The sequence below is a fragment of the Mesorhizobium sp. CAU 1741 genome (assembly GCF_039839275.1).
Lineage (GTDB): Bacteria > Pseudomonadota > Alphaproteobacteria > Rhizobiales > Rhizobiaceae > Aerobium.
In genome coordinates, this window is record NZ_JBDOQP010000002.1 from 1,245,255 (window position 1) to 1,299,707 (window position 54,453).

Sequence of the window (54,453 nt, forward strand, 5' to 3'; positions counted from 1 at the left end):
CCAGAGCCAGAGCCAGAGCCAGAGCCAGAGCCAGAGCCAGAGCCAGAGCCAGAGCCAGAGCCAGAGCCAGAGCCAGAGCCAGAGCCAGAGCCAGAGCCAGAGCCAGAGCCAGAGCCAGAGCCAACCCCTCTCGCGCCTCCCGCAACCGTCGCTCTGCCGCTCGCAAAGACGGACGAGGCAACGGCCCCTGCGGCCTCCGGTCCTTCGGACGATGTCTCCCTGGAGGGGGAAGAAGAAGCTGTGCCCGTCTTGCCTGCCGCTCCTGCCGAGGCTGTGCCGCAGACCAGGGTGACGGTGGCGAAAGCGGTCGAAGCAAAGGCGCAGCCCGTGCCGGTCGAAGCGGCCCCCGCGCCGCGCCTTTCCTGGTATCAGCGATTGAGCCAGGGCCTGTCGCGATCGTCGCGCGAACTGCGAGACCAGATCTCCGGCGTCTTCACCAAGCGCAAGCTCGACGAGGATACGCTGCAGGACCTCGAAGACGTTCTCCTGCGTGCCGATCTCGGCATGGAGACCGCCATCCGTGTGACCGATGCGCTCGCATCCGGCCGCTACGGCAAGGACGTGTCCGATGAAGAGGTCCGCGCCATCATGGCGCAGGAGATCACCAAGGTGCTGACGCCCGTGGCACAGCCGCTCGAGCTGGACCTGTCGCACAAGCCACACGTCATTCTCGTCGTGGGCGTCAACGGGACCGGCAAGACGACGACGATCGGCAAGCTGGCTGCCAAGCTGACGGCAGGTGGCTTGAGCGTGATGCTGGCTGCCGGCGACACGTTCCGCGCCGCGGCGATCGAACAGCTCAAGATCTGGGGTGAGCGGACCGGTTCGCCGGTCGTCGCCTCAAAGCTCGGCGCCGACGCCGCCGGCCTTGCCTATGACGCCTTCGAGAAGGCGAGGGAAGCGCACTCCGACGTCCTGATCATCGACACGGCCGGCCGCCTGCAGAACAAGGCCGAGCTGATGGCCGAACTGGAAAAGATCGTGCGCGTGCTTGGCAAGCTCGATCCGGATGCGCCGCACACGGTGTTGCAGACGGTTGACGCTACGACGGGCCAGAATGCCCTCAATCAGGTCGAAATCTTCCGCAATATTGCAGGCGTCAACGGGCTGGTTATGACCAAGCTCGACGGGACCGCGCGGGGCGGCATCCTCGTGGCGATCGCCGCCAAGCACAAGTTGCCGGTCTATTTCATCGGTGTCGGCGAGCAGGTCGACGACCTGGAACCCTTTGCCGCCGGCGACTTCGCCAAGGCGATCGCAGGAGTGAATTGATGAGCAGACGCATTCTGGAACGCGAGCCGGGCGATCCAAGGAAGAAGGAACTCAGCCCGCTGCCCAAGCTGGCGCTCGAACTTGGCCCGCTGCTGGTGTTCTTCTTCGCCAATGTGCGTGGCGAATGGTTGATCGACACCTGGCCCTCGCTTGGCGCGTTCGGCGGTCCGATCTTCCTGGCCACCGGTCTCTTCATGATTGCAACGGCGATATCGCTCACCGTGTCTTGGGTGCTGATACGCTCCTTGCCGATCATGCCGCTGGTGTCCGGCGTGGTGGTGTTCATCTTCGGCGCGCTGACGCTGTGGCTGCAGGACGATCTGTTCATCAAGATGAAGCCGACGATCGTCAACGCGCTGTTTGGCGCGGTGCTGCTGGGCGGCCTTTTGTTCGGCAAAGCGCTCCTGGGCTACGTCTTCGATTCCGCCTTCAAGCTCGATGCGGAAGGCTGGCGCAAGCTGACGCTGCGCTGGGGCGTGTTCTTCTTCTTCCTCGCGCTTCTCAACGAAATCGTCTGGCGCAATTTTTCGACGGATTTCTGGGTCGCATTCAAAGTATGGGGCACGATGCCGGTCACTCTTGCCTTCACCTTCAGCCAGATGCCATTGATCATGCGCCATTCCCTGGAAGAAAAGCCGGCCGAATAAGGAAGATCCCATGGAGTTCATCACCACGCGCGAGGCTCTTCGGGAGCATTATCGCCAGCCGAGCGGTCCCGCGGCGCGCAAGGAGTTGCCGGCGCTCGACCATCATTCGCGGTCCTTCATCGGCAGGAGCCCGTTCGTCCTCATCGGCTCGTCCGACGGCGACGGCAATGGCGACGTTACACCGAAAGGCGACAGGCCGGGCTTTGTCGCCGTGCTCGACGACAACACGCTTGCGATCCCGGATCGTCCCGGTAACAATCGCCTCGACACCTGGGAGAACATCGTCGCCAACCCGGCGATCGGTCTGCTGTTTCTCATCCCCGGCATGAACGAGACGCTCCGGGTGAACGGGGCGGGGCAAATTACCGTCGACCAGGCTCTGCGGGAGCGGCTGGCGGTCGACGGCAAGCTGCCGATCAGTGTGCTCGTGGTGTCGGTCAAGGCCTGCTACATGCATTGCGCAAAGGCGTTCATGCGTTCCGAATTGTGGAAACCGGAAAGCTGGCCGGATCGCTCGACCCTGCCGACGCTGGGAGAAATCCTGCGCGACCAGCTCGCCATGCCGGAGACGGCCGCGGCGCTCGACAGCGGGCTGGCGGAATCCTATCAGAAGACGCTGTGGTGAGCGCCTGAGTGCCGATTCGCCGGCCTTAACCGTCCGTCCACTCGATCCAGCGGCCGTGGAAGTCGCATTTGGCGAGATGCCGTGTGTGGCCGCCGGGCCATGATGTCAGGCTGAGGGTCGCCCATCCCTCCTTCAGTTCAAGCGGTTCCATGCGCAGGTGCGCGATGGACGCTTCCGGCGTGGCGTTTGCTCCGGCTTCCGCCAGCGAAGCGAGGATCGACCTTCGGGTCTCATGGGGCAAGTACTGCCACATGATCGAATGAAACAGCACGAAGGCTGCATTACCGGGTCGCGCGGCAAGCTGGCGCTTCGCGAAGTCCGCCGCGTCAGCCCGCTCAAGCTTGAACGGGTGCTTTTGCGCCAATGCGATTGCGCCGTCGAGCCTTTCAAGGCGGGCCGGTTGATCGGGCCAGACATAGGAACGCAGCCGGGCGCGGCCGGCTTGCGTCAAGACGTCGACGGGGGCGATGTCGCATCCGTGCCGGGAGACGATCCGCAGCTCTCCGTCGAGCGGCAGCACATTCGAGCGATTTTCAGGCGCGATGTGAACCGGTGACGCGGCTTCGCCGAACTCGGCCTCGCCGTAGCGATAGTGGAAGCGGTCGAAGAGCAGGTTGAGACCGCCGCTCGAACCGATCTCGCACAGCGCAAGCGGTAGCGCGGCCTCCCGCGCGACCGTCAGAAAGCCCGGCAACAGCATGGCCGAGCGGGCGATCTCGTTCGTCTGTGGTGGCGAATCGAGGGCAGCGTGAAGGTCCGCCTCATGGCGCGAGAAGGCACCGGCGACCGCTTCAGCAAGGCCTGCCTCGTCAGTGGTTGCCGGTGGATAGACCGCAAGGAGTTCAGGGTCAGCGCGTTCGATCACCAGCCGATGAAGGCCGCCGCAGATGCGAAGCGCCAGTGCATCGTCGCGCGGATCGCCGGTCCAGTGGATGATCCGGCGGCCGATCGTGGTCGTCTCATCGGTGATGTCGATCAGCAGCCGGCAGAGCGACGCTGTGAAGGGCGAGCCAAGGCGGGCACAGGCATCCGCCTGCTGTGCGAAATGCTCCGCGATCCTGCCGTGAAGCGCCATCGTCGCGGCGTGCCTAGACGCGCCGCTCGACCATCATCTTCTTGATTTCCGCGATCGCCTTCGCCGGATTGAGCCCCTTCGGGCAGGCCTGCGTGCAGTTCATGATGGTGTGGCAGCGATACAGCCGGAACGGATCCTCGAGATTGTCGAGACGGTCGCCGGTGGCCTCGTCGCGGCTGTCGATCAGCCAGCGATAGGCCTGCAGCAGCACGGCGGGGCCGAGATAGCGCTCGCCGTTCCACCAGTAGGACGGACACGACGTCTGGCAGCAGAAGCACAGGATGCACTCATACAGCCCGTCGAGCTTCGCCCGGTCCTCGTGGCTCTGCTTCCATTCCTTTGCCGGCTCAGGAGATACGGTCTGGAGCCATGGCTGGATCGACGAGAGCTGCGCGTAAGGCACCGTCAGGTCGGGAACCAGGTCCTTGACCACCGGCATGTGCGGCAAGGGATAGACCTTGACCGCGCCGCTGATGTCGTCGGCGCCCTTGGTGCAGGCGAGCGTGTTGGTGCCGTCGATGTTCATGGCGCATGAGCCGCAAATGCCTTCGCGGCAGGAACGGCGCAGCGTCAGCGTCGGGTCGATCTTGTTCTTGATCCACAAGAGCGCGTCGAGAACCATCGGCCCGCAATCGTCCATGTCGACATGGTAGGTGTCGACGCGCGGATTGTCGTCGTCGTCCGGCGACCAGCGGTAGATCTTGTATTCGCGCAGGTTGGTCGCGCCTTCGGGCTTCGGCCAGACCTTGCCCTGCTGGACCCGGGAGTTCTTTGGAAGTGTGATTTCAACCATTGTGTTTCCCCTCGATCAGTAGACGCGCGCCTTGGGCGCGATCCTGGCCAGATCGATGCCACCCTGTTCGACGGGCAGCATGGTTTCAGTGTGCACCGGACGATAGTCGAGCCTCACATTGCCGGCCTCGTCGACCCACGACAGTGTGTGCTTGCGCCAATTGACGTCGTCGCGCTTGTCAAAGTCCTCGCGGGCATGGGCGCCACGGCTCTCCTTGCGCGCTTCGGCGCCGTAGACCGTCGTGATGGCGCAAGCCATCAGATTGTCGAGCTCCAGCGTTTCGACGAGGTCGGAGTTCCAGATCATCGAGCGGTCGTGAACCTTGACGTCGGGCAGTTCGCTCCAGATCTCCGAAATCCTCTTGCAACCCTGCTCCAGCGTTTCCTGGGTGCGGAACACCGCGGCGTCTTCCTGCATTGCGCGCTGCATCTTCTCACGCAATACGGCCGTGGGGCTGGCGCCGTCGGCGTGGCGGATGCGGTCGAAGCGCTGCATGATCTTGTCCACCGCCTGCTCGTTGATGGCGGGGATCGCGCTCTCGCGGTCGATTACCTGGCTGGCGCGGATGGCGGCGGCGCGGCCGAAGACGACGAGGTCGATCAGCGAGTTCGAGCCGAGGCGGTTGGCACCGTGCACCGAGGCGCAGCCGGCTTCGCCGACGGCCATCAGGCCCGGCTGGATGCGTTCGGGATTGTCCGCATCGGCGTTGAGCACCTCGCCCCAGTAATTGGTCGGGATGCCGCCCATGTTGTAGTGCACCGTCGGCAGAACCGGGATCGGCTCGCGCGTCACGTCGACGCCGGCGAAGATCTTAGCGCTCTCGGAGATGCCCGGCAGGCGCTCATGCAGGACCGCCGGGTCGAGATGGTCGAGGTGAAGGAAGATGTGGTCCTTCTCCTTGCCGACGCCGCGACCCTCGCGGATTTCCATGGTCATGCAGCGCGAGACGACGTCGCGCGATGCCAGGTCTTTCGCAGACGGGGCGTAGCGCTCCATGAAGCGCTCCCCTTCGGAGTTGACGAGATAGCCGCCTTCGCCACGCGCTCCCTCGGTGATGAGGCAGCCGGCCCCATAGATGCCGGTCGGGTGGAATTGAACGAATTCCATGTCCTGCAGCGGCAGGCCGGCCCGGGCCACCATGCCGTTGCCGTCGCCGGTGCAGGTATGCGCCGACGTCGCGGAGAAATAGGAGCGGCCATAGCCGCCGGTGGCCAAAACGACCATCTTGGCGGCGAAGCGGTGGATCGTGCCGTCGTCGAGGTTCCAGGCCACGACGCCGGTGCAGACACCGTCGGTCATGATCAGGTCGAGCGCGAAATACTCGATGAAGAACTGGGCGTTGTTCTTGACCGACTGGCCGTAAAGCGTGTGCAGGATGGCGTGGCCGGTGCGATCGGCGGCGGCGCAGGTGCGCTGCACAGGCGGACCGTCACCGAAATTCTGCATGTGGCCGCCGAAGGGGCGCTGGTAGATGCGTCCGTCCTCGGTGCGCGAGAAGGGTACGCCGTAGTGCTCGAGCTCGTAGACAGCGGCAGGCGCCTCGCGGGCGAGGTATTCCATCGCGTCGACATCGCCGAGCCAGTCGGAGCCCTTCACGGTGTCGTAGAGGTGCCACTGCCAGTTGTCGGGCCCCATGTTCTGCAGTGACGCGGCGATGCCGCCCTGCGCTGCCACGGTATGCGAACGTGTCGGGAAGACCTTGGTGATGCAGGCCGTCTTCAGGCCCTGCTCGGCCATGCCGAGCGTCGCGCGCAGTCCTGCGCCGCCGGCGCCGACGACGACGACGTCGAACTTGTGGTCGACATAGGTGTAGGCACTTCCGTTGACGCCGGGCCTCGAAGCGTTCTGTCTGCTATCGGCCACGTCTCAGCCTCCGAATGCGATCTTGAGCAGCGCGAAGATGGCAATCGCGCCGACGATGAAGGTGTAGAAGATGTTGAGCATCAGCGAGATCAGCTTGGCGAGCTCGTCGTGGATGTAGTCCTCGATCACGATCTGCATGCCCAGTTTCATGTGGTAGCAGACCGAGATGAACGCCAGCGCCAGGGCAAGCGCCACCATCGGATTGGCCAGGGTGGCGCGCACTTCCGCGAAGGAGGCGTCGCTGAGGGCGACGATCAGACCGACGAAGAAGAGGATCAGGACGAGGTTGGAAACCGCCGTCAGGCGCTGGTACCAGAAATGGCCGGTTCCTTCCCTGGCGGCGCCTAGACCGCGAACGCGGGAAAGCGGTGTGCGGAAATCAGTCATGTTCAAGCTCCCCGCGCCATGTAGCCGACGACCCAGAGCACCAGCGTCAAGGCGATCGAGGCGAATGGCAGCATGATCGCCAGGCGGGTCGAGGTGTGCTTTTCCAGTGCGTTGCCGGTATCCATCACCAGGTGCCGGATGCCGCCCAGCATGTGATGGATCAGCACCCATGTGTAGCCGAACAGGACGAGCCTCCCGAACCAGGAGCCGTAGACGGCGCTCACGCTATCGAACCATTCCTGGGAGGTCGCTGCGGCGAGGAGCCAGGCGGCAACCAGCAGGACGCCGAAATAGAGCCCGACACCGGTGATGCGGTGCACGATCGACATCACCATTGTCGGAATCGGCTTATAGATGAAAAGGTGCGGTGACAGTGGTCGGGCGCGGGTGGCTGCGGATTTGCTCATGGCTCCCCCAATCTGGCGGATCGCGCCCGGAACCCGCAAAAGCGGTTGGCCGGTCCGGAATGCGACCCTATGGCTGGGGGTCTTCTAATGCGGTTTTTGCACCGCGTCAAAGCGGGAAAACCATGCCCCGACGCCAATTTAGCCGCAGTGTGTTAACGCGCCCGCTACGCTGCGCGACTTCAATCGATTGAAGCTGGGAGTGTCTCACCGGCTGCCCGGACCGGCGCGAATCAGCGGCGGCAGGTCATGGGTTGTTTGCCGGCCTTCATCCAGAGCGCCTCGCCATCCTCGACCACGAGTGCCATGCCATCGTCGCCGAATCGATGTGTCTGTGACGGAGGCGATGCCGGAAGGTTGTAGCTGCTTCCGTCCGTCTCGATGAGCGTCACGGCGTCGCGATTGCCGTCCAGCATGATCAGGCCGTCGTCGCCGCAGTCGAAGGTGGCTGAACCGATCGGGTAGGCTGCGACCTCGGCATCGCGGCCACCGGATTGCTGGTCTCCAACGCAAGCCGCCAGAACGGCAAGAACGGAAATCAGGCCGACGCGAAGGGCACCCTTGCCCAGACTTTGAATCGCTATCATGGGCGCAAGACTTACTGCCAGTTCCGCCCAAAGATCAACGGCTTCCACGACCGACGGCCGCAAAGCGCGGTCGTGTGGGCCTCAGACGCCGTCATAACGGATGACATAAGGGATCCAGTCGGCCGGCGCGGCGATCTGCTCGTACAGCTTGCGGCCGTCTTCCGGCTGCCTTGGGGCATTGAGCACCAGCCGCACCCAGCCGCGCTCCTCGGCCTGGTCCGAAAGCAGGTCGACCAACGCCTTGGCGATGCCCTTCTTGCGATGGTCGTGGTGCACGTAGAGATGATCGAGCTGGCCGCACCGAAGTCCAGAGACCGGGTCGGGAAGGTCCGTGAAGACCGCGAATCCCACCAGCGTCTCATCGATCCGGGCGCCCATGACTTCGGCAGTCCGGTCCTGCAGCAGCATTTCCGCGTAATATTCGTCAGGCCGCCGGGGCGCGCCACGCTTGAGGGCCTGGGTGTAGGCGGCAAGCAGCGGCGCGAGTTCGCGCGCGTCCTTCAGCCGCATCAGCGATATGTCGATCTGATGGTTCGATGCCATGGCGATCCTCCGCATCATGTCTTGTCGGAGATTTGGCAAGAGCCTGTCAATGCGTTCCAGCGGCGAGGCGAGCGCGCTTTGCGGGCGCTCACGTTAACCATATTACGTACTCTCGCACGGCGATGCGGGTACCGCCCCTTAACAAAGGTTAAGAAGAGGTTAAATTCCCCTGTCGAGGAGGCTTCGATTCCTCGACAGGACAGGAGCGAACGCCATGCGCATGATCTCGACCGCCGTCGCCGCAATCGGCATTGCCGTGCTTGCCAACGGGACGGCCATGGCCGGCGGCGGCAAGGACAGGGTCTATGCCGATAGCTTCGGCAATCTCGTGATCCACAGCCCGGCCGGCTACAAACGCGTTATCGTCGGCCAGGGTTACGCCGCCGAAGCCTACAATCTCACCGGGTCCTACTACGAGCCGGAGGAGCCCGACGTGGTGTATCTGGACGAGCAGCGCACGCGCGCCGACGTGAGATACTGCCATCGTCCGCCGTATCGCTGGCACGGTCGCAGCTACATGTGCGGCCTGCCCGACCACGTGGTCCCGCAGGCCCCGCTGGTCTGCGAATAGGCCGCGCAACCAATCGTGATGGGATTGTCCGCTCAGGGGCTGCCCAGGCCGCGATTTGGTCATCTTTCCGGTGCGCCTTGCCGGAAAAAGGGAGCGTGAATTGAGCCAGGCAAACACTGCCCGCCGCCTCAGGGACAACGTCGCGTCACTGGAGACGATGACCCGTTTCGTGCTCGCCACGCTGGCGCTTGCGAGCGGCATCTACACCTATCTCGGCGTGCGCAGCCTGCTCGACGGCGACGCGACGCTCGTCTTCTTCGCAGCCATCGTCTACGCGGTCGCAGTCTCCGTCGGCATCTATGGTTTCTGGGTCTATCTGACGCGCTTCCTGCCGGAAATGCGCGACAATGCCTCGCGGGCGATGCTTCTGGGCATCATGGCGGTGGGCTCGGTGATGATCATCGCCATGTCGTCATGGCTCAACGCTGCGGCACTGGCCGGCTCGGCGGCGGTGGAGCAGCATCTGGCGGTGACGCAGGAAGGCTTTACCGCCGATCTCGACCAGGCGAACACGAACGCGCTGGGCGCATTGTCGCTGCTGCCTGACATCCAGCGCGCTTCCGAGCGTTTTGCCAGGCTGGCCGACGACGAGCGTCAGTCCGGTGCGCTGACGGGAACGTCGGGCTCAGGGACCGTCGTCCAGTTGCTAACCCAGATGTCGGCGCAGATGCGCGAGCTGGAAGCGACCATCGAAGCATCGCGCGAGACGGTGCGGGTGCTGTTCGAAGAAGGCCAGTCCCATCTGGCGACGATGCGCGGGCTCGTCTCGGGAACGGGGTCGGTGCAGCCCCGCGCCGATGCCTTCGCGGAGGAATCGGTCGCGCTTGCCGGCGTCATCGCTTCGCTCGAACAGACGTCGATCGCGCCCTCGGTGGCACGGGCGGCGGCCGACCTCTCCGTCGGGTTCATCGCGCCGGTGGCTGGCGGCGACAGCGCCGACCTCGCCGGTCGCCAGAACCAGGTGATGGAGACGATCCGCGCCTCGGTGGCCGGTCAGTCCGAGGCTTTGTCGGCAGCGGCTGCCGAAATCCTCGCCCAACCCAAGGTGGCCGAACGTCGCTTCGTTCCGCTGTCGTCAGCTGAGGCCGTGATTCTTTACGCCGGAAGCTTCCTGCCAAGCTGGGCCGGAGCGATCTCGATCGACCTGCTGCCCGCCGTGCTGGTCGCCATTCTTGCTGTCGCCCATGCCGCCATGCGGCGCGGCGAGGAGGAAATGGAAGACGCCGAGCGCATCACCGCTGCCGACATGCTTCGCTCGATGGAGCTCTACGAAGCTCTCAGGGCGCGCCAGACGGCAGCCGAGATCACGGAAGTCAGGGAGGACGAGGCGGCCACCGAGCGCGAATCCGATGCCGCGCCGCCTGCGCCGCCCCAGAATGTCACCCCACTCTCTATGGCTGAGAGGAAACGCACCGACCCATGAGCGACGATCAGGCAACATTCGGCGGCCAGAGGTCGCGCAATCCACTGGCGCGATACTTGGCGCGTTTCGACGACGGCGAATTGGTCCGTTGCTCGTTCTGGGGGCTTTTCGTCGGCGCGGTCATCGTCATCGGGCTGGATCTCAAGGCACTCTACGAAGACCCCGCTCTCGACCCAAACCCTACGGGCGGCACCGTCTACGTCGAGCCCGCGCTGCCGCCGGCGCTTCGACCCGGCTCGCCGATGGAGCAACCGCTCGATCCGCGCGACAACATCACTATCGACGATGCCGGGTTGCGCCAGCCGATGCGCTTCGATCTCGGCAGCGGGGGGGTGCTGACCGCCGTGGGATCGATCGACCAGGGCTCGGCGCAACGCTTCGCCCAGGAGATTGAAACGCGGGGCGAGTATGTCACGACGCTTGCCCTGAACTCGCCAGGCGGATCGCTCGACGATGCGATGGCGATGGCACGGCTGGTGCGCGAACGCGGGATCGGCGTGGAGGTCGCGGATGGCGCGCTGTGCGCTTCATCGTGCCCGCTCGTGCTTGCCGGCGGCGTCACCCGGACCGTCGGAGACAATGCCGCGATCGGCCTGCACCAGTTCTATTCGGTGACAGATCTGAGCACCACCAACCCCGCACAGGCGATGTCCGACGCGCAGGCGACCGCAGCCCGCATATCGCGCTACCTGGCCGAGATGGACGTCGACCCGGCGCTGTGGCTGCACGCGCTGGATACGCCGCCAAGGGCGCTCTACTATCTGTCTCAGGAAGAGATGGCGCGCTATCGGCTGGTGACGTCGGGTTCTCCGGTCGCCAGCCAGTAGCAACGCGTGCCGTCAGCGCGACGCGGCAAAGGTCCGTTCGCGGACGTCCTGCAGCCTGCTGACACGGACACAATCGCGTCCGGATCGCTTCGCCTCGTAAAGGGCTGAGTCGGCACGGGCGGCGAAGACCGAAGGCGGCTCGTCGGCCTCCATTTCGGCAACGCCAAAACTGGCGGTGAAGCTATTAAGTGCTCCGAGTCCATCCACCTGCGCGCCCGCGTAGGCGGTCCTCGCATTTTCGGCAAACAGCCGGCCGGCGGCGAGGTTGCTGCCAGGCAGCACGATGGCGAATTCTTCTCCGCCGATCCGGCCGAGCACGTGGTGGCGTGCCGCGCTTTCACGCAGCGTCGTGGCGAACAGCGCGATCAGCCTGTCGCCGACGGCATGGCCAAACGTGTCATTGACGGACTTGAAGTGATCGAGGTCGCACATGATTAAGGTCACCGGCATGCCGTTGGCGGTGCGATGGCGGGCAATGTCGGCCAGCCTGTCTTCGAAACCCCGCCGGTTGAGCAGGCCAGACAGCAGGTCCGTCTCGGACTTGGCGGTGATATCCTTCAGGACGCTGGCAATCAGCATCACCAAAAGCAGCAGCGCCGTCGCCACAGACAGCACCACGCCAAGCGCCTGAGAAAGCATCGCGTAGTCGGTCTGCAGGTAGTCCTGGCTCGTTGCGCCCGGGCCGCCAAGCAGCGTTGCCAGCAACGGCTTCGACAGGAAATGCAGTGCGCTGAGCAGCATGAAAGCCCCCAGCGCGTTGTCCGGCAGCCTGCGGCGCGGCGCGGCGAACACGATCAGCGCACCGATCGCCTGCATTGCAGCGTACGGGGTCTGATAGAGGAACATGCGCGACATCGAGTCGCGCGGCATGTCGACGGTCAGGGTGAAGGCCACCATGGAAACGGCCAGCGTACCGACAAGCACCGTTCGCGGGGTTTCGCGCCGATAGTGGTGCGCGAGGCCGATGTTGAGCAGCAACAATGCCGCGAGGAATGTCGTGGCACCCAGGAAGAACATTAGGCGGGCATCGACCAGCACCGGCAGGACCGCCTCAAGACCCAGATAGAGCACGCCGCATGCATAGGCGCCGGCAATCCACCACGCGGAACGATGACGTCCGTATGTCGCGATAAGGACGAAGGTCGCGCAGAACAGGCCTGCAATCAGAAGATTTATGCCTAGGATAAAGGCTGCGCCACTCATGTCCGGTCCCATCGCCGCGCCGCATCCTAGAGCGAGCAAGCGAAGAAGTTGTTAACGCTCACGCGCCGGCCGCGATCCCGTCGCTCGCGGCATCGCCGTTGATCCGGACACGATCCCGGCCAGCCTTCTTGGCTTCGTACAGGGCGTCGTCGGCGCGGATGAAGAGATCGTTGATGGTCTCGCCATCTCTCCAGGTCGCCACTCCGAAACTTGCCGTGGTGCGAAGCGCGGCCGGAAGTCCCTCCATCGGCAGCGTTCCGAAGGTCGTGCGCACCCCTTCCGCGAACAGCCGGGCGGTGCCCAGGGTGGCACCGCGCAGCAGCACGGAGAACTCCTCTCCACCGACACGTCCGACAATATGATCCGGACCTGCCGCTGTTCGCAGGCACGCGGCGAAGCTTCGGATCACCTCGTCGCCGACCGCATGGCCGTGGCTGTCGTTGATCGACTTGAAGTGGTCGAGATCGCACACGACGATCGAGACCGGCATGGCGCGGCGGCGTTGCTGGTGAAGCGCCTCCTCGCCCTGCTCCTCGAAGCCGCGCCGGTTGAGGAGCCCCGACAGCGGATCGGTCTGGGATTCGAGCCGCAGCTTCTCCATCACGTCGAGCGCGATCGCGCAGATGATCGAAAGCGCAATGAGCAGCAGGAAAAGCGCCGAAGACAGGGTCAGCGTGTACCAGTACAGGGACTGGTGATACTGGGCGTAGTTTTCGTATGGGCCGTCGATCCAGAGCACCAATATCGGGCGAACAAAGAACGACAAGCCCCAGAAGGCGGTGAGCCCGAAAAGGATGTTGTCGATCAGCTTCTTGTTGGCGACGAAGCGCAGTTCGGCCGCGACGAGAAGCGTGATCGCGCCGAAGGTGAAGTTTATCGCGTAGATACGTAGCGTGATGCTTGGGTCGACATAGAGAAACCAGATGAACGCGGCGAAGCCCACCAGCCCGACAACGCCGATCGTTTGCAACGGCATCGTGCGCTCATATCGCCACAACGAGCCAATCGCGAGCCCGACGCCGCCGGCCAGAAACAGCAGGTTGGAGACCAGCCTGGAGAATTCGGGATCGTGCAGGGTGAAATACTGCAGAAGAAACCCTACGGAGATCGCCAGGAACGAGGCGCACAGGAGCAGGATATAGCGCGTGTTTCTCTGGTGATGCCACAACAGCAGGAATGTCGCCGAGAAGATCAGCGCAATTCCCGGGTTGATCAGCGCTACGTAGATGCCGCTCTCCAAATCGCTCCCCCGGATGAATTGCCGGTCAGCGTCTATCACCGAACACCCAACAAGCCGTTAAATGCGGAAACGGGCCGGCAGAAACTGCCGGCCCGTTTCACGTGCAATACGAAAGGTTCTAACGGGACGCGCGCCTCAGTTCCATTCGCGGATGTCGACGAACCTGCCGGCGATCGCCGCGGCAGCCGCCATCGCCGGAGAAACGAGGTGCGTGCGGCCCTTGAAGCCCTGCCGGCCCTCGAAATTGCGGTTCGAGGTCGACGCACAGCGCTCGTGCGGCTTCAAACGGTCGTCGTTCATGGCGAGGCACATCGAGCAGCCCGGCTCGCGCCAGTCGAAACCGGCGGCGATGAAGATTTTGTCGAGCCCTTCCGCCTCGGCCTGAGCCTTGACCAGTCCCGAACCCGGAACGATCATGGCGTCGACCGTGGAAGCCACCGTCTTGCCTTCGACGACCTTTGCGACCGCGCGAAGATCCTCGATGCGGCCATTGGTGCAGGAGCCGATGAACACCCTGTCGATGGTGATGTCGGTCATCTTCGTGCCGGGCGTAAGGCCCATATAGTCCAGCGCGCGCTTCTTCGACGTGCGCTTGTTCTCGTCGGCGATCTCGGCCGGATCCGGGACGAAGCCGGTGATCGACGCGACATCTTCCGGCGAGGAGCCCCAGGTGACGATCGGCGGAAGCTTGGCGGCATCCAGCACGACGACCTTGTCGAAATGCGCGCCTTCGTCGGACTTCAGCGTTTTCCAGTATTCCAGGGCCATGTCCCAGGCCTCGCCCTTCGGCGCGCGGGGCTTGTCCTTCACATAGGCGAACGTGGTCTCGTCGGGGGCGATCAGGCCCGCACGGGCACCACCCTCGATCGACATGTTGCAGATCGTCATGCGGCCTTCCATCGAAAGCGCGCGGATCGCCTCGCCGGCATATTCGATCACGTAGCCGGTGCCGCCCGCCGTGCCGATCTCGCCGATGATCGCCAGGATGATGTCCTTGGCAGTGACGCCGGGCGGCAGCAGGCCGTCGACACGCACCAGCATGTTCTTGGCCTTCTTCTGGATCAGCGTCTGGGTGGCGAGCACATGCTCGACCTCGGACGTGCCGATGCCATGGGCGAGTGCGCCGAACGCGCCATGCGTCGAGGTGTGGCTGTCGCCGCACACGATCGTCATTCCGGGCAGCGTGAACCCCTGCTCGGGGCCGATGATATGGACGATGCCCTGCCGAATGTCGGCCGCGTCGTAATATTCGACATCGAAATCGGCCGCGTTCTTGGCAAGAGCCTCCACCTGGATGCGGCTTTCCTCGTTCTTGATGCCGAGCTTGCGATCGGGCGATGTCGGCACGTTGTGGTCCACCACGGCCAGCGTCTTTTCCGGCTGGCGGACCTTGCGTCCCGCCATGCGCAGTCCCTCGAAGGCCTGCGGGCTCGTCACTTCGTGGACGAGATGGCGATCGATGTAGAGCAGGCAGGTGCCGTCGTCCTGGCGGTCGACGATGTGGTCGTCGAAAATCTTGTCATAAAGGGTGCGCGGTGCGGTCATTTTGCGTCAATCCGTCGATATGAATGGTCGGGAAGAGATCGGCCGGCGGCCGGATGGCGTCTGCTCAGCTCTGTCGAGCGAGGCGCGCACCGGAAATCCGCGCGAAGAATCGCGACGGCAGGCGCTTGATGTCCTGCAGCACGAAGCCCTTGTAGGCGGGGTGTCCGAAGAGTTCTTCCATGGCGCGGTTCATACCAGCCTTTCGCGAGCTCGGCAATCACGGGCATCGGCGACTGCAACAGGCAGCGGTTGCCCGTCGATGCCGTTCGTCAGTCGGGATCGGAGCGATCTTCCCGGTCCGAGGTCAGAGCCTTTTCGAGCGGATGCAGCAGCCCCAGCACGAGGAGGGCGAGGGCGGTGGCAAGCGCCGCGATCTGCCAGAAGCCCAGCCCGGCCGCCAGTCCGATGGCGCCGGCGAGCCACATGCCGGCGCCGGTCGTCAGACCTTTGACGCGCCCGCGCGCGATGATGATGGTGCCGGCAGCGAGGAAGGCCACGCCGGCGGTCACCGCCTCGATCAGGCGCAAGGGGTCCTGTCGTGCTGCGTCGGCCTCGAACTGGGACGTGTGCACGATCTCGATGCCGATGATGGCGAAGGAAGCGGCGGCGAGCGCCACGAGGATATGCGTTCGCAAGCCTGCGGGATGATTGCGCCATTCACGTTCGAGCCCGACGATCGCTCCAAGCAATGTCGCGAGGAAAAGCCTTGCCGCGATCACCGAGATCGGCAGCCAGGTCGGGTGCCCGAGGTCGTCGAGAATTTCCTGCAGCATTGAGCCCTCCTCATCACGCGAACGCACAAACCGTTGCCAACGTTTAGCCGGCTCGCGTGGTTCCCGGAAGGCTAGCCTTACTGAATCTCGAAGACGAAGGCCTTCACGAGCACGTCGGGTTCGGCTAGCACGAAGGCTCGGAAGGGCTGACTCTCCTCCACGAGGCGCCAGCGACCTTGCTGTTCCAGTCGCTGGAACGCGGCGCGGAAGCCGTCCCGCTCCAGCAGCAGGTCGCGCACGGTGAAGATTGCATGGCCACCGCGCCGGGTAATGCGGACGAGTTCGTCGAAGCTTGTCGACGGCGCGTGGCCCGCAGTGAAGACGCCGCTCGAAAGAAAGGCCGCGAAATGGTCGTCCGGCCACGGCAGCGTCCTGCCCAGTTCAGCCTGCTTCAATTCGCCATAGACATCGCGGCTTTCGGCATGCGCAAGCATTTCGGGCGAATAGTCGAGGCCTGCGAGCGCGGTGTAGCCCAAGGCCTTCAGGAACGGGCCTGAAAGCCCTGTGCCACAACCGGCGTCGAGCAGCGGCGCCGCGCCCTGGGGGACGTGGCGGGCGACCCATGCGGCGATGACAAAGGGGAGGCTGTACCCGAGCGCGATGGTGTCGCGGTCATAGTCGACAGCCCAGTCCGAATAGGCCTTGCCGAGTTGCTCGGGGGTAGCGGCGGCGTATACGCGGTCTAGGGCGCGTTCCTCTTTCTGCTGACTCATGCGCGCAGTCTACCGGGCGAGCCAGTCGATTCAACCCGACGGGGCGGGTCACCTTGAAACGAAAATGGCGGCCGAAGCCGCCATCATCACGTCCAGAACGGCCGTATGACCTATTCGGTGGTCGCGGCTGCGTCCTTCTCGGCGGCTTCCGCGGCAGCCTTCTCGGCGGCAAGCGCCTGGGCCGCGGCGACCTTCTCGGCCTCCAGGCGTGCCCTCTCGGCGAGGACCGCCTCGCGCTCGGCGTCGTTCAGCTTGCGGGCGCGCACGCCGGTGTTCTCGACGATGCGAGCCGACTTGCCGCGACGATCGCGCAGGTAATAGAGCTTGGCGCGACGGACCTTGCCGCGACGCACGACCTCGACGCCTTCGACCATCGGCGAATAGACCGGGAACACGCGCTCGACGCCTTCGCCGTAGGAAATCTTGCGGACGGTGAAGCTTTCCTGGAAGCCCGAGCCCGAACGCGCGATGCACACGCCTTCATAGGCCTGGACGCGGGTACGCGTTCCTTCGGTGACGCGCACCTGGACGCGCACCGTGTCGCCCGGCTGGAAAGCGGGGAGCGTGCGCTTTTCTTCAATCTTTGCGGCCTGCTCGGCCTCGATCTGACGGATGATGTCCATCGTGAGAATCCTCTTCTTGTTCTTCGAACAGCCAGAGCGCTCTCACTTGCCGTGCAGCATCAAGGCCGCCTTGGCTATGCCGAGCGGACCAGGGTCCGAAAGGCAGGAGCGAATTCACCGTAATTGTTGACGGGCCGGGCATACCCCGGATCAGTGGCGCGCTCATACAGGTTTTTCACGGGGCTGTCACCTGTCCGCGCCGTCTTTTTTGCCGTGTTCGGCGGCAAGGAGGTCGGGGCGGCGCGCCTCCGTCAGCCGCAGCGCCTGCTCGCGCCGCCATTGCGCGACCTTACCGTGATTCCCAGAGGTCAGGACCTCTGGGATCGAGAGGCCCTCGAACATTTGAGGCCGCGTGAAATGGGGGTGCTCGAGCAGGCCGTTCTCGAAACTCTCCTCGTCGGCGGAAGCGTCATTTCCCATCACGCCCGGCAGCAGGCGAACCACGGCATCGAGCAGCACCAGCGCCGCCGGCTCCCCGCCCGACAAGATGTAGTCGCCGATTGATACCTCCTCGAGCCCGCGCGTGTCGATGACCCGCTGGTCGACGCCCTCGAAGCGTCCGCAGACGATGACGGCACCCGGCCCAGCAGACAATTCGCGCACCCGTGCCTGTGTTAGCGGCTTGCCGCGCGGGCTCATCAACAGTCTTGGGCGGGTGTCGCCCTCGGGCGCTGCATGGTCGATTGCGCTGGCGAGAATATCGGGCCGCAGCACCATGCCGGCGCCGCCGCCAGCCGGCGTGTCGTCCACCGTGCGGTGACGGTCGGTGGCGAAATCACGGATCTGCACGGTTTCCAGCGACCAGGCGCCGGCTTCGAGGCCGCGGCCGGCAAGCGACAGGCCGAGCGCGCCGGGAAACATCTCCGGATAAAGCGTGACGACGGTGGCGCGAAAGCTCATTCGGCCTCGCCGCCGTCATCGTCGTCGTCGTCGTCGTCGACCAGTCCAGCGGATTTCGTGTCGACACGAATGTAGCCTTCGCCCACCGTGATTTCCGGAATGGCGGCAATGGTGAACGGGATCATCACGGTACGACGGCCGGCGAGCGCCACCTCGACGATGTCTCCGCCGCCGAAATTCTGGATTGCGGTGACCTTGCCGATCACGGTGTCGGTTTCGTCGCGCACCGCGAGGCCGATCAGGTCGGCGAAATAGAACTCGTCGTCGTCCAGATCGTCAGGCAGCGCCGTGCGGTCGATGAAGAGTTCGGTGCCGGTCACGGCCTCCGCTGCCTCGCGCGAGGCGACTTCCTTGAAGCGCACCACCACCACGGTCTTGGCGGGGCGGATGCTCGCAACCGTAAACACGCGGCCATCGGCAGCGTGCAACGGGCCGTAATCGCCCAACGCCAGCGGGTCGCCCGTAAAGGTCTTGACCCGGACCTCGCCCCGGATCCCGTGCGGTGCACCGATCACCGCCATCTGCACTGGTTTTGCGGATTTCGTCATGGCGTGTCTCTAGCCGTAGCGCCGAGCGAATACAATTCACCTCGCGCTAACCGGTGTGATGCCAGTATCGCTGCATGGACGAATTCCTCATCTGCGCGCGACCGGACCTGCACAAGGCGCGGTCCGAATGGCTCGCATCGCTGGCGAACGAGAGGCGGCTTTCGGCGCTGACGGTCGATGCTTATGAGCGGGATACACGCCAGTTCCTGCAGTTCCTGACCGGGCACAATGGCGGCGCCCCAGGCATCGAGGACATTGCCGGGCTGAAGCCGGTGGATTTGCGGTCCTTCCTCGCGCATCGCCGCAATGGCGGAGCGGGCGCGCGTTCTCTGGCGCGCGGACTTGCCGGCATCCGCTCGCTTCTGCGCTTTCTCGAGCGGCGCGGGCTCGTAAACGCAGCCGGCGCGACGGCGATGCGGGCGCCGCGCCAACCGAAATCGCTGCCCAAGCCGCTAACGGCAGCGGATGCGCGCCGTGTCGTCTCCACCGGCGAGCAACTCGCGGAAGAACCGTGGATCGCAGCAAGAAATGCCGCCGTCCTGACCCTGCTCTATGGCTGCGGACTGCGCATATCCGAAGCGCTGGCATTGGGTGGAACGGACCTTGCAGGGCCGGACGACACGATGCTGCGAGTGATGGGCAAGGGCGGCAAGATGCGGATCGTGCCGGTATTGCCGATCGCGCTGCAGGCAGTCGGGGCCTATCGCCGCCTTTGCCCCTATCATCTGGGCGCCGATCAGCCGCTGTTTCGTGGCGCGCGCGGCGGCCCGCTGCAGCCCGGCATCATCCAGCGGGCGATGAAGTCGATGCGCTCGGCGCTCAACCTGCCTGAAACCGCGACGCCGCACGCGCTGCGCCATTCCTTCGCGACGCATCTGCTTGCCAAGGGCGGGGATCTGCGCGCGATCCAGGAACTTCTCGGCCATGCCAGCCTGTCGACGACGCAGATCTACACAGGCGTCGACACGGCGCGGTTGCTCGACATCTATGACGCCGCACATCCACGCGCCTGACGCATTTTCACGGCCGGCTTAACCGTTTCGCCGCACTTGGACGCTAGCGTCGCCTCCATGAAACGCTCCATCATTCTTGCCGAGCGCGCCGCCGGCCTGTCACTCAGGCTGATCGCAGCGCTCAATCTGATCTTCGTGATTGCCTTCGTCGTCGCGTTGCTGATCGCAACATCGCGGGCGGACGCGCAGGACGACATCGCCTGCAGCGGCGAGAACCTGATGGCGCAGATGCAGCGCGACGATCCTGCGCTGCTGGAGCGGATCCGCGCCGAGGCCGAGCAGGTCGCCAATGGCGACGCACTGTTGTGGCGGGTGGAAAAGGACGACACCGAGCCATCCTACCTCTTTGGCACCATGCACATGTCCGACCCGCGCGTCGTGAGCCTGCCATCGCGGGCGCAGGCCGCGTTCGACGAAGCCTCGACGGTCGTCATCGAGACGACGGACGTGCTCGACCAGTCGAAAATGATGGCGGCGATGCTGTCCGATCCTGGCCTGATGATGTTCACCGACGAGACCACGTTGTTCTCGCTGCTCTCGGCGCAGGACCGTGCCTCGGTTGAGGCTGCGCTTGCCAGCAGAGGTATCCCGCCGGCGAGCGTTGCCAAGATGAAGCCGTGGATGATCGCCGCGATGGTGGCGCTGCCCGCCTGCGAACTGGCGCGCAAGACCGCCGGCGCGCCGGTGCTCGACCTGGAACTCGCCAACAGCGCCAAAGCTGCCGGAAAGGACCTCGCCGGTCTGGAATCCGTCGCCGACCAGCTCGGCGCTATGGCATCGCTGCCGATGGAGTTTCATCTGCGCGGTCTCGTGGACACGCTGGCGCTGGGCGATCGCGTCGACGATGTCATCGAGACGATGATCGTGCTCTATCTGGATGAAAAGACCGGCATGTTCTGGCCGTTCCTGCGCGCGGCATTGCCGTCACAGGACGAAGATGATGGTGGTTATGCGGCGTTCGAGGAAACGATGGTGACGGCGCGCAACCGCACAATGGCCGAGCGCTCCGGTCCCTTTCTCGACAAGGGCGCGGCTTTCGTCGCCGTTGGGGCACTGCACCTTCCGGGCGAGGACGGGCTGGTGGCGCTCCTGCGCGACGCGGGCTATCGCGTCGAGGCCGTGGAATAGCAGCCCTCGGCGGCGCTGCCGATCACGGCAAACGTGATTTGGTCGCCCTGCGATGCTTTGCTAGCCTTCATGTGTGGTGAACTAGAGGAGACCGACATGAAGACTGTACTGGCGCTTGCCGCCGCTCTCGGCCTTTCGGTTTCGGCAGCTTCGGCCGCCTGCTCCGGATATGTAAGCGCTTCGGTCGACAAGGAATTGACCGTAGCCAGCATTTCGACACCCGCGGACGACGCAAAGCCGACCGTGGAAGAGAAGGAAGCCGAATAGGCTTTCGCTCAAACCCTGTGAATGTGTTCCTTGCCCCGCTCCGCATTCGATGCGGAGCGGGTTTTTCGTAGGCGGCTGCCTCAGGCGGCCTGCTTCTTCGGCTGGATCAGGCCGCGCGCGACGAGAAGTTCGGCGATCTGCACGGTGTTGAGCGCCGCACCCTTGCGCAGATTGTCCGAGACGATCCAAATGTTGAGGCCGTTGTCGATGGTCTGGTCCTCGCGGATGCGCGAGATGTAGGTCGCGTCCTCGCCGGCCGAATCGAGCGGGGTGACGTAACCGCCATCCTCGCGCTTGTCGATCACCAGGCAACCCGGCGCCTCGCGCAGGATGTCGCGCGCTTCGTCTGCCGTGATCGGGTTCTCGAACTCGATGTTGACCGCCTCGGAGTGGCCGATGAAAACCGGCACGCGCACGGCGGTGCAGGTGACCTTGATCTTCGGGTCGAGCATCTTCTTGGTTTCGACCATGACCTTCCACTCCTCCTTGGTGGAGCCGTCGTCCATGAAGACATCGATATGCGGGATGACGTTGAAGGCGATGCGCTTGGTGAACTTCTTGGCTTCGACCGGATCGGCGACGAAGACGGCGCGGGTCTGGGTGAAGAGCTCGTCCATGCCTTCCTTGCCGGCGCCCGATACCGACTGGTAGGTGGAGACGACGACACGCTTGATCGTCGCCTTGTCGTGCAGCGGCTTTAGCGCCACGACGAGCTGTGCCGTCGAGCAGTTGGGATTGGCGATGATGTTCTTCTTGCGGAAACCTTCGATGGCGTCGGGGTTGACCTCAGGCACGATCAGCGGAACCTCGGAATCGTAGCGCCAGGCAGAGGAATTATCGATGACGATGCAGCCCTGCCGGCCGATCTTCGGCGACCATTCCTTCGAGACGTTGCCGCCGGCCGACATCAGGCAGATGTCGGTGTCGGAGAAGTCATACTGGGCGAGGTCCTTCACCTTCAGCGTCTTGTCGCCATAGGAAACTTCCGTGCCCTGGCTGCGGCGCGAGGCGAGTGCGACCACTTCGTCGGCGGGAAATCCGCGCTCTTCGAGAATGTTCAGCATTTCGCGTCCGACATTGCCCGTGGCGCCGACGACTGCAATCTTGAAACCCATTTCAGTTGCTCCTTGTGGCAGCAGGTCCCGCCTCCGGGATCATGCTCTGTCTCTCCGCTGGTGCTTTTGGAAAGAACCCGCTGGCTGCGGGTCGTCCCCTAGAGCCGAACCCGGGGAGAGGGCGAGCAGGCCAAGGGACGTCAGACCGTTTTGGCGGTCGTCGTTTTGGCGGTGGTTTTGGTGAAGCGGGCGCGCGCGACGGCACGTCCGGCGGAAGCGTCTGCTTCAGAGCCGAAAAAGCCGAATGAAAAATATGCCATCAGAAGGCCGCGCATCGCGTCTGTCCCGGTTCGCGCCCGCCTTGTACGCCGTTGGCGGCAAGAGTCAATGCGGCCGGGCGAGGCGATCAGCTCGAAGTGATTTGACCCTGATCGCGCGCGCAATAGCTCTGGAAGATGCAAAGAGGACAATGGAGACACCAATGACCCTAAATGCCTCAATCCGCGCCGCGTTGTTTGCCGGTGGTCTTGCCGCTTGCGGAGCTACAGCCGCGCTGGCGCATCATGGCTGGGCCTGGACCGAAGACGGCCTGTTTGAGCTGACCGGCACGGTCACGGCGGTGTATTTCGGCAATCCGCACCCGACGCTCGATGTCGACGTGGAAGGCGAAACCTGGCGCGTCGACCTTGCGCCGCCGCGCGCCAGCGCCAATGCCGGCTTCACTGAAGACACCGCCGAGGTGGGTGACGAGGTGACCGCCATCGGCAATCGCTCGCGTGATCAGGCGGAACTGTCGATGAAGGCGTCGCGCATCGTCATCGACGGGGAGACCTACGACGTCTATCCCAACAGGGCGCCGACAAACTGAACGATACGGTCCTGGAATTGCTGACGACGGTCGAGCAACTTCACGCGGTGGAGTTGCTGAAAGCCTCTTTCGTCGCCTATCCGCTCTTGAACGCCCTGCACATTCTGTCAATTGGCGTGCTGGTCGGATCGATCCTGCTCATGGATCTGCGTATCATTGGGGTGGCGCGCTACGTGGACGCTGCGACGCACTTTCGTTTCATGCGCCGGGCCATCGCCATCGCCCTATCGTTCGCGGTCACAAGCGGCCTGGCGCTGTTCTCGATCCGCGCCAGCGAGTACGCCGTCAATCCGGCTTTCCAGGTCAAGCTTCTGCTGCTGGCGCTGGCCGGGCTGAACTTCGTCATCTTCCATATGTTCGCGCGCACGCCCGAACCAACCGGCGCCGCAAAGCTGGTGGCAGCCCTGTCGATGTGCCTGTGGGTGTCGATACTGGTGGCGGGCCGTTTCATCGGGTTTGTCTAGGCAAGGGAACGTCGCGCCCGTCAGCCAGCTGGTCCAGACCAGCGAAGGAGCCGCCTCAGGGTGCCGGGCTGCGTGCCGACACCCTGAATCACTTCGCAATATTCAAATGCGCTTTCGGTTCCTTAGCCGGCGCGGAACCTCTCGACGATCGCGTCGCCCATCGCGGTGGTGCCGACTTCCGTCATCCCGTCTGACATGATGTCGCGGGTCCGCAGGCCATCATCGAGCACGGCCGAGATCGCCGCTTCGAGACGGTCGGCTTCGGCGATCATGTTGAACGAATAGCGCATGCACATGGCGAATGAGGCGATCATGGCGATCGGATTGGCGATGCCCTGGCCGGCGATGTCGGGCGCGGAGCCGTGTACCGGCTCGTAAAGCGCCTTGCGCTTGCTGGTCTTGGGGTCGGGCGCGCCCAGCGAGGCGGACGGCAGCATGCCCAGCGAGCCGGTCAGCATGGCGGCGACGTCAGACAGCATGTCGCCGAACAGATTGTCGGTGACGATGACGTCGAACTGCTTCGGCCAGCGGACGAGCTGCATGCCGCCGGCATCCGCCAGCATATGGGTGAGTTCGACGTCGGCGTATTTTTCCTTGTGGGTCGCGGTGACCACCTCGTTCCACAAAACGCCTGACTTCATGACGTTGCGCTTCTCCATCGAGCAGACCTTGTTGCCGCGCGTGCGCGCCAGTTCGAAGGCGACGCCGGCGATGCGCTCGATTTCGTAGGTGTCGTAGACCTGGGTGTCGATGCCGCGCTTCTGGCCGTTGCCGAGGTCGATGATCTCCTTTGGCTCGCCGAAATAGACGCCGCCGGTGAGCTCGCGCAGGATCAGGATGTCGAGGCCCTCGACCACTTCCGGCTTGAGCGACGAGGTCGCGGCAAGCGCGGGATAGCAGATCGCCGGGCGCAGGTTCGCAAACAGTTCCATGTCCTTGCGCAGGCGCAGCAGGCCGGCTTCCGGGCGCACCTCGTAGGGGACGCCGTCCCACTTTGGCCCGCCGACGGCGCCGAACAGCACCGCATCGGAGGCCATCGCCTTGTCGACGTCAGCGTCGGCGATCGAGGCGCCATGCGCGTCATAGGCGCTGCCGCCGACGAGCGCCTCGTCGGTCTCGAAGCCGGCACTCATCTCGGCATTCATCACCGCGATGAGCTTGCGCACTTCCGCCATCGCCTCGGGGCCGATGCCGTCACCAGGAAGAAGGAGAAGCTTGCGCGATGCCATGGGAAGAGCCTTTCAGGGATGATTTAAGCCGCCGCCTTGCTAGCCCCAGCGCGGCTTGGGCGCAAGTCTCGAAGGACGCACTAGCGGTCCCGCTTCAGTGCGGTGACCTCGATCTCGATCTTCATCTCCGGCTCGTTGAGCTGGCAGATGACCATCGTCGCGGCCGGGCGGATTTCGCCGAAAAATTCGCCGAGGATCGGAAAGACCTGGGAAACGAAGCCGCGGTCGGTGACGTAATAGTGGGCTCGAACCACATCGGAGAGCGAAAAGCCTGCCTTTTCGAGCGTCGAACCGATTGTCGCCATGCAGTTGCGGGCCTGCTCCTCGACGGTCTCGGGCATCGTCATAGAGGCGTAGTCGTAACCGGTGGTGCCGGCGACGAAACACCATTCGCCGTCGACCACCGCGCGCGAATAGCCTGCGGTCTTCTCGAAGGGAGAACCGGTGGAGATGAGATGGCGGGTCATGGCTGCCTCGGGATCAGAAGTCGGACGGGATCAGCGCGTCGGCCTCTGCGGGCCATTCGTCGCGGGCGGGCCAGAACCGGGTGCCGTCGCCTTGCTGGGCGAAGTAGACCGCCTCGCCGAGAGGGTCGATGACGACGAAACTATCCGAACCGCCGCAGGCATGGGGAACGCATCCGCGCGCAGAGACGAGGCCATTGGCCATCTCGGGGCTTCCCGCGGTGCCCAGACCCATCGCAACCTCGCCGAGGTCATCCTCCAGCAGCGCCTGGGCGGCCGCGTAGATGTCGGCATTGCGAAACAGATCCAGCGGATGGGAGACCGTGGCGGGATCGAAGCTGGCCCAATCGGTTCCCGGCTCGGGGGCGTAGGTCAGGCGCCCGTGAACGCTAAACCCCTGCTCAGGTGTCCAGATCCGCAGGTCGGCTTGCTCACCAGGCAGCAGGTAAGGGACGAAATACACGCCATAGTCCGTGACTGCCGGCGCCGGCGTGTCGCAGTCATCTTCGGTGGTCGCCGAGGTGATGTTGCCGTCCTGTGGCTTCCAGACCATGACGATGGACGGCGAGCAGGCATTTCCGCCCGGGCCGACGCTGAAAAAGGCGACGTCGGTGCCGGCGACATCGGCGATCCTGTCGAACATGACGAAGTAGTCGCGGGCGAGCTCCTCGCCGTTGAACGCCAGCACCTTGTCGTAGTCGGGCGTCTCGGTGATGCTGAGTTCGCCGCCGGCGAAGTCGATGGTCTCGGGCGGGTCATCCTGCGCCGAGGCGGGTATCGCGGCCAATCCGATAAGAAGAAGCGCACAGAGGCGGCTTGTCGATAAGAGGGTCATGCACGGTTCCCCGAGGTTGCGTGCGGGCAATCTAGCGTGCCCGGCGCGTTCGCGGAACCATGCTTCGATCTTAGCCGTCGATCACGATGCGGCGAAGGATGCGCCGTACCAGCGGTGCGACGACGAGCACCGAGGGAAATGCGACAGCCCAGGACGACATCCATGCCGTGAACCAGAGGCTCGCGAATCCGGCGTCGACACGTTGAATGGCAAGGAACGTGGCGATGCCCGAAACGATGAATGTCATGAAACAGGTCAGCAGGAAGCCGAAGGCGACCTGTTCGACACGCTTTGGGACGAACGGCCTCACAGCCGGCTCAGGCCCAGGGACGGCTTTCCGCATTGCGCTGTTCGAACGTGGCGATCGACGGCGACTTCTCCATCGTCAGGCCGATGTCGTCGAGGCCGTTCAGCAGGCAATGACGCTTGAAATCGTCGAGGTCGAACGTGACGACGCCGCCATCGGGGCCATGGATTTCCTTGGCTTCGAGATCGACGGTCAGCGTGGCGTTTGAGCCGCGTTCTGCATCGTCCATCAGCTTGTCGAGATCTTCCTGGCTGACCGTTATCGGCAGTATGCCGTTCTTGAAGCAGTTATTGTAGAAGATGTCGGCGAACGACGTCGAGATCACGCAGCGAATGCCGAAATCGAGCAACGCCCACGGCGCGTGTTCGCGCGAGGAGCCGCAGCCGAAATTGTCGCCGGCCACGAGGATCTGGGCATTGCGGTAGGCAGGCTTGTTGAGCACGAAGTCCGGGTTCTCGCTGCCATCCTCGTTATAGCGCATCTCGGCGAACAGGCCTGTGCCAAGCCCGGTCCGCTTGATGGTCTTGAGGTAGTCCTTCGGGATGATCATGTCGGTGTCGACATTGACGATCGGGAGAGGAGCGGCGACGCCCGTGAGCTTGGTGAACTTGTCCATTGTTCTGCCTGTCTTTCGGCCTCGGAATTCTGTCCGGCCCGCTTTACACTCAAAGACCGGAAAATCAAAGGCCTGCCAACCGGCCGAGGGAGAGGCGCATGCGGATCGACGCGTTCGGGGTCGAGATATGGATGAACAGGCACGAGAATCACTGCCGCTACAATCTCGCAGAAACCTGCGTGGAATCGCTGACGGTGGCGGAGTTGCTGGCGCTTGCCGGCAAGTCGAACGCGATCCTCGACGAACTCCTGCCGATGAAGCTGACCTATGGGGCGATCGAAGGATCGCAACGCCTGCGCGACGCGATCGCAGAACTCTACGAGACCAGGGGACCTGACGACGTGCTGGTCGCGCATGGTGCGATCGGGGCAAATTCGCTGGTGTATTCCGCTCTCGTCGAACCGGGCGACACCGTCATCTCGATCGTGCCGACCTACCAGCAGCATGTCTCGATCCCCGAAAGCCTCGGCGCGACGGTCAAGAAACTGCCATTGCGGGAGGAGCAGGGCTACGCGGTCGACCTCGACGAATTGCGGGACCTTACGAAAAGCGGCGCAAAGCTGATCGCGTTCGCCAATCCCAACAATCCGACCGGCGCGCTGATGGACCGCGCGGTGCTGGAAGAGATCGTGCGCATCGCTGAAGGCTGCAGCGCATGGGTGTTGTCCGACGAAGTGTATCGCGGCATCGACCAGAGCGGGGACGGGACGACCGCTTCGGTCGCCGATATGTACCCGAAAGGCATCTCGATCGGCTCGATGTCGAAGGCGTTCTCGCTGGCGGGACTGCGCCTCGGCTGGATCGTCGGGGATCCGGACCTGCTGCGAGACGTTTCCATCCACCGCGATTACAACACGATCAGTGTCGGCATGGTGGACGATCTGCTGGCTGCCATCGCGCTGGAGAGCAGGGATGCGATACTCGCCCGCAACCGCGCAATCGTGCGGCAGAATCTTGCCATTCTGGACGAATGGGTCGCGGGACAGCCCTCGATCTCTTGGGAAAGGCCGCAGGGAGGCACCACCGCCCTGTTGCGCTACGGCGAAGAGACCGACTCCGAAGCGTTCTGCCTGAGGCTGCTCGAGGAAACCGGGGTGCTTTTCACGCCCGGCGCTGCGCTTGGCGCGGAGGGCACGGTTCGGATCGGCTATGCCAACAACACGCAGATCCTGCGTGAGGGGTTGGGCGCGGTATCGGAGTTTCTGGCGGGGAGGTGATCGGGATGATGGATGAGCATGGCGATCATCTCGACCGCCATGCTCCTTCTCCTTACGCCCGGCGCAGCGCCATGACGCCGGTTTCCGTGCCGGTGAGGCGGCGTGAGCGGCCATCTGCGCCGACCACCATCTCCACGCGGGTGCGTTCGGCGCGGAAGTTCTGCGAGGTCGATGCATCGACCGGCGGCGAAAACTTCACCGTGACGCGCCACAGATCCGGCTTGATGGTCTCGGCAAGCCCGATGACGCGGCCGCTGGCGGCGTTGCCATTGAAGGCACCCTCGACCGCGTCGCCGACCACGAAAGGCGGGGCGGGCTGGTCATTGACCGGCGATGCCGTGCCGGTGCGTGCAGACAGCGTGTTCCAGTCGCGCTCGCCATGCTGGCGGGCGACGATGTCGAGCGCCTTGCCGTGCGAGAGGTTGATGCCTTCGGCACCGAGGGCGTCGCGCAGGCGTTTGGCATGGGTCTTGTAATCGGATGACGAAAGGGTCATCGCGTTTCTCCTATCCGGTTGGTACGGCATGCATGTCACGGGAGCCCGCATTGCCGTTTCGGCCGTCACATGACAGGGAAACGAGACATTCGAGGAAGCTTCACCATGGCTTTCGCCTGCGGGCGGCAGGTGCTTCCCAACCCGGCTGCTCAGATAGGCATGGTGATGCCCGGCGTCAATGAGGGCGCGGGTCGCCGTGGAACCTCGTCGGCCTGATGGCGTTCGAGGTGAATGCAACCCGATGACACCGACGACAAGCCTTTCGACGCTCCCGTGACGGTCCATAGCGGCGGCGCGACCCGCAGCATCGGCTCGGTGCGCGAGGCCTATGATTTTCTTTCCGGTACGGATTGGCCGGGGGAACGCGGTCCGCGCCATCGCGACGCGGAAGATGCCTGCCTCAAGGTGTTCGACGGCCATCGGTCGCGCGTGGATGCCCGCGACGGCTTCATCGAGGCTGCGCGGGAAGCAGGCATCCTTGATGAAGCCGATCCTGCCTGATCGATCTCAGATGACGTTCAGCTCGCGGAAAGGCCGGTTTTCCGCAATCCTTTCATAGCCGAAAGCCGAGCAGTCGATGCTGCGGTAGGCGCCGTGGACGACGAGTTCGGCCAGCGCCTTGCCGACGGCGGGCGCCTGCTGCAGGCCATGGCCCGAAAAGCCGTTGGCGAAGAGCAGGTTGGCGACTTCCGGATGGGGGCCGATCACAGCATTCTGGTCCAGCGTGTTGTATTCGTAGTGGCCGGCCCAGGCGCGACCCGGCTTGATCGCCTCGAAAGCCGGCACGCGCGTGGCGAGGGCTGGCCAGACGATTTCCTCGAAGAGCGGCCAGTCGGGGTCGAAATCCTTCGGGTCGGCGGCGCCTTCGCCTGCCTCGTCCTCGGCGCCGCCGGTGATGTAGACGGAGCCCTCCGGCCGCACCCAGATGCCGGAGGTGTCGACGAGCAACGGCATGTCTTCGAATTGCTCGCGCGCCTCGAAGACGAAGACCGTGCGCTTGCGCGGTTCGACCGGCAGATGAAGGCCCGCAAGGGCGGCGATCTTGCCGCCATTGGGGCCGGCGGCGTTGACGAGGATTCCGGCATCGATCGTCCGCCCGTCGGCCAGCGTGACACCCGTGACGCGGTTGCCTGTCCGGCCGATGGCGACCACGTCACCCGTGATTATCTCGACGTTCCTGCTCTTGAGACCCTTGCGAATCAGCCCCAGCAGCGCGTGGGCGTCGAACCAGCCTTCGCCGGAGCGGCCATAGGCGCCGCCGGCGATGCCTTCCGTCGAAAGCCAGGGGAAGCGTTCCTGCAGGGCGGCGGCCTCCTCGAGCACGATGTCGGCGCCTTCCGCCAACTGCACCGCGTGGTTGGCCGCGAGCACCGGCATGCCCTCGGCGCCCGCCAGGATGAGATAGCCCTTCTCGCGGAATGAAATGTCGGCGTCGGCACCGAACCGTTCCTTCAGCTCCCTGAACAGGCCGAGCGTGAAACGCGACAGCCTGATGTTCTCCGCAATCGAGAATTGCTGGCGGATCGATGCGGCCGACAGGGTCGTTGAGGCCTGCGTGAACTGCGGATCGCGCTCGATCAGCGTGATCGTGCCCGAAAATCCTTCCTCGCGCAGGAACCAGGCGATCGAGGCTCCGATGATCGCGCCGCCGATGATGACGATGTCGCTGCTGGGCATGAGCGGTATATTCCCCGTGATGTCTCGGGCGGAGCCAAACAGCTTCGCGATGCGGCTGCAAGAGTCGCATTGCCGCGCCGTGGCGCTTGCGCGAAAGAATCGCTTGCGCCAGAAAGGCTGCCATGCAGATCAGACCCCTCCGCCGCCGCCGCTCCGTTCTCTACGTGCCTGCCGTCAATGCCAAGGCGCTGGCCAAGGTCGCCTCGCTGGCCTGTGACTGCGTCGTCGTCGACCTGGAGGATTCGGTCGCGCCCTCGCAGAAGGCGGAGGCGCGCGATGCCGTCACCGCCTTCTTCGCCTCGCGCGAGAAGGACGGCAAGGAAATGGTCATCCGGATCAACGCGCTGTCGAGCGAATGGGGAGGCGACGACCTGCTTGCCGCGCGCGAATGCCGGCCGGACGCCATCCTGCTGCCCAAGGTGGAAACGGCGCGCGACGTGCTGGAAGCCAACGACGTGCTCGACGAAGCCGATGCGCGGGCCTCGATGTGGCTGTGGGCGATGATCGAGACGCCGCGTGCGATGCTCAATATCGGCACGATCGCCGAGCTGGGGCGCGACCGCGGCGCGCGGCTCGCCTGCCTCGTCGCCGGCACCAACGACCTCGTCAAGGAAACCGGCATCCGCGCGACGCCCGACCGTCGCTATCTCGTTCCATGGCTGATGCAGATGGTTCTGGCCGCCCGCGCCGGCGGGCTCGACGTGCTCGACGGCGTAAGCAATGATTTCCGTGACCTCGACGCCTTCGGCCGTGAATGCGCCGAAGCCGGCAATATGGGGTTCGACGGCAAGACGCTGATCCATCCGGCTCAGATCGAGCCGGCCAATAGCGCCTTCTCGCCTTCACAGGAGGAGGTGGACGATGCGCTGGCGATCCGTGCCGCCTTCGCACTGCCCGAAAACGGGACCCGCGGCGTCATTTCGCTGGACGGCAGGATGGTCGAGCGGCTGCATCTGGATCAGGCCGAACGGCTGTTGGCCAAGGCCGGCCTATGAGGGAAACAGGATGAAACTCTACCGACTGCTCACCGGACCCGACGATTCGAGCTTCTGCCACAAGGTGTCGCTGGCGCTGTCCAAAGGCTGGCACCTGCATGGCTCGCCGACCTACGCCTTCGATGCGGAAACCAAGACCATGCGCTGCGGCCAGGCCGTGGTGAAGGATGTCTACGGCAAGGATTACGATCCTGGGATGAAGCTCGGCGAGCAGTAGGTATCGGCCGCCGCGCCTGTCGCGCCGTTCAGGCATGGATCCCCGGGTCAAGCCCGGGGATGACGAGGTGGAGATGGATGCGGCAAACCGCCAGCATCGACGTTTAGCTGCGACATATGAGCTTCGTCATCCCCGGGCTTGACCCGGGGATCCATGCCGGAACGCTGATAAAGGGCGCGAACCTCCACCCAAACAAACCTATTCCGCGTTGGTCTCGATGCGTTCCATGTCGTCGTCGGAGAGGCCGAAATGGTGGCCGATCTCGTGGATCAGCACGTGGGAGACGATGTCGCCCAGCGTTTCCTCGTTCTCGGCCCAGTAGTCGAGGATGGCGCGGCGGTAGAGCGTGACGCGGTTGGGCCCCTCGCCCGTCGACGGGTTCCAGCGCTCGGCGATGCCGCGCCCCTCGAACAGCCCCAGCAGGTCGAACGGCGTCTCGAGCGCCAGATCGTCCATGATCTCTTCGGTGGGAAATTCGGCGATCTGGATGACGATCTCGCCGGTCAACTGGCGGAACTCGGCCGGCAGGTGGGCATAGATCTCCAGCGCCATGAGTTCGAATTCCTGAATGGACGGGGAGAGTTGGTCCTCCCAGTCCCGTGTCTGATAGATGCGCGCCATTCTGTGTCCTTTGGACCGCCATATAGACCTTTGTGCAGCCGCTTTCGAGCCCTGAAGCGGCTCTATGGTGAAGGCAGTCGCCAAGGGGCGGTGCGTGTCGACGCAAGGGAAGGAATAAATTCTTGTCCACCCGTGCTTGACTCTTCGTGGCCGCTCTGGAATCCATAGGAACATAACAGGAACATTTACAAGAAGAGAGCGGCACCATGGCGACATCCGTCGTGGCGCGGGAAACGGTTTTTGCCCTGCGCCGGCAAATCGCGAAGATCGAGGGCAGGCTCGCCGAGCGGCTTGAACAGCCGGCGGCTGAGGCCGGCGGAGCGGGCATCGTGTTGCGCCATGCCGGGCGGCCGACGGCAGGCGCCCTGCTGCCGATCGGCGCTCCAAGCCTCGACGTCGCGCTCGACGGCGGCTTGCCGCTGGCCGGGCTGACGGAAATCCATGGGCGCCAGACGCGTGATGCCGGCGCGGTGGCCGGCTTTTCGCTGGCGCTCGCGGTCATGGCGCGGAGGCTGGCGGCGACGACGGCGCCGCTTTTGTGGATCGCCACAAGCGAGGTTCTGTCGGAAGCCGGCCGGCCCTACGCGCCCGGCATCCTGCATCGCTTCGGACTGGAGGCGGAGGCGCTTCTGCTGGCGCAGACACGGCGCATCGAGGATGCCCTGTGGGTGGCTGAGGAGGCGGCGGGACTGTCCCGCCTGTCGGCCGTCCTCCTGGAGGTTCGCGGGGTCGCGCACAGGCTGGACCTGACCGCAACCCGGCGGCTGCATCGCCGGGCCCAGGCCGCGGCCCGGCCCTTCTTTCTCCTGCGCCAGGCCGGGCAGCCGGAGCCGACGGCGGCGCCGGTGCGCCTCGTCGTATCGCCGGCGCCGGCGGGGGAGCGCCGGCTCTTCTCACGCGCGCTCGAAGGCTCGATCGGCCCGCCGGCCTTCATGGTCGAGATCGGCCGGAGCCGTACCGCTATGCCTGCAACAGCCGTGCTGGAATGGAACGAAGATGAACGCGCCTTCCATGAGAGACCCCTTGCTGCCGACCGGACGGCGGATACTGGCCTTGTGGTTTCCGTATCTGGCGAGCGACCGCGTCCTGCGGACAAGGCTGGGCGCTTCCTGGCTGTCCGGGGAGCGGCATAGGCCGGCGCTCGTCTTCAGCCATCGCGACAACAATTCCCAGCGGGTCGCCGCCTTCTGCGAAAAAGGTGCCCGCCTTGGCCTGCAGCGAGGGCTGGGGCTTGCCGACATGCGCGCCATGCACCCCGATGTCGAGGTGCTGGAGGTTGACACCGCCGCCGACCACCGGTTGCTCGTCGCGCTTGCCGACTGGTGCGACCGCTATACGCCGCTGGTGGCGCTCGACGGTGCGGACGGGCTTTTCCTCGACATCACCGGCTGCGCGCATCTCTTTGGCGGCGAGCAGGCGATGCTCGACGACATGCTCGATCGGTTTCATGCGCAGGGTTTCCATGCCAGTGCCGGGCTCGCCTCGACGCCGGGCATGGCCTGGGCGGCGGCGCACTTCCTGAAGGCCTTGCCGGTGCCGCCCGGTGGCGAGGCCGTCGCGCTCGCGCCGCTGCCGCTGGATGCGCTGCGGCTGGAACAGGCGCAGCGCACGGGACTGGAAAGTGTCGGCCTGCGCACCGTCGGCGCGATCATGGATGCGCCGCGTGCGCCTCTGGCACGGCGCTTCGGCAAGGGGCTGCTCCTGCGGCTCGATCAGGCGCTTGGGGTTGTCGAGGAGGCCGTGTCGCCGCGCCTTGCCGTGGCATCGCTCTCGGTGGAGCGGCAGTTGGCCGAGCCGATCGTGACGGATGAAGAGATCGAGCGCCTCGTCCTGCTGCTGGCGGCCACGCTGAAGGAGGATCTCGAGCGGCGGGGCGAGGGTGCAAGGCTGCTGCAACTGGCGCTTTTCCGTGTCGACGGAATTGTGAAGCGCATCACCATCGGCGCGTCGCGGCCGCTGCGCGAGCCGGCGATGATCAAGCGGCTGTTTCACGAACGCATGACCGCGATCGGCAATCTCGATGCCGATTGCGGCTTCGAACTGGTGCGGCTCTCGGTGATCGAAGCGGCGCCCTTCGCGCAGGAACAGGGCGATCTCTCGGGCAGGAGCGACGATGGAGAGGCCGATCTGGCGCTGTTTGCCGACCGGGTGAGGGCGCGGCTGGGCGAAGAAGCGCTGATGACGTCGCGACTGGTCGAAAGTCATGTGCCCGAGCGGGCCGTGGACTGGTCGCCCTTCTGTGCGAACCCTGGATCGAAGGTGGCAGAGGCGATGGAGTCCGAGCGCCCGGTCCGCCTGCTTGCCAGGCCGGAACCCGTCGAGGTCGCCATGGCCGAGGTGCCTGAAGGCCCTCCCTATCATTTCCGCTGGCGGCGGGTGTTCTATCGGGTCGCGCGCGCCGAGGGGCCGGAGCGCATCGCGCCCGAATGGTGGCTTGAGGGAGAGCAGGAAGGCCCCACGCGGGATTATTTCCGGGTCGAGGACGAGGAGGGGCGCCGCTACTGGCTGTTCCGGCAGGGTCTTTACGGCACCGCCACAGAGATGCCGCGCTGGTTCCTTCACGGCATCTTCGCATGAACAGGCAGGCCGACATAGCCTATGCGGAGTTCGCGGTGCAGTCGAACTTCTCCTTCCTGCAAGGCGCGTCGAAGCCGGAAGAGCTTGCGGTTGCGGCCAGCCTACTCGGGTACCGGGCTCTCGGGCTTGCCGACCGCAACAGCGTCGCCGGCGTGGTGCGGGCGTGGAAGGCAGCCGACGTGGCTGGCATCGCCTATCATCCGGGCGCGCGGCTGGTCTTTTGTGACGGGGCGCCGGACATGCTGGCCTATCCGCAGGACCGGCAGGGCTGGGGGCATCTGTGCCGGATGCTGACCGCTGCCAACGAACGCGGTGAAAAGGGCACCCCGCAGCTCAATCAGGACGACCTGATGTGCTGGGGCGATCGGATGTCGCTCGCCGTCATGCCTGATCTGTCGCGAGACGCGGACGACATTCTGGCTCTTCTGCGCCGATATCGCGACCGTTTCGGCGGAGCCCTGTGGCTGGCCGTGGCGCCGCTTCACGGCGGCGGCGACCGGTGGCGGCTGGAGCAGGCGGCAGCTCTGGCATTGACTGCCGGCGTTCCGATGATGGCCGTCAACGACGTGCTCTATCACGCGGCAGAGCGGCGCCAGTTGCAGGACGTCGTCACCGCGATCCGGCTCAATGTGCCGGTTGCGCGGGCAGGTTTCGCGCTCAACGCCAATGCCGAGCGTCACCTGAAGACACCGGCCGAAATGGCAAGACTGTTTGCCCGTCATCCCGGCGCGCTCGCGGAGACGATCCGCTTTGCCGAAACGCTTCGTTTTTCGCTCGACGAGCTGAAGCACTTCTACCCCGACGAGGCGCAGGAAGACCCGCAGGCCAAGCTGGAGCGGCTGGCCTGGGAAGGCGCTCGCTGGCGCTATCCCACATGCATTCCCGAAAAGGTCCGCAGCAGCATCGCCACCGAACTCGCTTTGATCGGGGAAAAGGCATATGCGCCCTATTTCCTTACCGTGTACGACATCGTCTGGTTTGCCAAAGGCGAAGGCATCCTGTGCCAGGGTCGCGGTTCGGCGGCCAATTCGACCGTGTGTTTCTGTCTCGGCATAACGGAGGTCGATCCGGCGACCACCGACCTGCTGTTCGACCGCTTTCTTTCGACCGAACGCGACGAGCCGCCGGATATCGACGTCGATTTCGAGCACGAGCGGCGCGACGTCGTCATGACCTACATCTACGAGAAATACAGCTCCAAGCGGACCGCGCTCGCCGCCGCCGTGACGACCTATCGTGGCCGCTCGGCGATGCGCGAGGTCGCCAAGGCGCTGGGCCTGTCGGAGGATGCGCAATCGGCGCTTTCGAGCTCGATATGGGGCTGGTCGACCTCCGAACTGGGCGAGCGCGAGACGAAGGCGGCAGGCATCGACGGCACCGACGCGACGGCCCGTCATCTGGTGCGCCACGCCAACGAAATCCTCGAATTCCCGCGTCACCTGACGCAGCATGTCGGCGGGTTCGTGATCACACAGGACAGGCTCGACGAGATCGTGCCGATCGTGCGCACGGCGATGGAAGAGCGCCGCATGGTCGAATGGGACAAGGACGATCTCGACAGGACCGGCATCCTCAAGGTCGATGTCCTGGCGCTGGGCATGCTGTCGTGCATGCGCCGGTGCTTCGACATGATCGAACGCCACTACGGCCACCACTGGAAGCAGCGTCTCGACCTGACCTTCCTGTGCCGCGACCACCAGCCGGATGTCTACGACATGATCTGCCGGGCCGACACGATCGGCGTCTTCCAGATCGAGAGCCGGGCGCAGATGTCGATGCTGCCGCGCCTGAAGCCGAGGGAGTTCTACGACCTCGTCATCGAGGTGGCGATCGTGCGGCCGGGGCCGATCCAGGGCGACATGGTGCATCCCTACCTGCGCAGGCGGGAGGGAAAAGAGACGCCGCATTATCCGAAACCGGAACTGCAAGCGATCCTGGAGCGGACCCTGGGCGTGCCGCTGTTCCAGGAGCAGGCGATGCAGATCGCCATCACGGCCGGTGGTTTCACGCCCTCGGAAGCCGACCAGTTGCGCCGTGCCATGGCGACCTTCAAACGGGTCGGGACGATCGGCACCTACCAGACCAAGCTGATCGAGGGCATGGTCAAAAGGGGATATGAGCGCGACTTCGCCGAGCGCTGCTTCCGCCAGATCGAGGGCTTCGGCGAGTACGGCTTTCCCGAAAGCCATGCGGCGTCCTTCGCGCTGTTGGTCTATGCGTCCGCCTGGATGAAGACCTATTATCCGGACGTCTTCTGCGCCGCCCTGCTCAACTCCCAGCCGATGGGGTTCTATGCCCCCGCGCAACTCGTGCGCGACGCGCGCGAGCATGGCGTCGAGATATGCGAGCCCGACGTCAACCTGTCGGAATGGGACTGCACGGTTGAACCGTCTCCGTTCGACCGTTCCCGGATCGCGCCGCGCCACCGGGAGATGAGCGGCGTCATCAGGACGGAGCACGCCGTCCGGCTCGGCCTGCGCCAGATCAAGGGGCTGCCGGAAAAGGCGGTCGAGGCGTTGGTCGGCAATCGCGGTGCTGGCTATGAATCGGTTCGCGACCTGTGGCTGCGCTCCGGCCTGCCGCGCGCAGTGATCCAGCGGCTCGCCGAGGCGGATGCGTTCCGTTCGCTGGGGCTCGACCGGCGCGCGGCGCTGTGGGCGGTGCGGGCGCTCGACGAGAAGGGTGCTGCCGAACGCCTGCCGCTGTTCGAGCGGCCCGAGCTTCGCCTGGCCGACCACGAGCCGGTCGTTGCGCTTCCGTCAATGCCCGCGGGTGAACATGTCATCCAGGACTACCGATCGCTGTCGCTGTCCCTCAAGGCGCATCCGGTATCTTTCCTGAGAGATGCGCTCGATCGCGGTGGAACCATGCGCAACGGCGAGCTGGAGAAGGTAGGCAATGGCCGGCGCGTCACGGTTTCGGGCCTCGTGCTGGTGCGCCAGCGGCCGGGCTCGGCCAAGGGCGTCATCTTCATGACGCTGGAAGACGAGACGGGTATCGCCAACATCGTGGTCTGGAAGAAGACCTTCGAGCGGTTCCGCGCCGTGGTGATGGGTGCGCGGCTGGTACGTGTCGTCGGTAAGCTGCAATCCGTCTCGGGCGTGATCCACGTGGTTGCCGAGCGCATCGAGGACATCAGCGGGCTGCTGGAACAGCTTTCGGAAGCGGCGATGAAGGTCGATTTCAGGGCGCCGGTCGACGAGACCAAGCGTCCGGTCTGGGAAGACCGTCGCGGCACACGCAAGGTCAGGAACCGCGCATCAGGGGCGGCGGACCGCATCGCGGGAAACAGCGACCCGCGCATGTCGGAGAAGGCCGGACCAGAGGGGGCGGCGCCAGAGATGACCGGATCGGGGGCGGTCCGGAAGGTCATGCCCAAGGGGAGGAATTTCCATTGACCGTATCCGGATCGCCGTCTCAGGGACTGGACAGGAGACGCTCCATCCGTCGAAAGCTCTCGGCGAGCACTGAAGCGTCTTTCAGCGCGTGGGCAAGCATGATGCCCCCCTGCCACTCGGCGAGGGCAGCGCGTGACTGGGTCAGGGCGATCGACGGACGCTGGCCGGCGCGCCCCAGTTCGCGCGCCATGAAACCGATCAGCAGTTGGAAGGATTGCGCCGCGCGCTCTGATGCCTGTGGCGCCTCGCCTCGAAAATCGCGCACGCACAGGCCGATCGGGCAGCCATGCGCGACGCGACTGCGCAGGCTGCGCGACAGCCGCGAAACCATGGCCACCAGCCTCCGGCGCGGATCGGATTCCTCTTCTTCCGTGGCCCGCAGCATGGCATCGGTTTCGGCGACGAATATGTCGGCGACGGCCTGGGCGAGCTCGGCCTTGGTCCTGAAATAGTAGAAGAGGTTGCCGGGCGGTACCTGCGCCGCCGTAGCGATCCGCGCCAGCGTGGTCGAAGCGTAGCCCTCGCGCCAGAACAGGTCCGCGGCTGCGGCCGTGATCGCTTCACGATTGGCCCTGCCCCTGGAGCGACCGGTGCCTGCGTGTGGCTGGCCGGCGCCCGCGCGGCTCACCGCGAGAACTCCTCCTGCTCGAGCGTCCGGGCCTCGGAAGGCAGCATGATCGGCACGCCGTCGCGCACGGGGAAGGCGAGCCTCGCGGCCTTCGAGATCAGTTCGCCGGTCTGCGCGTTCCACGACAGCGGCGCCTTGGTCAGCGGACAGGCAAGCATCTCGAGCAGCTTGGGGTCGACGCCATGGCGCGCGGCGACACTTTCCGCGCCGGGCTTTGCCACGTCATCCGTCATTGCAGGCTCGATCCGAAATCGTCGTCGTCTCGGGCAAGCGCGATCTCGGTCATGGCGATAAGCGTCTCCGCGCGCGTGCGCAGGTCCGGTGCCTCGAGAAGAGCCTGCTTCTCCGCCGGTCCATACGGCGCCATCATCGACAGCGCGTTGACGAGCATCGCGTTCTCCGCCCGGCTGACGCTTTCCCAGTCGGCATCGAGATCGTTGGCCTTGAGATAGGCGCGGAACGCTTTCAAGAGCGCTGGCCGGTCCACCTCGGAGGCGCCGGCCTCGGCGTCGAGATCGGCGATGAAGGCGGTGATGCGGCACTGGCGAAACGGCGTCTTCGCCGACAATTCGCTGGCAACCCTGAAACGGCACACGCCCTGGAGCGAGACGAGACATCGGCCATCGCCGGTCTCGGCATAGGATGTGATGCGGCCCAGGCAGCCGACCTCACACAGTTCGGGTTCGCCATCCGTGCGCAGCGCTCCGTCCAGCCGCGGCTGGATCATGCCGATCAACCTGTCACCTGCCAGCGCGTGGTCGGTCATCTCGAGATAGCGCGGTTCGAATATGTTGAGCGGCATGCGGCCCCCCGGCAACAAAAGCGCGCCGGACAAGGGGAAGACCGCCACCGTCTCCGGCAGGTCCTTCTGCGTGCGATAGCGCGCGTTTCCTGCCTGCACATCCAACTCCCTGTCTTTATGTCGTCACGCCCGGTCTATGAGAACAGCAAGGACGAAAGCTTGCGCCGTGCCGCCAGCGTCGCCTCGTCCGTCATACCCCAGGCCTCGAAGAACTTGAGCAGTTGACGACGTGCGCCGTCATCATCCCAGGTGCGATCGGCCTTCATGATCGCCAGCAATCCGTCGGCGGCCTGTTCGCGCTCGCCAAGCGCATTGTGAACCAGGGCGAGATCGAACCGGGCCTGATGGTCCTTCGGGTTCACCTCCAGCCTGCGCTGCAATTCGGTCGGATCGCCCAATTCCGCGACCTGGTCGGCCAACGCGACCTTCGCTTTGGCGGCGGCGAGCTGCGACGCCTCGTCCGACCCTTCCGGCGCGCGGGCGATCACCTCCCTTGCGCCCTCGATGTCGCCCATCTCGGCGAGCACATCGGCCAGTCCGCCCAGCGCATCGAGATTGTCGGGCTCCTGCCCGAGGATCGCGGCATAAATCTGCGCCGCGCCGCGTACATCACCTTCGCCGCGCAGTTCGGCTGCCGCGTCCAGAGCCTCGGCCGTTGCCTGTTCGGCGCCACCGGGACCGGCGACCTTGTCGACGAATTCGCGGATCTTGCTTTCGGGAATTGCGCCCATGAAGCCGTCGACCGGCTGCCCGTCGCGGAAGGCGATCACGGCCGGAATAGACTGGATGCCGAGCTGGCCGGCGATCGTGGGATGGTCGTCGATATTCATCTTCACGAGTTTCACCCGGCCGCCGGATTCTGCGACGACCTTTTCGAGCGCGGGCGCGAGCTGCTTGCACGGGCCGCACCACGGGGCCCAGAAATCGACCAGAACCGGCTGCTGCCGCGATTCCTGTATCACGTCAGCGGGGAAGGTCGCGGTGGTCGTGTCCTTAACCGCCGGTTCGCGCGCTTCCTGCGGTTGCGGTGCGGCGTTGCCGGTGTCGTACTGCACGGCATAGCCGCCGCCATACGGGTTGTCCTGCGCGCTCATGGCTCTTCCTCAGCTTTGTCCGACGTGGAGACCGGTCTAATACCGTGTGCGCCCAGCGTCGAGGGCATTGATGCGAAATGTGGCCATCAGCCCGAGAGTTTCAAGACCAGTGGCTCGTGGCCGGTCGCCACCGCGAAACGCAATAGGTCTTCGCGGGCGATCGAGGTCGTCGCGTCGTTGGTCAGCGGATGGGCGTTGATGATCTCGTGGCGCATCAGCGCCTCGTCGAAAATCATTCTCACGGTACCCTGGCTATCGTTGATCAGCCCGAAGGCGGTCACAGCGCCGGGAAGAACGCCCAGCAAGTCCAGCAGCCTGTCGGGCTTGCCGAACGAAACCCTGCCGGACGCACCAATCAGGTGGTGCACAGCCTTCAGGTCGATCTGCGCGTCCTCCTCGACGGTCAGAAGGAAGAACTGGTCCTTCTTGTCCTTGAGAAACAGGTTCTTCGTATGGCCTCCGGCGATCTCGCCGCGCAGAGACTGGGAGTCGGCGACCGTGAACAGGGGCGGGTGGCGCACGGTGGTGACCGCGATGCCCAAGCCTGCGAGGAATTCAAAAAGCTGTTCCGGTGTCTTGGGCATGCTGCCGGGTCCCTGGATCGTGGCGCGGGCGGATTTCACCGAAGCCCTAGCCGAAATGGCGCGCCCGCGTCCAGCCGCTCGATTAGAACGCTTCCCCAACGTTAGAAAACGCCGCAAAAATTGACTGCTTTCCCTGTTGCATTCGCCCAAGAGTTCGGCCATATAAGCCCGGCTTGCGGCGAGAGCCGCGCGAGCGGGTGTAGCTCAGGGGTAGAGCACAACCTTGCCAAGGTTGGGGTCGAGCGTTCGAATCGCTTCACCCGCTCCAAATATCTCACATCGAAAAGCCGCGGTTCGCCGCGGCTTTCGTGTTTTCGGGGCGCTCGATGGCGCCCCGCCTATTGTGTGGATTGCGGTAGCGCGATCTTTCTGAAGAACAGCAATCGGGCGCGGTTTTCGCGTGCGTCGACCGTTTCGCCCGGCGTGTCGCCGCGCGCGAGCTCGGCCCGCATGTCATCGACTTCTTCCGGCGAGAAGACACCGGAGGGGGTCCTGTCGACATACTGCATGGCATTTCCTTTCCGGCATCGATGCGGGCGCGTCCCGCATGGCCGTCTTCCGCCAGACATCCAGCGGCACAAGGACACTGGCATCCGAAAATGTCGAGATCGAGACAAATTGCGGTGAGCGCGGGGCGGAGCGCATGGCGGTAGCGCCCTGTCCGGGTTGCGTGTTAGGGCTGCGTTGCGATCCCTGCGAGCAATGGCGGCACGCTTGACCTATCTGGTGCTCAAATTCGCCCATGTGCTGGGCGCAATCGTGATCCTTGGCACGGGCACGGGCATCGCCTTTTTCATGCTGATGGCGCATCTGTCGCGCGATGCCGGCTTCATCGGGCGCACGGGGGCGATCGTCGTCCAGGCCGACAAGCTATTCACCGCCACTGCCGTGATCCTCCAGCCGGTCACCGGCTACCTGCTGATGCGCGAGATCGGATGGTCATTCTCCGATGGCTGGATCATCGTGTCGCTGGCGCTTTACGGGGTGGCCGGAATTTTCTGGCTGCCGGTGATCTGGATCCAGACGCGCATGCGCGACCTGGCGCTGGCGGCCGCCGCCTCCGGAACAGGCTTGCCACAGGCCTATCACAGGCTTTTCCGGGTCTGGTTCATCTTCGGATTCCCAGGTTTCGGAGCCGTGATGGCGATCGTCTGGCTGATGATCGCCAAGCCGGTGCTCTGAAAGATGGTCAGCGAAACCCAACCGACGATCCTCGTTCTCGGTGCGTCCGGCCTGATCGGGCATGCGCTCGCATCACGATTACGGCGCGCGGGTTACCCTGTGGTCGGCGTGGCGCGTCGATTCAGCCTGGCGCAAAAGGCGGCGCTTGAAGGCCATGTTCGGGAAGCCGACATACTGCGCCTCGACGCATCTGGCCTGGAGAACCTTTTCAGCCGCCATGGGGCCGACATCGTCGTCAACTGCATCGGCGTGCTGCAGGACAGCAGCCGGCGGGGCAGCGCGGCGGATGCCCATTCCGGTCTGGTCGGCAGGCTGGCCGAGGCGATGGCCCTCGAAGGCGCCGCGCCGCGCCTGCTCGTCCATCTCTCCATCCCCGGCAGGCCGGAGGAGGATAAGACACAGTTCAGCCGTACAAAGCGCGACGCCGACGGTATCCTTGCCGCCAGCGGTGCCGCGCATGTCGTGCTGCGGCCAGGCTTCGTCATCGCGCCGGCCGCCTATGGCGGCAGTGCCCTGATCCGCGCCCTGGCGGCGCTGCCTCTCGATCTGCCGCGGCATGAATCGTCGCGGCCTTTCGCGACGACGGACGTGAACGACATCGTGCGCACCGTCTGCCACGTTGCAAGGCGCTGGCGGGAGGGCGAGCGCGTGTGGCGCACGGTGTGGGACGTGATGGAGGAGACGCCAACGACGGTCGGTGCCGTCATCGACGCCTTTCGCGTGCATCTCGGCGGCCCCCGGCGCCGTCTGCGGTTGCCCGCATGGCTGATGCGGCTGGGAGCCTCCGCAGGCGACATCGCTGCCGGCCTCGGCTGGTCGCCGCCGATCCGCAGCACCGCCCTGGCCGAGATGCGGCGCGGCGTGAGTGGCGATCCGCGACGATGGATGGCCGAGACCGGCATCGAGCCGTCCTCGCTCGGCCAGACGCTGGCGCGGCTCGACGCAACGGTGCAGGAAAGCTGGTTCGCACGGCTCTATCTCGCCAAACCGGCCGTCATCGGCGGCCTTGCGGCATTCTGGACGGTGTCTGGTGTGATCGCCCTGACGGTGGGGTTCGAAGCGGCGGCCTCGATCCTGGTTGGCGCCGGCGTTCCGGCGCGTCTGGCCCAGGCGACAACGGCGGTGACGAGCCTTGCCGATATAGCCGTCGGTGCGGCGATCGCCTACCGCCCCACCTGCCGGGTCGGCCTTATGGCGGGCATCGCGTTGTCGCTTGCCTATATGGCGGGCGCGGTGGTGCTGACGCCCGGCCTGTGGCTCGATCCTCTCGGGCCGCTGGTCAAGACCGGGCCGGCGATCCTGCTGATGGCCGTCGCGCTGGCAATCATGGACGAGCGCTAAAGCGGAGACAAGAATCGACGTCCGGCTTAAGCATATGGATAGGTTTTTCGGACTATCACTCTTCCTGATCATCGGGATGGGGGCAGATCGGTGAAAGTTCTTGTCGTAGACGACAGCAAGTCCAGTCTTGCTGCGATCGCAAGTGTGGTCGGGTTGCTGGACCGCGTCGAGGTACAGTCGTGCCTGGACCCAGTTGCGGCAACGCAATTGTGCCGGCAGGAACAGTTCGACCTGATTCTCGTCGACTACATCATGCCGGGCATGAACGGCGACCAATTCATCTCGGCGCTGCGGGCCACCGAAGCCTATCGCCTGGTTCCGATCGTCATGATCACCTCCGAGATGGAGCAGAAGATCCGGCTTGCCGCGATCGAGGCCGGCGCGACCGATTTCCTCAACAAGCCGTTCGACAGGATCGAATTGCAGGCGCGAGTGCGGAACCTGCTGGCGCTTCGGCTGGCGCAACTCGAGCTTTCGGACAGGGCGCGGCTGCTGGCCGGCGAGGTGGAGGCGGCAACGCGCCATATCGCGCAACGTGAGGAGGAGGTGATCTGGCGGCTGGCGCGGGCGATCGAGTATCGCGACGGCACGACGGGCGAGCACATATCCCGCGTCGCCGCGATCTCGCGGCTCATCGCCGAGGGGCTGGGCCTCGACGAGGAGCGCGCGCGCATCATCTACCTTGCCGCACCGCTGCACGACATTGGCAAGATCGGCATCTCCGACGCGATCCTGCAGAAGCCGGGACGCCTGTCCGACAGCGAGATGGCGCTGATGCGCGAGCATGTGGGGTTCGGCTGCCGCATCCTCGAAGGCGGCTCGTCCGACCTGGTGCGGGCGGCGGCTGTGATCGCGGGCTCGCATCATGAGAAATGGGACGGCTCCGGATATCCGGCCGGCCTGCGCGGAGACGAGATTCCCGTTGAAGGCCGCATTGTCGCCGTCGCCGACGTGTTCGATGCGCTCTGCTCCGAGCGCCCCTACAAGCGGGCGTGGCCGGTGGACGAAGCCTATAGCGAGATCGTGGCGTCGAGCGGCAAGCATTTCGATCCGGCTTGCGTCGGGGCGTTCCAGGCCAAGTGGCCCCAAATCCTCGCGATCATGGCCGGCACGGACGTGCGCGTCCTCGAGACCTGCTGAGCGTTTTTCCCAAGCCAGATTTTCACCGGCACGCAGAACCGCGAAGACTGTTCTGGCAGCTCCATTGCGCGCGTCTCTGCGAGGCGGCGCGGTCTCGCCAAGCCACGTTCGAGACCCATAGCGGCGCTGCGATCAGAATAGCGCCGCCTCGATGTCGTCATCCTCGTTCGCCGTCGCCGTGGCCGCCTCGGCGGCAACCTCTTCCTGAGGCGGGATGTAGGCGCGGTGGACCTGACGCTCACGAGCCATCGTATAGGTCTTGAAGAGCTGTTCCGACAGCGTCAGGACCGCCGGCGAAATATCGTCTCCGGCCTCGCCGGACACGGACTCCGCCGCCTCCGTGGCAAGCGATAGCGTGCAGCTTTCCAGCACCTCGCCGAGTTCGCGCGTGAAATCGAGGCGGCTGACGCTGCTGCCCACTTCGCGACCCAGATGCTCGCCCTTCGCCGCCATGGTCTTCAGGTCTGCCTCCATGCGTTCGCCCGCTTCGCGAATGTTGGCGAGCGCGTTGTCGAGCGCCTCGCCGAGGCCCGAGGTGGCATCTGCATCGTCGGCACCGAGTTCGCTCGCCGCGGCGCCCAATGCCGCCAACCCTTCCAGGATACGACCGGAGACGACTTCCATCTGGTTGGCGAAGACGCGCAGTTCCGAAGCGACCACGTTCATTGGCTTGCCGGCTTCGCCCATCCTGCTGCAGCGCAGGCTGGTGTTGATCGCCATGTACTGGATCTCGGTCTTGATGGTCCGGATGCTGTCGACGGCGTCAGACAGCTCACGTGCCGTCGTCGCGGCAGAGCGGCTCACCTCATCGGTGCGCTGGCCAGCGATCTCGATACGGCCGACGAGCTTGCGGGCGACGCCGACGCTGGTTTCGAGGGCACGCAGGAAATTGTCGCCGCCATTCGTGTTGCCACGGGCCTGCTTGCCGAGCGCCAGCACTTCCTTGATGTCGCCGGCCAGGCCGGCAAGGCTGGAGGTGACGGTGCCGCACCCGTCGTTGAACTCGTCGACGAGGTCTTCCATCTGCGCGCCGAGCAGCCGCAGCATGGCGGCTTCGCCGTCCACCGGCCCATCGGCGCGCGCGCCTGCCAGCAGTCCAAGGCCGGCCTGCACGTGTTCCACGCGCTGGCGCGTCATGTCGCCGATCTGCAAGGCTGAAAGCGTCTTGGCGACCTTGCCCTGCACCTGGCGCACGAGCTCGCCAAGCGAGGCTGCGACGGTACGTACACGGGTGTGGTAATCACCCATCTTGGCAGCATCTGCGGCGAGATCGCGGGTCACGCCGGGTACGATGCCGTCATATTGCTTGCGCAGGTCCTGACCGAAGCTGACGGCCGCGCGCACCTGCTCGAGAAGCTGGGCCAGGCGGGATGCGAAGCCGTCGACCTGGTTGCGCCCCGACTGGATCTTGCCGAGCATCTCGTCGGCAAAGCCGGCAAATTCCGACGCGCCGGCACCAGTGATCTTCACCGTGACCGCGAAGGTGCGCAGGTAGCGCAGGGTCTCGAGCATCTCGTCGACATGCGTCTGGAGGGTGATGCCGAGCGCGGTGAGCTTGCGCATGTTCTCCTGCCGCGTGGCGTGGAGAGCGGGCAGCTCGAGCAACTGCTCGGTCGTCCTGCTGAGATCAGCCACCGTGGAGTCGACCGTATCGTTGCCGAGCGCCGCGGTGACCTGATCAAGCGACTTGACCATGTCGCTGACGGAATCGAGCGCGCCCGCGAGGACGGCGCCACCTTCCAGGAAGCGTTCCTCGAGACGGCTGCGTGCCTGCTCGAGACGGCCGGTGACCTTGAAATCCTGTTCGGGCGACTGCCCGGAAATTGCCTGCAAAGAAGAATTCACTGCCCCACCCGCCAATTGTTGCTTGTCTTGCTGCCGTGTTCCTACACCGCAAACTGCCAAATTCCGGTAAACTTGCTGGCACAATATAAGTTTTATTGTGGCCTAAAGGGGAGTCAGATTCGATATGCGGGAATTTGCGATTCCGATCGGAAAATGACTCAGGATTGAGCGTCCGCCCGTGATTTCCGGCCTCAAAACCCCTTGTATTCCAAGGCGCTAATTTAGGCGCATCGAATCCGGCGAGACCTGGCAAGAAACTGTTTACCAACTTTTAATGCCGCCATGAGTCCCTGTTTACGGGCAAATTTTTGGGTTCGGGGAATTCCGAGGACATCATGGAAAATGTAGGCGAGACGACGGGCGAGGTGCGCCTGTCGGGACCATTGACTATTCGGCGTGCCGGCGAAATTCGCGACACGCTGCTGGCGGCTCTGGCATCCCACCAATCGACAACACTGGAACTGCAGGACGATGCCGAGGCGGATATCAGCTTCGTGCAGCTTCTGCTTGCCGCCCAGCAGAGCGCCAGGGCTCAGGGCAAGCAGCTCGCGCTGAAACAGCCGAGCGCGGGACCGTTGCTGGCGGTGCTGGACAGTGGCGGCTTCATCGACGCCGACACGGCCGGCTTCTGGACCAAGAGGGGAACACAATGACCGCATCGATCCTTACGGTCGACGATTCCGCAAGCATCAGGGTGACGATCAAGATCGCGCTGAGTGGGGCCGGCTATTCGGTGGCCGAGGCCGAGAACGGCGCCGACGGCATCGCCAAGGCGAAGGCCGCGCACTACGACCTGATCATCACCGACCTCAACATGCCGGTGATGGACGGGCTGACGATGATCGAAGAGCTGCGCAAGTCGCCCGATCATACAGGCGTGCCGATCATCTTCCTCACGACGGAATCTGACGAGGGCATGAAGCAGCGCGCCAAGGCGGCCGGCGCCACGGGCTGGCTGACGAAGCCCTTCGACCCCGAACAACTGGTGAAAATTGCAAAGAAGGTGCTGGGACGATGAGCATGGATCCTGTTGAAACCTTCCGTATCGAGGCGGCCGAACTGCTCGAGCAGATCGAGCAAGGCCTGCTCGACCTGACGCACCGGCTCACCGACAAGGACCTGATCGACGCCGTGTTCCGCAGCCTGCACACCCTCAAGGGGTCGGGCTCGATGTTCGGCTTCGACGCGCTGGCAGCCTTTACCCATCATTGCGAAACGGCATTCGACCGTGTGCGCAAGGGCGAAGTGCCGGCGACGAGCGAACTCGTCTCCGCCGTTCTTTCGGCGCGCGACCACATGCGCTCGCTGGTCGAGGACGAAGTGACGGACGCGCACCTGGAGGCAGGCGAGGTGCTGCTTGCCGACTTGCGACAGGCCGTCGAGGCAGCCCAGGGTGGCTCGGTGGCGACGCCCGCCGCTGCGGTCCCCGAAACCGAGGTCACGGTCGCACAGGCCGTTGTCGCGGAGGATGCTCCTGGCGCCACGTCGGGGTGGAAGATCTGGTTCAACCTGCCGGCCAACGCGATGTCGAACGGCACCAATCCGTTGGCGCTGCTGGCCGAGTTGCGCGACTTGGGCGAGGCGACAATCGTCGCGGACGCTTCCGCTGTCCCGCCGCTGGAAGGGCTGGTGCCGACCGATCTGCATGTCGCCTGGAACGTCACGCTGAAGACGGACCAACCCAGATCGGCCATCGACGACGTGTTCATCTTCGTCATGGACGACATGCAGCTCAGGGTCGAGCCGCTCGACAGTCCCACGGATGTTGCCGTCGACGTTGCGATGGTCGAAGCCATGACCGCACCCGAGGAACAGATTGCTGCGACCGTGGAGGAGGTGGCAGCGCCGGAAAAGACATTGCCGGAGGCCGTTTCTGGCAGGAAGGCCGACGTCGCAGTTGCGTCCGCCGAGCAAAAGCATACGAAATCCGCCGAAAGCGTGCGGGTGCCGGCAGAGCGGCTCGACGAACTGATGGACCGGGTCGGCGAACTGGTGATCGCGCAATCACGCCTCAGCCAGTTGGCGACCGCCAGCGCCGACCTGCATCTGCGTTCCGTTTCCGAGGAAATCGAGCGGCTGTCCGGCGAATTGCGCGACACGATGATGTTCCTGCGCATGGTGCCGGTGGCAACGTTGTTCGGACGCTTCCGCCGCCTCGTCCACGATCTCGCCCGCGAGACGGGCAAGGTGATCGAACTGGTCACTGAGGGCGAGAGCACCGAGGTCGACAAGACGGTGATCGAGCGCCTGGCCGATCCGCTGGTCCATCTCGTGCGCAACTCCATCGACCACGGGCTCGAACTGCCCACCGACCGGGAAAAAGCCGGCAAGCCGGCTGCGGGCCAGATCAGGTTGTCGGCGCGCCAGGCCGGTGGCGAGGTCATCATCAAGATCATCGATGACGGTCGCGGCATCGATCGCGATCGCGTCCGCGCCAAGGCCGAGAGCTCGGGTCTGATCGAGCCCGGCCAGCAGGTCAGCGATCACGACCTGCTGCAGTTCATCTTCCATCCCGGGTTCTCGACCGCCCAGAAGGTGACCAACCTGTCGGGCCGCGGCGTCGGCATGGACGTGGTCAAGCGCACCATCGAATCGCTTCGCGGCGCCATCGACATGACCAGCACGGCGGGCAAGGGATCGGAAATATCCCTGCGCATTCCGTTGACCGTGGCGATCATTGACGGGCTCCTGGTGCGTGTCGGGGACGGGCGCTACGTCATCCCGCTGGCAGCCGTCGAGGAATGTCTCGAACTGTCGCTGGAGGAAGATCTGCGCTCGCGCGGCCGCTCCTTCATCTCGCTGCGCGACAAGCTGGTTCCGTTCCTGCGCCTGCGCGAGCAGTTCGAGACCGGCACCAAGCCCGATCCGCACCAGAAGATCGTCGTGATCTCGACCGGGTCCGAACGCGTCGGCCTCGTCGTCGACCAGATCATCGGCGACCACCAGACCGTCATCAAGTCGATGTCGAAGCTGCACGCCAATGTCGCGACCTTCTCAGGCGCGACGATCCTTGGCGACGGCACCGTCGCGCTCATTCTCGACGTCGCCCATCTCGTGGCGGCCGGCCAGCAAAAGGAGGCGCAGCTTCGCGCTGCAGGGTGACCACCATGATCCAGCAGGACAACAAAAACCTATCGGCAGACGACGAGATGGAGGTCCTGACCTTCAATCTCCACGGCGAGACCTTCGCGCTCGAAGCGACAAGCGTGCAGGAAATCCTCGACATGCTGCCGGAGACACGTGTGCCGGGGTCGGAGCGCTTCGTCGCCAGCGTCATCAACTTCCGTGGCCGCGTCATACCGCTGGCCGATCTTCGACTGGCATTCGGCATGGAAGCAAGCGAGGCGACGATCGACAGCCGTGTCGTCGTCATCGAGATCGAGCTGAAGGGCGAAACCACCCTCATCGGCCTGCGTACCGACAAGGTCAATGAGGTGACGACACTGGCAATGACTTCCAGCGAGCCGCCGCCCAGCGTCGGCATGCGCTGGCGGCCGGACTACATCGAAGGCCTGTTCAAGCGGGGAGGCGAATTCATCATCCTCCCCAATCTCCAGGCGATTTTCTCGAATCTTGATGCGGGGACGGCGACGGGTCCTCGCTCCATCAACTGACAATCCTTTACGGGGGCAATCGAAATGCGGCTAACCATCAAGAGTAAACTCATAGGAACATTCTCGGCGGTCATACTCCTGTCCGGCGTGAGCATGTTCGTGGCTGTGCAGAACCTGTCGCAGCTCAACACCACCATGGACCAGCTGGTCAACGGACGCGCGGCGGCGACGCTGGGCCTCAGCCAGATGGAAACGCTCACCGGCGAGATCGGGTCGCGTACCCGGCAGATGATCATCACCGACGACGCCGCCGAAATGGCAGAAATCGCGGGACATCTCGCGACGATCAATGGTGATCTCGCTCGTGTCGCGGAGGATGTGAGAAGCCGGCTAACGACCGATACCGGCCGGGGCTATCTCCAGACGTTCCAGCAGAAGTGGAATGCCTACTGGACTCAGAGTCTGGAGATGCAGGCCATCGTGCAGAAGAATACGGACGTCCAGGCATTCAACCTCTCCACCACTGAGGGCAGCAATGCCGTGACCGAGGCGGAAGCGGCTTCGGAGGCAGCGGCCAAGCTCTTCAGGGAAGCGTCCGGACGCGGTGAAATCGGCGCAACACAGAACTACGAACTTGCAAGTGAAGTTCGAGCAAACATCACCGACTTCTTCCTCCAGCACCGCAGCATCCTGCTTACCAGCAGCTCGCCCGAGTTGCAGGACCAGGCGATCGAGAACTACGCTGCTGACGTCGAGAGGACCGAAAGGGACATTGCAAGCCTTCTGGCATCTTCGTCGGGGCAGCAGCGCCAAGCCGTTCTCAACCTCCAGCAGGCTTTCGAAACCGCGCGTGAGACAGTCAATCGCGCCAACGCTCTGGCAACACAGCGCAGTACCTACGAAGCCAATCTGCGCGCCAATGGACCGATGCGGCAGGCGCGCCTCGACGCGGCGTCCACGCTTGACGAACTGGTGACCTTCAACGGTCAGCTTCAGACGGAATCTCTGGCGGAAGCGACAGCGACCTATGAAACGAGCCGGTCGTTGCTGATCGGTCTCCTGACGATCTCGACTTTGATCGCGGTCGCCGCCGCAATGTGGATCGTGGTCTCCATCGGTCGCGGCCTGCGCAACGCCAACGAGGCCGTGCGGTCTGTCGCCGAGGGCGACCTGACCCGCTACGCCGACGTCAAGTCGAATGACGAGGTCGGCGACCTGCTCGGCCATGTCAACACGATGATCGAGCGCCTGCGCGGCGTCGTGGGCGATGCGCTCGCGGCTTCCGACAACGTCTCGTCTGGCAGCCAGGAACTGTCGTCGTCTTCGGAGCAGCTTTCGCAGGGTGCGACGGAACAGGCATCGGCCGCCGAGGAAGCGTCTTCCTCGATGGAGCAGATGGCGGCCAACATCAAGCAGAACGCCGACAACGCAGCCCAGACCGAGAAGATGGCGCGCCAGTCGTCGAAGGATGCCGAGGCATCCGGTGCGGCGGTGACACGTGCGGTCGACGCGATGCGCACCATCGCGGAGAAGATCGGCATCGTGCAGGAGATCGCACGGCAGACCGACCTGCTGGCACTGAACGCCGCCGTGGAAGCGGCGCGTGCAGGCGAGCACGGCAAGGGTTTCGCCGTCGTCGCCTCGGAAGTCCGCAAGCTGGCCGAACGCAGCCAGACGGCCGCGGCCGAAATCAGCGCGCTCTCCGGTGACACGGTTTCCGTGGCCACCGAGGCCGGCGAGATGCTGACGCGTCTTGTGCCCGACATCCGCAAGACCGCCGAGCTCGTCTCGGAGATCAGCGCGGCCTGCCGCGAGCAGGACATCGGCGCAGCCCAGATCAACGAGGCGATCCAACAGCTCGACCAGGTGACGCAGCAGAACGCGGGTGCCTCGGAAGAGATGTCGGCAACCTCGGAAGAACTCGCCGCACAGGCAGAGGAACTGCAGGCATCGATCGCCTTCTTCAAGGTCGAAGCCGAGGGCGCAAAGAAGGCAGCCCCTGTGCCTGGCAAGGCACCCGCGCCAAAGAAGGTCGCGGCACCCGCCAAGCCGGCGATGAAGAAGCCGACCTACCAGGCTGGCCATTCAGTTCACGCCCAGCAGGAACGCGCCAAGGGCTTCGCGCTCGACATGGCCATGGGCGGCCCCGACGAGCACGACGCCGATTTCAGGGAGTCGGCCTGATGTCCGCCTCCGACGAAGCCCAATACGTCACCTTCAGCCTGGGCGACGAGGTCTTCGCAGTGCCGGTCGGCGTGGTCCGGGAGATCCTGGACCACGAGGAGGCCTTCAAGATCCCCAATGGCCCTGACTATCTGCTCGGCCTGCGGGACGTGCGAGGCCAGGGCGTGCCGATCATGGACCTGCGGCTGAAGCTGGGGCTGTCGAAGACGGTGCCCACGCCGCACACAAGGGTTCTGGTGATGGACATCCCGCTCGACGACAGGATGCTGTCGCTGGGCATGGTTGCCGACCGGGTCTACGAGGTCACGCCGTTCCGGCGTGACCAGGTGGAGCAGGCGCCCGACATCGGAAGCCGCTGGCGTTCCGACTACATCGCCGGCGTCGTGCGCCGAGACCAGGGCTTCGTCGTCCTGGTCGACCTCGCCCGGCTCCTGACAGCAAAAGACACGGAACTTCTGGCCGGCGCGCCAAAGGCAGCCTGACCACGAAGGTGAAGAGGAGGGAGTCGTGAAGACGAAGAGCTAGGGCGGATAGGCCACAGACCAGCCGCAGCAAAGGGCTGGATTTCAGATTGTATTCAAGACCTGTCCACCGACGGAGCATCCGCTCCGTTTCCAAGGCATCAGGCCATTCTTCAAAACCTCACGACGCCCCGGCTCTCGGTGCGCCGCGTTCTATCAACTGACGATCTTTCGCGGGGACACATCCATGCGCTTCACCATCAAGCTCAAACTGGCATTAGGATTCGGCTTGCTGATCCTGATGCTTGCCATCACCGCAGGCTATGGAATCTATAGCCTGTCAAACCTCAACCAGGCCATCACCGACATGGTGCAAGGGCCGGCCGCGCGCCTCGAACGCGCGCAGAACCTTGGCGACTATCAGCTTCGCATCGCACGCGCCCAGCTCAACCTGGCGAACTCCGAAACACCGGCCGAAATTCAGGGTTACGTAGAAGCAAGCGACCGAAACCGCCAGGGTTTCCTCGAGACCGTCCAGTGGCTGCAGGACAATGCCAGTACCGAAGAAGGCAAGCGCCAGTGGGCCGACGTTCGTACCGAGTTCGACCGGCTGGTCCAGGTCGACGACCGTATCCGCAACGTCGCCCGTACGGGTAATGGCGCGGAAGCCGTACGTCTGACGCGCCAGGAAGGCCGCCCGATCATCGACGCCATCGAAGAGACGATCGCCGTTCGGGTTCAGGCGAGCAAGGACGCGATGATCAAGGCCGATCAGGACACCAACATCCAGTACGCCAATACCCGCAACATCGTCTTTGCGATCACGGGTTTTGCGCTGGTCGCCGGCATCGTCATCGCCCTGTGGATCGCGATGGGCATCAGCCGCGGACTGTCGCGCGTCAACGAACTCGCCAAGGCCGTCGCGGTTGGCGATCTCGGCCAGAACATCGAGATCAAGACCAACGACGAGATCAAGGACCTGGTCGACAACGTCAACGTCATGACGGCGAATCTACGCGAGACCGCTCGCATCGCCGAACTGATCTCGGAGGGCGACCTGACTGTCCGTCCGACGCCGCTGTCCGACAAGGATACGCTGGGCCAGTCGCTGCAGAGCATGGTCGAGCGTCTGCGTGCGGTGGTGGCTGACGCTGCCGCTGCGGCGGAAAACGTCTCGTCGGGCAGCCAGGAACTGTCGTCGTCCTCGGAGCAGCTTTCGCAGGGTGCGACGGAACAGGCATCGGCTGCCGAGGAAGCGTCTTCCTCGATGGAGCAGATGGCTGCCAACATCAAGCAGAACGCCGACAACGCCGCCCAGACCGAGAAGATGGCACGCCAGTCGTCGAAGGATGCCGAGGCTTCGGGTGAAGCCGTCAGCAGGGCTGTCGAAGCGATGCGCACTATCGCGGAGAAGATCGGCATCGTGCAGGAGATCGCACGCCAGACCGACCTGCTGGCGCTGAACGCCGCCGTCGAGGCCGCCCGTGCCGGCGAGCACGGCAAGGGTTTCGCCGTCGTCGCCTCGGAAGTCCGCAAGCTGGCCGAACGCAGCCAGACGGCGGCTGCCGAAATCAGCGCCGTGTCGGATGATACGGTCAAGGTTGCCGCTGAAGCCGGCGAGATGCTGACGCG

Annotated in this window: 60 protein-coding genes and 1 tRNA gene (1 of these 61 cut by a window edge); 29 read left to right on the top strand and 32 right to left on the bottom strand. The window is 64.6% G+C overall.

From position 1 onward, the window contains the following. The 3 genes from ftsY to AAFN84_RS12845 all read left to right on the top strand — a co-directional run. Positions 1-1,272: signal recognition particle-docking protein FtsY (gene ftsY / locus AAFN84_RS12835; protein ID WP_347514936.1), on the top strand; the 1,272-nt coding region annotated here is incomplete at its 5' end. After that, the gene (locus AAFN84_RS12840) at positions 1,272-1,919 is read left to right on the top strand and encodes a septation protein A (RefSeq protein WP_347514937.1); all 648 of its coding nucleotides are present in this window, start codon (positions 1,272-1,274) and stop codon (positions 1,917-1,919) included. The genes ftsY and AAFN84_RS12840, both read left to right, overlap by 1 nt. A 10-nt stretch (positions 1,920-1,929) precedes the next feature. Next, complete coding sequence (locus AAFN84_RS12845) at positions 1,930-2,544, top strand: pyridoxamine 5'-phosphate oxidase family protein (RefSeq protein WP_347514938.1); 615 nt, start codon at positions 1,930-1,932, stop codon at positions 2,542-2,544. A gap of 25 nt (positions 2,545-2,569) precedes the next feature. Here the strand turns inward: AAFN84_RS12845 and AAFN84_RS12850 are convergent, their stop codons facing one another. The 7 genes from AAFN84_RS12850 to AAFN84_RS12880 form a co-directional block, all read right to left on the bottom strand. Next, positions 2,570-3,619, bottom strand: a complete 1,050-nt coding sequence (locus AAFN84_RS12850) for a DUF2332 family protein (protein WP_347514939.1) — start codon at positions 3,617-3,619, stop codon at positions 2,570-2,572. A gap of 13 nt (positions 3,620-3,632) precedes the next feature. After that, positions 3,633-4,412, bottom strand: a complete 780-nt coding sequence (locus AAFN84_RS12855; protein ID WP_347514940.1) for a succinate dehydrogenase iron-sulfur subunit — start codon at positions 4,410-4,412, stop codon at positions 3,633-3,635. A gap of 15 nt (positions 4,413-4,427) precedes the next feature. Continuing rightward, complete coding sequence (sdhA, locus tag AAFN84_RS12860; RefSeq protein ID WP_347514941.1) at positions 4,428-6,275, bottom strand: succinate dehydrogenase flavoprotein subunit; 1,848 nt, start codon at positions 6,273-6,275, stop codon at positions 4,428-4,430. Positions 6,276-6,278: 3 nt separating this feature from the next. After that, positions 6,279-6,662 carry a succinate dehydrogenase, hydrophobic membrane anchor protein gene (gene sdhD / locus AAFN84_RS12865; protein ID WP_347514942.1) on the bottom strand — a complete coding sequence of 128 codons (384 nt, stop codon included), beginning with the start codon at positions 6,660-6,662 and terminating at the stop codon, positions 6,279-6,281. A 2-nt stretch (positions 6,663-6,664) separates the two neighbouring features. Then, on the bottom strand, positions 6,665-7,069 hold the full coding sequence (gene sdhC / locus AAFN84_RS12870; RefSeq protein ID WP_347514943.1) for a succinate dehydrogenase, cytochrome b556 subunit: 405 nt from the start codon (positions 7,067-7,069) through the stop codon (positions 6,665-6,667). 230 nt (positions 7,070-7,299) lie between these two features. Next, positions 7,300-7,653, bottom strand: a complete 354-nt coding sequence (locus tag AAFN84_RS12875; protein WP_347514944.1) for a hypothetical protein — start codon at positions 7,651-7,653, stop codon at positions 7,300-7,302. An 81-nt stretch (positions 7,654-7,734) separates the two neighbouring features. Continuing rightward, entirely contained in the window at positions 7,735-8,196 is a 462-nt protein-coding gene (locus tag AAFN84_RS12880) for a GNAT family N-acetyltransferase (RefSeq protein ID WP_347514945.1), read from the bottom strand. 214 nt (positions 8,197-8,410) lie between these two features. On the opposite strand from AAFN84_RS12880, the gene AAFN84_RS12885 reads away from it, so the two are divergent. The 3 genes from AAFN84_RS12885 (at position 8,411) to AAFN84_RS12895 (ending at position 11,017) form a co-directional block, all read left to right on the top strand. After that, positions 8,411-8,767: a hypothetical protein gene (locus AAFN84_RS12885; RefSeq protein ID WP_347514946.1), complete on the top strand. Its 357-nt coding sequence runs from the start codon at positions 8,411-8,413 to the stop codon at positions 8,765-8,767. A 157-nt stretch (positions 8,768-8,924) separates the two neighbouring features. Further along, positions 8,925-10,190 (top strand): hypothetical protein, encoded by a 1,266-nt coding sequence (locus AAFN84_RS12890; RefSeq protein WP_347515134.1) that lies wholly within the window; start codon positions 8,925-8,927, stop codon positions 10,188-10,190. Further along, on the top strand, positions 10,187-11,017 hold the full coding sequence (locus tag AAFN84_RS12895; RefSeq protein WP_347514947.1) for a hypothetical protein: 831 nt from the start codon (positions 10,187-10,189) through the stop codon (positions 11,015-11,017). The genes AAFN84_RS12890 and AAFN84_RS12895 overlap by 4 nt, the downstream gene beginning before the upstream one ends. 12 nt (positions 11,018-11,029) lie before the next feature. Here the strand turns inward: AAFN84_RS12895 and AAFN84_RS12900 are convergent, their stop codons facing one another. From AAFN84_RS12900 to rimM, 8 genes are all read right to left on the bottom strand, one after another. After that, on the bottom strand, positions 11,030-12,220 hold the full coding sequence (locus AAFN84_RS12900) for a GGDEF domain-containing protein (protein WP_347514948.1): 1,191 nt from the start codon (positions 12,218-12,220) through the stop codon (positions 11,030-11,032). 58 nt (positions 12,221-12,278) lie between these two features. After that, entirely contained in the window at positions 12,279-13,460 is a 1,182-nt protein-coding gene (locus tag AAFN84_RS12905) for a GGDEF domain-containing protein (protein WP_347514949.1), read from the bottom strand. A 135-nt stretch (positions 13,461-13,595) separates the two neighbouring features. After that, the gene (gene leuC, locus AAFN84_RS12910) at positions 13,596-15,005 is read right to left on the bottom strand and encodes a 3-isopropylmalate dehydratase large subunit (protein ID WP_347514950.1); all 1,410 of its coding nucleotides are present in this window, start codon (positions 15,003-15,005) and stop codon (positions 13,596-13,598) included. A gap of 269 nt (positions 15,006-15,274) precedes the next feature. Continuing rightward, positions 15,275-15,778 (bottom strand): MgtC/SapB family protein, encoded by a 504-nt coding sequence (locus AAFN84_RS12915; RefSeq protein WP_347514951.1) that lies wholly within the window; start codon positions 15,776-15,778, stop codon positions 15,275-15,277. Positions 15,779-15,855: 77 nt separating this feature from the next. Next, a complete protein-coding gene (locus AAFN84_RS12920; RefSeq protein ID WP_347514952.1) occupies positions 15,856-16,491 on the bottom strand; it encodes a class I SAM-dependent methyltransferase in 636 nt (211 codons plus the stop codon). A gap of 110 nt (positions 16,492-16,601) precedes the next feature. Next, positions 16,602-17,114, bottom strand: coding sequence for a 50S ribosomal protein L19 (rplS, locus tag AAFN84_RS12925; RefSeq protein ID WP_347514953.1), 513 nt, complete (start codon positions 17,112-17,114; stop codon positions 16,602-16,604). Between the two features lie 186 nt (positions 17,115-17,300). Next, entirely contained in the window at positions 17,301-18,014 is a 714-nt protein-coding gene (gene trmD / locus AAFN84_RS12930; RefSeq protein WP_347514954.1) for a tRNA (guanosine(37)-N1)-methyltransferase TrmD, read from the bottom strand. After that, complete coding sequence (gene rimM, locus AAFN84_RS12935) at positions 18,011-18,562, bottom strand: ribosome maturation factor RimM (RefSeq protein ID WP_347514955.1); 552 nt, start codon at positions 18,560-18,562, stop codon at positions 18,011-18,013. The genes trmD and rimM overlap by 4 nt, the downstream gene beginning before the upstream one ends. Positions 18,563-18,636: 74 nt before the next feature. Here rimM and AAFN84_RS12940 point away from each other — a divergent pair, with 74 nt between their 5' ends. The 3 genes from AAFN84_RS12940 (at position 18,637) to AAFN84_RS12950 (ending at position 20,970) form a co-directional block, all read left to right on the top strand. Then, positions 18,637-19,575: a tyrosine recombinase XerC gene (locus AAFN84_RS12940; RefSeq protein WP_347514956.1), complete on the top strand. Its 939-nt coding sequence runs from the start codon at positions 18,637-18,639 to the stop codon at positions 19,573-19,575. Positions 19,576-19,632: 57 nt separating this feature from the next. Then, a complete protein-coding gene (locus AAFN84_RS12945) occupies positions 19,633-20,703 on the top strand; it encodes a TraB/GumN family protein (RefSeq protein WP_347514957.1) in 1,071 nt (356 codons plus the stop codon). Positions 20,704-20,799: 96 nt separating this feature from the next. After that, positions 20,800-20,970 carry a hypothetical protein gene (locus AAFN84_RS12950; protein ID WP_347514958.1) on the top strand — a complete coding sequence of 57 codons (171 nt, stop codon included), beginning with the start codon at positions 20,800-20,802 and terminating at the stop codon, positions 20,968-20,970. Between the two features lie 80 nt (positions 20,971-21,050). Here the strand turns inward: AAFN84_RS12950 and AAFN84_RS12955 are convergent, their stop codons facing one another. Beyond that, on the bottom strand, positions 21,051-22,085 hold the full coding sequence (locus AAFN84_RS12955; protein ID WP_347514959.1) for an aspartate-semialdehyde dehydrogenase: 1,035 nt from the start codon (positions 22,083-22,085) through the stop codon (positions 21,051-21,053). A gap of 140 nt (positions 22,086-22,225) precedes the next feature. Continuing rightward, the gene (locus AAFN84_RS12960) at positions 22,226-22,360 is read right to left on the bottom strand and encodes a hypothetical protein (protein ID WP_347514960.1); all 135 of its coding nucleotides are present in this window, start codon (positions 22,358-22,360) and stop codon (positions 22,226-22,228) included. Positions 22,361-22,506: 146 nt separating this feature from the next. Here AAFN84_RS12960 and AAFN84_RS12965 point away from each other — a divergent pair, with 146 nt between their 5' ends. Further along, positions 22,507-22,893, top strand: coding sequence for a DUF6152 family protein (locus AAFN84_RS12965; protein WP_347514961.1), 387 nt, complete (start codon positions 22,507-22,509; stop codon positions 22,891-22,893). 17 nt (positions 22,894-22,910) lie between these two features. Then, positions 22,911-23,357: a DUF6644 family protein gene (locus AAFN84_RS12970; RefSeq protein WP_347514962.1), complete on the top strand. Its 447-nt coding sequence runs from the start codon at positions 22,911-22,913 to the stop codon at positions 23,355-23,357. Between the two features lie 122 nt (positions 23,358-23,479). Here the strand turns inward: AAFN84_RS12970 and leuB are convergent, their stop codons facing one another. The 5 genes from leuB to leuD form a co-directional block, all read right to left on the bottom strand. Further along, a complete protein-coding gene (leuB, locus tag AAFN84_RS12975) occupies positions 23,480-24,586 on the bottom strand; it encodes a 3-isopropylmalate dehydrogenase (RefSeq protein WP_347514963.1) in 1,107 nt (368 codons plus the stop codon). 80 nt (positions 24,587-24,666) lie between these two features. Further along, positions 24,667-25,053, bottom strand: a complete 387-nt coding sequence (locus AAFN84_RS12980; RefSeq protein WP_347514964.1) for a RidA family protein — start codon at positions 25,051-25,053, stop codon at positions 24,667-24,669. 13 nt (positions 25,054-25,066) lie between these two features. Then, positions 25,067-25,885 carry a hypothetical protein gene (locus AAFN84_RS12985; protein WP_347514965.1) on the bottom strand — a complete coding sequence of 273 codons (819 nt, stop codon included), beginning with the start codon at positions 25,883-25,885 and terminating at the stop codon, positions 25,067-25,069. Positions 25,886-25,955: 70 nt separating this feature from the next. Then, positions 25,956-26,195 carry a DUF2798 domain-containing protein gene (locus AAFN84_RS12990; RefSeq protein WP_347514966.1) on the bottom strand — a complete coding sequence of 80 codons (240 nt, stop codon included), beginning with the start codon at positions 26,193-26,195 and terminating at the stop codon, positions 25,956-25,958. Between the two features lie 7 nt (positions 26,196-26,202). Continuing rightward, the gene (gene leuD / locus AAFN84_RS12995) at positions 26,203-26,808 is read right to left on the bottom strand and encodes a 3-isopropylmalate dehydratase small subunit (RefSeq protein WP_347514967.1); all 606 of its coding nucleotides are present in this window, start codon (positions 26,806-26,808) and stop codon (positions 26,203-26,205) included. Positions 26,809-26,906: 98 nt separating this feature from the next. Here leuD and AAFN84_RS13000 point away from each other — a divergent pair, with 98 nt between their 5' ends. Beyond that, a complete protein-coding gene (locus AAFN84_RS13000; protein WP_347514968.1) occupies positions 26,907-28,025 on the top strand; it encodes an aminotransferase in 1,119 nt (372 codons plus the stop codon). Positions 28,026-28,077: 52 nt separating this feature from the next. Here AAFN84_RS13000 and AAFN84_RS13005 read toward each other — a convergent pair whose 3' ends face one another. Beyond that, positions 28,078-28,521, bottom strand: a complete 444-nt coding sequence (locus tag AAFN84_RS13005; protein ID WP_347514969.1) for a glyoxalase superfamily protein — start codon at positions 28,519-28,521, stop codon at positions 28,078-28,080. A 231-nt stretch (positions 28,522-28,752) separates the two neighbouring features. Between AAFN84_RS13005 and AAFN84_RS13010 the strand changes: the two genes are divergently transcribed. Then, the gene (locus AAFN84_RS13010; protein WP_347514970.1) at positions 28,753-29,022 is read left to right on the top strand and encodes a DUF982 domain-containing protein; all 270 of its coding nucleotides are present in this window, start codon (positions 28,753-28,755) and stop codon (positions 29,020-29,022) included. A gap of 6 nt (positions 29,023-29,028) precedes the next feature. Here the strand turns inward: AAFN84_RS13010 and AAFN84_RS13015 are convergent, their stop codons facing one another. After that, positions 29,029-30,198, bottom strand: a complete 1,170-nt coding sequence (locus tag AAFN84_RS13015; RefSeq protein WP_347514971.1) for an FAD-binding oxidoreductase — start codon at positions 30,196-30,198, stop codon at positions 29,029-29,031. Between the two features lie 122 nt (positions 30,199-30,320). On the opposite strand from AAFN84_RS13015, the gene AAFN84_RS13020 reads away from it, so the two are divergent. Both AAFN84_RS13020 and AAFN84_RS13025 read left to right on the top strand, forming a co-directional pair. Continuing rightward, positions 30,321-31,193: a CoA ester lyase gene (locus tag AAFN84_RS13020; RefSeq protein WP_347514972.1), complete on the top strand. Its 873-nt coding sequence runs from the start codon at positions 30,321-30,323 to the stop codon at positions 31,191-31,193. Positions 31,194-31,203: 10 nt separating this feature from the next. Continuing rightward, complete coding sequence (locus tag AAFN84_RS13025; protein ID WP_347514973.1) at positions 31,204-31,410, top strand: DUF1737 domain-containing protein; 207 nt, start codon at positions 31,204-31,206, stop codon at positions 31,408-31,410. Between the two features lie 198 nt (positions 31,411-31,608). Here the strand turns inward: AAFN84_RS13025 and AAFN84_RS13030 are convergent, their stop codons facing one another. Next, the gene (locus tag AAFN84_RS13030; RefSeq protein WP_347514974.1) at positions 31,609-32,031 is read right to left on the bottom strand and encodes a metallopeptidase family protein; all 423 of its coding nucleotides are present in this window, start codon (positions 32,029-32,031) and stop codon (positions 31,609-31,611) included. A gap of 206 nt (positions 32,032-32,237) precedes the next feature. Between AAFN84_RS13030 and AAFN84_RS13035 the strand changes: the two genes are divergently transcribed. Genes AAFN84_RS13035 through AAFN84_RS13045 form a run of 3 tightly spaced genes read left to right on the top strand, consistent with a single transcriptional unit; the run spans position 32,238 to position 38,006 of the window. Continuing rightward, positions 32,238-33,164: a hypothetical protein gene (locus AAFN84_RS13035; RefSeq protein ID WP_347514975.1), complete on the top strand. Its 927-nt coding sequence runs from the start codon at positions 32,238-32,240 to the stop codon at positions 33,162-33,164. After that, positions 33,085-34,608 (top strand): DNA polymerase Y family protein, encoded by a 1,524-nt coding sequence (locus AAFN84_RS13040; protein WP_347515135.1) that lies wholly within the window; start codon positions 33,085-33,087, stop codon positions 34,606-34,608. The genes AAFN84_RS13035 and AAFN84_RS13040 overlap by 80 nt, the downstream gene beginning before the upstream one ends. Beyond that, positions 34,605-38,006: an error-prone DNA polymerase gene (locus AAFN84_RS13045; RefSeq protein ID WP_347514976.1), complete on the top strand. Its 3,402-nt coding sequence runs from the start codon at positions 34,605-34,607 to the stop codon at positions 38,004-38,006. Before AAFN84_RS13040 ends, AAFN84_RS13045 begins: the two co-directional genes overlap by 4 nt. A gap of 19 nt (positions 38,007-38,025) precedes the next feature. On the opposite strand, the gene AAFN84_RS13050 is transcribed toward AAFN84_RS13045, so the two are convergent. The 5 genes from AAFN84_RS13050 to AAFN84_RS13070 all read right to left on the bottom strand — a co-directional run bounded on the left by AAFN84_RS13050 (position 38,026) and on the right by AAFN84_RS13070 (position 41,114). Next, the gene (locus tag AAFN84_RS13050) at positions 38,026-38,634 is read right to left on the bottom strand and encodes a TetR/AcrR family transcriptional regulator (protein WP_347514977.1); all 609 of its coding nucleotides are present in this window, start codon (positions 38,632-38,634) and stop codon (positions 38,026-38,028) included. Further along, positions 38,631-38,867, bottom strand: coding sequence for a Trm112 family protein (locus tag AAFN84_RS13055; RefSeq protein WP_347514978.1), 237 nt, complete (start codon positions 38,865-38,867; stop codon positions 38,631-38,633). The genes AAFN84_RS13050 and AAFN84_RS13055 overlap by 4 nt, the downstream gene beginning before the upstream one ends. Next, a complete protein-coding gene (locus AAFN84_RS13060) occupies positions 38,864-39,535 on the bottom strand; it encodes an LON peptidase substrate-binding domain-containing protein (RefSeq protein ID WP_347514979.1) in 672 nt (223 codons plus the stop codon). Before AAFN84_RS13060 ends, AAFN84_RS13055 begins: the two co-directional genes overlap by 4 nt. A gap of 35 nt (positions 39,536-39,570) precedes the next feature. Beyond that, positions 39,571-40,530, bottom strand: coding sequence for a thioredoxin (gene trxA / locus AAFN84_RS13065; RefSeq protein WP_347514980.1), 960 nt, complete (start codon positions 40,528-40,530; stop codon positions 39,571-39,573). An 86-nt stretch (positions 40,531-40,616) separates the two neighbouring features. Beyond that, positions 40,617-41,114 carry a prolyl-tRNA synthetase associated domain-containing protein gene (locus AAFN84_RS13070; RefSeq protein ID WP_347514982.1) on the bottom strand — a complete coding sequence of 166 codons (498 nt, stop codon included), beginning with the start codon at positions 41,112-41,114 and terminating at the stop codon, positions 40,617-40,619. A gap of 193 nt (positions 41,115-41,307) precedes the next feature. Here AAFN84_RS13070 and AAFN84_RS13075 point away from each other — a divergent pair. Then, a tRNA-Gly gene (locus tag AAFN84_RS13075) sits at positions 41,308-41,382 on the top strand. A gap of 70 nt (positions 41,383-41,452) precedes the next feature. Here the strand turns inward: AAFN84_RS13075 and AAFN84_RS13080 are convergent. Then, positions 41,453-41,623, bottom strand: a complete 171-nt coding sequence (locus AAFN84_RS13080) for a hypothetical protein (protein ID WP_347514983.1) — start codon at positions 41,621-41,623, stop codon at positions 41,453-41,455. A 193-nt stretch (positions 41,624-41,816) separates the two neighbouring features. Between AAFN84_RS13080 and AAFN84_RS13085 the strand changes: the two genes are divergently transcribed. The 3 genes from AAFN84_RS13085 (at position 41,817) to AAFN84_RS13095 (ending at position 44,777) form a co-directional block, all read left to right on the top strand. After that, the gene (locus AAFN84_RS13085; protein WP_347514984.1) at positions 41,817-42,296 is read left to right on the top strand and encodes a DUF2269 domain-containing protein; all 480 of its coding nucleotides are present in this window, start codon (positions 41,817-41,819) and stop codon (positions 42,294-42,296) included. Positions 42,297-42,299: 3 nt separating this feature from the next. After that, a complete protein-coding gene (locus AAFN84_RS13090) occupies positions 42,300-43,637 on the top strand; it encodes an SDR family oxidoreductase (RefSeq protein WP_347514985.1) in 1,338 nt (445 codons plus the stop codon). A gap of 90 nt (positions 43,638-43,727) precedes the next feature. Further along, the gene (locus AAFN84_RS13095) at positions 43,728-44,777 is read left to right on the top strand and encodes an HD domain-containing phosphohydrolase (protein WP_347514986.1); all 1,050 of its coding nucleotides are present in this window, start codon (positions 43,728-43,730) and stop codon (positions 44,775-44,777) included. Between the two features lie 132 nt (positions 44,778-44,909). Here the strand turns inward: AAFN84_RS13095 and AAFN84_RS13100 are convergent, their stop codons facing one another. Next, positions 44,910-46,622, bottom strand: a complete 1,713-nt coding sequence (locus AAFN84_RS13100; RefSeq protein ID WP_347514987.1) for a chemotaxis protein — start codon at positions 46,620-46,622, stop codon at positions 44,910-44,912. Between the two features lie 335 nt (positions 46,623-46,957). Here AAFN84_RS13100 and AAFN84_RS13105 point away from each other — a divergent pair, with 335 nt between their 5' ends. From AAFN84_RS13105 to AAFN84_RS13135, 7 genes are all read left to right on the top strand, one after another. After that, a complete protein-coding gene (locus tag AAFN84_RS13105) occupies positions 46,958-47,275 on the top strand; it encodes an STAS domain-containing protein (RefSeq protein ID WP_347514988.1) in 318 nt (105 codons plus the stop codon). Next, a complete protein-coding gene (locus tag AAFN84_RS13110) occupies positions 47,272-47,640 on the top strand; it encodes a response regulator (RefSeq protein WP_347514989.1) in 369 nt (122 codons plus the stop codon). Before AAFN84_RS13105 ends, AAFN84_RS13110 begins: the two co-directional genes overlap by 4 nt. Beyond that, positions 47,637-49,724: a chemotaxis protein CheA gene (locus AAFN84_RS13115; protein WP_347514990.1), complete on the top strand. Its 2,088-nt coding sequence runs from the start codon at positions 47,637-47,639 to the stop codon at positions 49,722-49,724. The genes AAFN84_RS13110 and AAFN84_RS13115 overlap by 4 nt, the downstream gene beginning before the upstream one ends. Before the next feature lie 5 nt (positions 49,725-49,729). Next, a complete protein-coding gene (locus AAFN84_RS13120; protein WP_347514991.1) occupies positions 49,730-50,236 on the top strand; it encodes a chemotaxis protein CheW in 507 nt (168 codons plus the stop codon). 24 nt (positions 50,237-50,260) lie between these two features. Beyond that, on the top strand, positions 50,261-52,360 hold the full coding sequence (locus AAFN84_RS13125; RefSeq protein ID WP_347514992.1) for a methyl-accepting chemotaxis protein: 2,100 nt from the start codon (positions 50,261-50,263) through the stop codon (positions 52,358-52,360). After that, positions 52,360-52,842 carry a chemotaxis protein CheW gene (locus tag AAFN84_RS13130; RefSeq protein ID WP_347514993.1) on the top strand — a complete coding sequence of 161 codons (483 nt, stop codon included), beginning with the start codon at positions 52,360-52,362 and terminating at the stop codon, positions 52,840-52,842. The genes AAFN84_RS13125 and AAFN84_RS13130 overlap by 1 nt, the downstream gene beginning before the upstream one ends. A gap of 226 nt (positions 52,843-53,068) precedes the next feature. Next, positions 53,069-54,453, top strand: the 5' portion of a protein-coding gene (locus AAFN84_RS13135) for a methyl-accepting chemotaxis protein (protein WP_347514994.1). Its footprint extends 448 nt past the window's final position; the window shows 1,385 of its 1,833 coding nt (coding positions 1-1,385); its start codon is at positions 53,069-53,071; its stop codon lies beyond the right edge, outside the window.

Bases quoted from the DNA above. Each gene is read 5' to 3' on its own strand.
- AAFN84_RS12980 (WP_347514964.1), bottom strand. From the start codon at position 25,053: ATGACCCGCCATCTCATCTCCACCGGTTCTCCCTTCGAGAAGACCGCA.
- AAFN84_RS13025 (WP_347514973.1), top strand. From the start codon at position 31,204: ATGAAACTCTACCGACTGCTCACCGGACCCGACGATTCGAGCTTCTGC.
- trxA (WP_347514980.1), bottom strand. From the start codon at position 40,530: ATGAGCGCGCAGGACAACCCGTATGGCGGCGGCTATGCCGTGCAGTAC.
- AAFN84_RS13045 (WP_347514976.1), top strand. From the start codon at position 34,605: ATGAACAGGCAGGCCGACATAGCCTATGCGGAGTTCGCGGTGCAGTCG.
- AAFN84_RS12850 (WP_347514939.1), bottom strand. From the start codon at position 3,619: ATGGCGCTTCACGGCAGGATCGCGGAGCATTTCGCACAGCAGGCGGAT.
- AAFN84_RS12840 (WP_347514937.1), top strand. From the start codon at position 1,272: ATGAGCAGACGCATTCTGGAACGCGAGCCGGGCGATCCAAGGAAGAAG.
- AAFN84_RS13125 (WP_347514992.1), top strand. From the start codon at position 50,261: ATGCGGCTAACCATCAAGAGTAAACTCATAGGAACATTCTCGGCGGTC.
- AAFN84_RS13035 (WP_347514975.1), top strand. From the start codon at position 32,238: ATGGCGACATCCGTCGTGGCGCGGGAAACGGTTTTTGCCCTGCGCCGG.
- AAFN84_RS13085 (WP_347514984.1), top strand. From the start codon at position 41,817: ATGGCGGCACGCTTGACCTATCTGGTGCTCAAATTCGCCCATGTGCTG.
- AAFN84_RS12895 (WP_347514947.1), top strand. From the start codon at position 10,187: ATGAGCGACGATCAGGCAACATTCGGCGGCCAGAGGTCGCGCAATCCA.
- AAFN84_RS12900 (WP_347514948.1), bottom strand. From the start codon at position 12,220: ATGAGTGGCGCAGCCTTTATCCTAGGCATAAATCTTCTGATTGCAGGC.
- AAFN84_RS13005 (WP_347514969.1), bottom strand. From the start codon at position 28,521: ATGACCCTTTCGTCATCCGATTACAAGACCCATGCCAAACGCCTGCGC.
- AAFN84_RS12920 (WP_347514952.1), bottom strand. From the start codon at position 16,491: ATGAGTCAGCAGAAAGAGGAACGCGCCCTAGACCGCGTATACGCCGCC.
- AAFN84_RS13105 (WP_347514988.1), top strand. From the start codon at position 46,958: ATGGAAAATGTAGGCGAGACGACGGGCGAGGTGCGCCTGTCGGGACCA.
- AAFN84_RS12940 (WP_347514956.1), top strand. From the start codon at position 18,637: ATGGACGAATTCCTCATCTGCGCGCGACCGGACCTGCACAAGGCGCGG.
- AAFN84_RS12880 (WP_347514945.1), bottom strand. From the start codon at position 8,196: ATGGCATCGAACCATCAGATCGACATATCGCTGATGCGGCTGAAGGAC.
- leuB (WP_347514963.1), bottom strand. From the start codon at position 24,586: ATGGCATCGCGCAAGCTTCTCCTTCTTCCTGGTGACGGCATCGGCCCC.
- AAFN84_RS13115 (WP_347514990.1), top strand. From the start codon at position 47,637: ATGAGCATGGATCCTGTTGAAACCTTCCGTATCGAGGCGGCCGAACTG.
- AAFN84_RS13120 (WP_347514991.1), top strand. From the start codon at position 49,730: ATGATCCAGCAGGACAACAAAAACCTATCGGCAGACGACGAGATGGAG.
- AAFN84_RS13000 (WP_347514968.1), top strand. From the start codon at position 26,907: ATGCGGATCGACGCGTTCGGGGTCGAGATATGGATGAACAGGCACGAG.
- AAFN84_RS13020 (WP_347514972.1), top strand. From the start codon at position 30,321: ATGCAGATCAGACCCCTCCGCCGCCGCCGCTCCGTTCTCTACGTGCCT.
- AAFN84_RS13080 (WP_347514983.1), bottom strand. From the start codon at position 41,623: ATGCAGTATGTCGACAGGACCCCCTCCGGTGTCTTCTCGCCGGAAGAA.
- AAFN84_RS12945 (WP_347514957.1), top strand. From the start codon at position 19,633: ATGAAACGCTCCATCATTCTTGCCGAGCGCGCCGCCGGCCTGTCACTC.
- AAFN84_RS12965 (WP_347514961.1), top strand. From the start codon at position 22,507: ATGACCCTAAATGCCTCAATCCGCGCCGCGTTGTTTGCCGGTGGTCTT.
- AAFN84_RS13070 (WP_347514982.1), bottom strand. From the start codon at position 41,114: ATGCCCAAGACACCGGAACAGCTTTTTGAATTCCTCGCAGGCTTGGGC.
- AAFN84_RS12955 (WP_347514959.1), bottom strand. From the start codon at position 22,085: ATGGGTTTCAAGATTGCAGTCGTCGGCGCCACGGGCAATGTCGGACGC.
- AAFN84_RS13130 (WP_347514993.1), top strand. From the start codon at position 52,360: ATGTCCGCCTCCGACGAAGCCCAATACGTCACCTTCAGCCTGGGCGAC.
- AAFN84_RS13010 (WP_347514970.1), top strand. From the start codon at position 28,753: ATGCAACCCGATGACACCGACGACAAGCCTTTCGACGCTCCCGTGACG.
- rplS (WP_347514953.1), bottom strand. From the start codon at position 17,114: ATGGACATCATCCGTCAGATCGAGGCCGAGCAGGCCGCAAAGATTGAA.
- AAFN84_RS13030 (WP_347514974.1), bottom strand. From the start codon at position 32,031: ATGGCGCGCATCTATCAGACACGGGACTGGGAGGACCAACTCTCCCCG.
- sdhD (WP_347514942.1), bottom strand. From the start codon at position 6,662: ATGACTGATTTCCGCACACCGCTTTCCCGCGTTCGCGGTCTAGGCGCC.
- AAFN84_RS12960 (WP_347514960.1), bottom strand. From the start codon at position 22,360: ATGCGCGGCCTTCTGATGGCATATTTTTCATTCGGCTTTTTCGGCTCT.
- AAFN84_RS13110 (WP_347514989.1), top strand. From the start codon at position 47,272: ATGACCGCATCGATCCTTACGGTCGACGATTCCGCAAGCATCAGGGTG.
- AAFN84_RS13015 (WP_347514971.1), bottom strand. From the start codon at position 30,198: ATGCCCAGCAGCGACATCGTCATCATCGGCGGCGCGATCATCGGAGCC.
- AAFN84_RS12885 (WP_347514946.1), top strand. From the start codon at position 8,411: ATGCGCATGATCTCGACCGCCGTCGCCGCAATCGGCATTGCCGTGCTT.
- AAFN84_RS12915 (WP_347514951.1), bottom strand. From the start codon at position 15,778: ATGCTGCAGGAAATTCTCGACGACCTCGGGCACCCGACCTGGCTGCCG.
- rimM (WP_347514955.1), bottom strand. From the start codon at position 18,562: ATGACGAAATCCGCAAAACCAGTGCAGATGGCGGTGATCGGTGCACCG.
- sdhC (WP_347514943.1), bottom strand. From the start codon at position 7,069: ATGAGCAAATCCGCAGCCACCCGCGCCCGACCACTGTCACCGCACCTT.
- AAFN84_RS12985 (WP_347514965.1), bottom strand. From the start codon at position 25,885: ATGACCCTCTTATCGACAAGCCGCCTCTGTGCGCTTCTTCTTATCGGA.
- AAFN84_RS12890 (WP_347515134.1), top strand. From the start codon at position 8,925: ATGACCCGTTTCGTGCTCGCCACGCTGGCGCTTGCGAGCGGCATCTAC.
- AAFN84_RS12855 (WP_347514940.1), bottom strand. From the start codon at position 4,412: ATGGTTGAAATCACACTTCCAAAGAACTCCCGGGTCCAGCAGGGCAAG.
- trmD (WP_347514954.1), bottom strand. From the start codon at position 18,014: ATGAGCTTTCGCGCCACCGTCGTCACGCTTTATCCGGAGATGTTTCCC.
- leuD (WP_347514967.1), bottom strand. From the start codon at position 26,808: ATGGACAAGTTCACCAAGCTCACGGGCGTCGCCGCTCCTCTCCCGATC.
- AAFN84_RS12950 (WP_347514958.1), top strand. From the start codon at position 20,800: ATGAAGACTGTACTGGCGCTTGCCGCCGCTCTCGGCCTTTCGGTTTCG.
- AAFN84_RS13055 (WP_347514978.1), bottom strand. From the start codon at position 38,867: ATGACGGATGACGTGGCAAAGCCCGGCGCGGAAAGTGTCGCCGCGCGC.
- AAFN84_RS13090 (WP_347514985.1), top strand. From the start codon at position 42,300: ATGGTCAGCGAAACCCAACCGACGATCCTCGTTCTCGGTGCGTCCGGC.
- AAFN84_RS12875 (WP_347514944.1), bottom strand. From the start codon at position 7,653: ATGATAGCGATTCAAAGTCTGGGCAAGGGTGCCCTTCGCGTCGGCCTG.
- leuC (WP_347514950.1), bottom strand. From the start codon at position 15,005: ATGACCGCACCGCGCACCCTTTATGACAAGATTTTCGACGACCACATC.
- AAFN84_RS12845 (WP_347514938.1), top strand. From the start codon at position 1,930: ATGGAGTTCATCACCACGCGCGAGGCTCTTCGGGAGCATTATCGCCAG.